The sequence below is a fragment of the uncultured Corynebacterium sp. genome (genome assembly GCF_902489365.1).
In the GTDB taxonomy this organism is placed as follows: Bacteria; Actinomycetota; Actinomycetes; order Mycobacteriales; family Mycobacteriaceae; genus Corynebacterium.
In genome coordinates this window covers 1-54,459 of the sequence record NZ_CABTZR010000007.1, presented here as the reverse complement: position 1 = coordinate 54,459, position 54,459 = coordinate 1, and the positions used below count along the sequence as shown (strand labels likewise).

Genomic DNA, 54,459 nt, shown 5'->3' with positions numbered 1-54,459 from the left:
GAGCCGACCGAGCCGACCGAGCCGACCGAGCCGACTGAGCCAACCGAGCCAACCAAGCCGACGGAGCCGACGGAGACTCCGGATGACGGCGACGGTAAGGATAAGGACGACAACGATGGCAGCTCGAAGAAGTCCGATCTGCCGTGGTGGCTGCTGCTCATCCCGGGTCTGGGCCTCATCAAGCTCATCATCGATGGTGGCAATGGCGGTGACGGTGGACATGATGGTGGCCACGGTGGCGACCACAACACTGAGGTCACCGAGGAGGGCGGCCGTGGCAACAACCATGGTGAGCCGACCGATGAGACCGGTGACAACACCGGCCGCGATGACCGCGAGGTCACCGTCCTGGACGCAACTCCGCCGGAGGACTCCGGTCAGCCGCTGCCGTCCAACGCAGAGCGCGTGGAGATCAAGCACGTACCTTCCGGTGCGACGAAGCTTGACCCAGGCATGAAGGACTTCATCAAGTAGTCCAGACTGCAACACCATCCCAGCCCTCACCGGTTGGGGTTGGTAAGGCGCAGAGAGCAATGATGACAATCCCCTCCAGGGCGTAAACGCTGGAGGGGATTCGTCGTCTGATTTTTAGTCTATTGTTTAAAGCGAATAACTAGAGCCAATACTTTTATAAGTTAAATCTCAGAAGTTAGAACATAGAAGCCAGGAGCGAGGAATAGAAAATGACTGTTGATGGCGAAGAGAAGGGTATCCCGGAGTACCCCGGTGAGTCCTCCGCATCTGAACACCACGCCAGCGAAGCGCAGCCGGTAGGCGATGGGAAGAAGAGCAACAAGAAGCTGCTCATCGGTATTGCAGCGCTCATCGCGATTATCTTGGTTGTTGTACAGCTAGTGCTCTATGCGGGCCGCAGTGAGGAAGATTCCGCAGAGACGAATGCGGCTGAGGAACAGACGTCAACCTCGCAGAGCGTTGAAGCTGAAGCGCCGAGCACGAACAATGATCCTTTCGTGGATGACTCGGGCGAGCAGGAGCATGAGGTAGAGCCGGCGCCAGGTGAGTTCCGGGGCTTTGGCGCGATGTCCTTGGGTATTAACGATGAGTTTGCGGCCGTGGACCCGATTCAGGTCACTGATACCGGCATGCTGATTCCCCCGCACGATGTACAGCGCTTGGGCTGGTACTCCGCGTCGGCAGTGCCGGGCGAGGCTGGTCCGGTGGGCTCCAGCGTTATTACCGGTCACATCAACTACCAAGGCCAGGGAACGGGCTTTGCAGAGAAGTTCACCACCCTGGAGCAGGGGCAGGAGTTCACCGTCTTCATCGATGGTGAGGAGCGCCGATTCCGCGTGACTGAGGCGCCGTACCGCCTGCAGAAGGGGGCGGGTTTCCCGGACGTGGTCAATGACACGGAGGGAGAGAACCGTCTGGTCCTCATCACCTGTGGCGGCAAGTTTGTGGGTGGTCAGCTTGGCTACGAAGACAACATCATCACCGTGGCGGAGCCGGTGGCGCCGGTGGAGGGCGCTGAGGCACCGGTAGAGGGTGGCGTTGAGGCACCTGCTGAGGCGCCGGCAGCTTAAGCTGTCGCAGTGGTCTAAGCCGGTGAATGGCTTAGGCGGAGGCCTCCTGCAGGCGGGCAATATGCAGCGTCAAGTAGGAGACCTCATCGGGGGTTAGGGCGCTGTCGAGACGCAGCTCAATCAGGTTGGCCACCATCTGGGCGGTCTCGACGGCATCGGGGTAGCGCGCGGAGATAGCGGTGGCCACTTGGCGGTCGTCAGAGTCGAGCTGCTGGTGCTCCGCCATGCGCACAAACAGGTAGCGCAGGTGCGTGATGAAGCGGGCGACGGAGATGTCCTCGCTGTTGAGCTCCGTATCGTTGTGTGAGCCGATGACAGCCAGGATCTGCTGAATCAGTCCCGTCATGCGGTAAGTGCCGGAGAGATCCCCGACCGCGAAGCCGGCGTTGACTAGGTGCAGGGTAATGGCCACGGCTTCGTCGGCAGCCAGCGGCTTGTGCAGACCGCTGTTGATGGCGGTGAGCAGTTTCTGCGCGAGTGCAAAGTCCTCGGCGTAGAGGTGGCGCACCTCGGCTTCCAATGGATAGGACACGGGCTTGCCGCGGGTGACCGCGCCGTGGACGTGATCCGCAATCGCCACCACGAGCGTGAGCTTGCTGCGCAGAGCCTCAGACATGTCGACGGAGTGCATGGCATCGATAACCAGCTGCACGTATTCGCCGGGAATACCAGCAATCATGGCGGCCAGGTGATCCGGGTCGCGGCCGGAATCCGGGACGAAGACCTTCACCACCTTGGCCGGGTCAACCTCAGTGCCAGGTTTGGCCTGGAAGCCGATGCCGCGGCCGGTGACAATGACGTCTTCCGCGCCGCGCCGTGCGAGAACGACGTTGTTATTGAATACTCGCAGCAGTTGCACAAGGCACCTTTCTGGTTGAGGTTAACCAGTTAGGGATAACTGGTTAGGGCTAGAACGACTAAAGCCGGCCACGATGGTAATTACATCGAGCCAGCTTAGTCAGGGTTCGTTAAAGGCGTGCTAAAGGTGCCCTAGCGGGTCCTTTAGCGGGTCGTGGTGATGACCGTATCGCCAGCGGCGGCGTGGTTGAGGCCAGCCGGGGTGACGGCAGACAGTGCCTTGGTGTTGGTCACGGCCAGGACGATGGTGGTGTCGTAGCCGGCTTCGGTGACCTTGTCGAAGTCAACGGTGGCAAGCAGCTCGCCCTGCTTGACGGTATCGCCCTTCTTGACGGCTGGGGCGAAACCTTCGCCCTTCATCTTCACGGTGTTGATGCCGATGTGGACGAGGACCTCCACGCCGTCTTCGGTCTTGATGCCGTAGGCGTGGCCGGACTTCATGGCGCTGACAATCGTGCCGCTCACCGGGGAGTAAACGTCGTTGCCCTCAGGGACGATGCCCACGCCATCGCCCAGCGTGCCGGCGGAGAAGACCGGGTCATCGATCTCAGCCATCGGGACAACCTTGCCGTTGGCAGGGGAAGCAATGTCGGTGGTGGTGCCAGCGGCGGACTCAGCAGCCTGGGCCGGGGCGTCTGCCTTGGTAGCGGTAGCGGTGGCAGCGCCAGCACCGGCGCCGGCGGCAGCGGTGCCTGCGGTTGCGGGGGCGTCGGCAAGCGCGGCGTTGTCGGCACTGTCGAGCTCGGCCTTCTCAGCTGCCTCGCGGGCGGCCTTGGCCTCAGCGCGCTCCTCCGGGGTGCGGTAGTCGGTGAAGAGGATGAGCAGGAAGGCCACGAAGAAGGCCACCGCAATGGAGATGGCGTACTTGGCCATCGGGGTGAAGACCGGGATGGTCAGCAGGGAGGTGAAGACAAAGGCATTCGTCGTGATGCCGTTAGAACCCAGAGTTAGCAGGGCTACGGTCAGACCACCGGCGAAGCAGCCCACCAGCATGCGCGGGTAGATGCGCTTGTAGCGCAGGTGGATACCGTAGAGCGAAGGCTCAGAAATACCACCCAGCAGGCCAGCGAGGAGGGCAGAGCCGGAGGTCTGACGCATCACGGTGTCGTGGTCACGGATAGAAAGGGCCAGAACACCCGCGGTGGCACCGAAGCAGGCGAAGTTCCACGCGCCCATCGGGCCCTGGATGAAGTCATAGCCCAGGGTCTGGATGTTGACCAGCATGAGGGCGTTGAGTGGCCAGTGAAGACCCAGCGGGACCAGGAATGGGTACAGCATCGGGATGGCCAGGGCGAAGACGAACGGAGCGTTGTCATTGAGCCAGGACAGACCAGCACCAATGCCGTTACCAGCCCACACACCGAACGGGCCAATGATGAAAGCAGTCAGTGGGATGAGGAAAATCAGGGTCAGGAAGGGAACGAAGACCATGTGCACTGTGGACGGAATGATCTTCTGGAAACCCTTGTAGAAGAGGGCGGCGACGGCAGCCATGATGAGCGGGACGAAGACGTTTCCGCCATAGTCCTGCAGCTGCATCGGCAAACCAAAGATATCGATGGAGCACTGCTCAGCCGACAGCGTCTCATTGGTCACGCACTGGACGGCCGGATTATCGGTGAGGCCAGTGAACTCCGGGGTGAACATCGCGAACATGACCGCCGCGGGGACCCAGGGATCGATGCGCAGCTTCTTGCCGGCGTTATAGGCCACCATGACGGGCAGGAAGAAGAAGACGGAGCGCCACATGGCATCGACGAAAAGCCAAGAGGCAGGCTTATCCTCAGCGCGGAAGTCGACGATTCCTAGGGCATCCAGCACGGCGGCGAAGGCAATGACCAGGGAAGCGCCCAGCAGCACACCCAGGATGGGGCGGAAGGAATCCGAGAGGTACTCGAAGAAGGTATCCATCCACGGCACCTTGCCCTTGGACTTGGCGCGGGCCGCGGCCTTGACATCATCGTTGGAGCGACCGGTAGACGCACCAGCCTTCTTCATCTGTGGCAGAGCATTGATCTCGTCATAGACGGTCGCCACATCACCGCCGATGACGACCTGGTAGTTGCGCCCGCCTTGGGGCACAGCGCCCATGACCTTGGGGATAGATTCGAGTGCTTCCTTATCGGCTTTGGAGGCATCAGCCAGCTCAAAGCGCAGGCGCGTGGCGCAGTGCGTGAAAGAGGTGATGTTCTCCGCCCCGCCGATGCCATCCAAGATGGCCTCGGCTGCCGAGCGAATTTCCGTCGACATGAGAATCCTTTCGAGAGTAGGCAGGCACTGTGGCTAAAAACCACAAAAGACCTAGGCCACAATGGTTCATAGCGAACCATCCCCACACGGCTAAGAGCGGGGAGCCTAGGTCTTGCCCGAAGTAACAATCCTGGTTAGGACCCTACTCCGCAGTGGTCACGAGGAGCAAGTTTCTGTGGGATACCGCACTCTATGGCGGTGTGGGGCGCTGGTGGCCTGCAACGTTGGGGATATGAAGCCTCGCTTTGGCGGCGCGAAGGGGTGCGTTCCCGTACTGTGAAAGTGTCGTAGTGTCACTGTGTGCCCAGTTTGTGAGCCCGGGTACACGCTTTCTAAGCAGAGAAAGGTTTCTCATGACCGCCAAGTCCTCACGGAATTCCGCCTTTATTAGCGTCATCGGGCGCGGCTTCGACGGATTGGACGTTGCTGCTGTGGCTCAGGAACTGGGGGCCACCTTCGCCCAGGTAGATGACCTGGGAACCACGCTCAGCGAGGTCCTGGAAAATGCCCCCGCGGGTAACCTAGTCCTCCAGGGCACCGGCGTCATGGATTTTGATGCCAAGGCCGCGGCCGCCCTGGGCCTGCCCTTCGTCCTGATTTCTAATGCACCCGCCCGCGCGGCGGAGTTGGCGCTGGGCCACGCGCGCTCTGTGGGCGCTACGGTGGTTGGCGCGTTGACCGACGTCTCCTCGGTTCCTGGTGCGATTTCCTCCCTGGAGGAGATCGAGCCTTATATGTCTGCCGAGCTCTTCCAGAAGCAGCTGCTGGACCAGGCCCGCGAGGTCGGAGCGCACATCGTTTTGCCGGAGGGCGAGGATGACCGCATCTTGGAGGCTGCCGGTGAGCTCATCAAAGGCAAGGTGGCGAAGCTGACGATTCTGGGTGATGGGAACGTCGAGAAGCGCGCCCAGGAACTCGGGATTGACCTGTCCAGCGTGGACATCATCAACCACCTGGAATCCCCGCTGGCGGAGGAGTTTGCCGCGGACTTCGCGGAGCTGCGTAAGAAGAAGGGCGTGACGCTGGAGCAGGCGCGCGAGACCATGAAAGACGTGTCCTACTTCGCCACGATGATGGTGCACAAGGGTTTGGCTGACGGCATGGTCTCCGGCGCGGCGCACACCACGGCGCACACGATTAAGCCTTCCTTCCAGATCATTAAGACCAAGCCAGAGGCCTCCGTGGTTTCCTCCATCTTCCTCATGGTGATGCCGGGCCGCCTGTGGGCCTTCGGTGACTGCGCGGTGAACCCGAACCCGACACCGGAGCAGCTCGGCGAGATCGCCATCGTGTCCGCGCAGACCGCCGCGCAGTTTGGCCTGGACCCGCGCGTGGCGCTGCTGTCCTACTCCACGGGCACCTCGGGCGCGGGCCCGGACGTGGAAAAGGTTGCACAGGCAGTCGAGGTGGCCAAGGGGATTGATTCCTCCGTGGCCGTGGACGGTCCGCTGCAGTTTGATGCTGCGTGTGACCCAGGCGTGGCGGCTAAGAAGGCGCCGGAGTCCCCGGTGGCTGGTCAGGCTACGGTATTTGTTTTCCCGGACTTGGAGGCCGGCAACATTGGTTATAAGACGGCGCAGCGCACCGGTGGTGCACTGGCGGTGGGCCCGATTCTGCAGGGCCTGAACAAGCCGGTCAATGACCTTTCGCGTGGAGCGACCGTTCCGGACATCATCAACACGGTGGCTATTACCGCTATTCAGGCAGGGGTGAAGTAGATGGCGTACGTACTTGTTCTCAATTCTGGGTCCTCCTCAGTTAAATTCCAGTTGGTGGACCCGGAAAGCTCGGCCACGGATACGCCGTTGGTCTCCGGTTTGGTGGAGCAGGTCGGTGAGCCGCAAGGTGCTGTGACCGTCAAAACGGACGGAGAGGAATTCAAGGAAGAGCTGGAGATTCCCACCCACTCCTTCGGTTTGGACCGCGCGTTTAGCATCATGCATGAGCACGGTGTGGGCCCGACGGATGTCGAGGTCATCGCCGTAGGCCACCGCGTGGTGCACGGCGGGCGCCTATTCAGCGAGCCGCAGCTCATCGTGGACCAGATCGAGTCCATGATCGAGGACCTCATCCCGCTCGCGCCGCTGCACAACCCGGCGAACCTGGACGGCATCCGCGTGGCGCGCAAGCTGCTGCCGGAGATCCCGCACGTGGCGGTCTTCGATACGGCCTTCTTTAACCACATGCCGCCGGCGGCTGCACTGTACGCCATCAACAACGACGTGGCCTCGCAGTATGACATCCGCCGCTACGGCTTCCACGGAACCTCCCACGAGTTCGTCTCGCAGCAGGTGCCGAAGCTGCTGGACATGGACCCGGGGCACGTCCACCAGATTACGCTGCATTTGGGCAACGGTGCTTCGGCGGCGGCGATTCGCAACGGCCGACCGATCGATACCTCGATGGGACTGACACCGCTGGCTGGTCTGGCCATGGGTACCCGTTCTGGAGATATCGACCCGGGTATCATCTTCCACCTCTCGCGTGAGGCAGGTATGTCCATCGATGACATTGATGACTTGCTGAACAAGCGCTCCGGTGTGAAGGGCATTGCGGGTGTTAACGATTTCCGCGTGCTGCGCGAGCGCATTAACAACGAGGACCAGGACGCCTGGCTGGCCTATAACATCTACATCCACCAGCTGCGCCGCTTCATCGGCGCGTACATGATTGCGCTGGGCCGTGTGGATGCGATTACGTTTACCGCCGGCGTGGGTGAGAACGATACCGAGGTCCGCCAGGATTCGCTGTACAACCTGGACATGTACGGCATTGACTTCGATAAGGAAGCCAACCTGGTGCGCTCCAAGGAGCCACGCATGATTTCGACCGCGGACTCCCAGGTCAAGGTCTTCGTGGTGCCGACGAATGAGGAGCTGGCCATCGCGCAGAAGTCCGCGGAGGTTGCCGCCATGGCCCGGGAGGCGGGCCTTTACTAGGCTGGTCGCCGGCCGGTAGCGCTGGCGGCTAGAACATCGTGACTGGGCGGACCTTGTTGGCCAGGTCTACCAGCGCGTAGCGGTGGCGGGCGAACGGCGCCTGGCGCGCCAGTGCCCGCAGGGTATCCGCCAGGCCGTAGCGCAGGCCGCGCTGGGTGAAGGGGAACTCGAAGAGATCGTTGGGGGAGGCCGCCGCGTCGAGGTCTGATTCGCGCAGGAAGGTCAGCCCGGCGGAGATGACTGCGATCTTGATCTGCAAGAAGCGCGGCTCGTTCTGCGGAATCTCCTCCAAACGGCGGGCGGCACGCCGGATGCGGGACTCGGAAAGATCGTGGACGATGAGCTGCAGAACCGTGGTCAAGCGGGCCATGCGGTGGTGGCGCGAGGCGTTGGGGACCTTATCCAAGGTGGCCACGGCGAGCTCCACCTGGTGCTCGGCGCGCAGCTGGCGGGCCAAGCCGAAGGCGGAGGAGACCGTCGTCGGGTTTGTCGCCCACACGATGCCGTAGAGGCGCAGCGAGTTGAAGCGCAGGTGGGCAGGATCATCGGTGACGTGGTCCCAGATGCCGGGCTGATCCTCAAAAGCGTCGTTGGGCAAATCGGCCAGCGAGGAAGTGAGGTTGGCGCAGGCGCGGGCAACGGCAGCGTCGATCAGCGCGGCCTCCGAAAAACCCAGTTGCTGCAAGATGAGTTCATTGACCGCGCCGATGGCCAGCTTCGGGGCAGCCTCACCAGGCAGCACGTCGAGGACGTGGGCGAAGTGGGCCTGGGCCTCGCGGTACTTATCCAAAAGCAGCTCGGTCACGCCCGAGTACCAGTGGAAACGCCAGTCCCTCCCCAGGCGGTCTTCGATGGAATTCAGCCACTCGCGGGCCTGGCCGATGTAGCCCAAGTCAATCATGGCGCGCACTACGCCGAGTGGAATCTCTGCGGATTCCTCATACTCCGGGGCCTGCATGGCCTGGCGCAGGGTTTCCAGTGCTTCCTGTGGCTCCGTGTAGGAGGAACCTTGCAGCAGCGGGGCGCCGATGTCGGAACGGACGATGAGCGGGATGGGTAGCGCGGAGACTACCTCGGGGGCGGTGATGCGGACGGTGCGGTCGATGCCGTCGATGAGCTGGTCCGTGCGGAAGACCAGGTGCTTTGTGCCGAAGGTCGTACGCTGCGGGGAGAAGACCGAGTGCTGGGCCGGGTGCTGGATGCCATCGCGGAGCGCGATGACCTCCCGAAGTACACCGAAGAGCTGGTCACGCAGCTCGGAGACGGAGCCGAAGCGCTGCTGTGGGTCCGGATCGGTAGCTCGCAACAGCAAGCGGTAGAAGGAGAGGTAGCGGCGCAGCAACGGCTCCTCCGTGGGGGAGGGCAGGCCGGGTTTGTAGACGCCGTCCTCCACCGGCAGCTTCAGCGTCAGGCAGGCCAGGGTGCGGCCGATGGTGTAAATATCGCTGGCCACCGAGGGGCCCTGCGTGGCGATCTCGGGGGCCTGGAAACCCTGCGTGCCGTAGATGTGGCCGAAGGCGCCGATGCCGGAGACCGCGCCCAGATCGATGAGCTTGACCTGGTCCTCGGTGACGATGATGTTGGAGGGCTTCAAGTCGTTGTAGACCACGCCGCGGGCGTGCAGGTAGTCCAGAGCGGGCAGGATTTCGAGGATATAGGCAATGGCCGTGTCGACGGGAAAGCGGTCAGTGGCTTGGTCGTTGCGGCGCTGCTTCAGTGAGGGGCCGCCGACGTACTCCATGACGATGAAGCCACCCGGCACGCGGGGGTCATCGATGAAGTTGAAAATCTTCACGATATTCGGGTGCGTGATGTCCGCGAGGAACTCTCTCTCCGCCTCCGCGGTGGCGGTCTCCTCGGCGGAGTTGGTGGATTGCATACCCTTGAGCACCACGATGCGTCCGGAGACGAAGTGGTCATTGGCCAGGTAAATCCAGCCCAGCCCGCCATGCGCGAGCACGCCCAAGATCTCGTACTGGCCGGCCACCATGTCACCCGGCTTGAGCTGCGGTGGGGCGGCGCGGGGCGCATCCTTGGGATCGATGAGCGCGTCGCGCGGGTTGCCTGGGACAACGAAGGGCAAGGTGGTCATGCCATCGGCCACTTCCCGATCGGTGCGCTTGGTGCTGCGGCGCTGGCGGAAGGTATCGAGCGCGCGGCGCCGCGAGGCCTGCGATGGATCCTCGGACTTGCGGCGATCACGCAGCTGTCCCAGCTCCTCGATGAGCGCGGCGATATTGTCCGAGTCGACGTATTCGCCATCGTCGGGTTGGCCCGTCGCCGTGCCGCTCGTGCCCATGCGATTCGCGGGGGAGAGGTGGTTGCCGGTGGTGGCATCGTAGTCATCGTCATCGTCATCCGCGAAGGGATCAAAAGGCACGGCGGCGGTGCGGTCGGAGGGTTCGGCGTCGGCGGCGCCGGCAGCTGCTGTTCCCGCGCTGTGCGAATCTGTAGGGGAGACGCTGAGGTGGTGGTCCTCCGAATAGTCGTCATCGTCATCCGCGAAGGGATCAAAGCGCACGGCTTGGGTGGCGTCGATGGCGGCGTCGTTGGTGGCGTCGTTGGTGGCGGCGTTGGTGGCGGCGTTGGCGGCGTCGTTAGTGTCCTCGTGCTCTTCGGGCGTGAGGTGATCGAGCTCATCCTCGGTGAAGCGGTGCGACATTATTGTCCCTCCTTCTTCTCGCCGGGCTGGTCCTTGGCTGTGGAGCTCGGCTGTGATTCCTCTACAGGCGGAGTCTCGTTGAGGTACTCCGGTTCCGGGAGCGCGGGCTGCTCCATGTAATTCCCCAGCCAGGTATTGAAGAGCTCCTGCCAGGTGCCGTCGCGGCGGATGCGCTCCAGCGTGGAGTTGATCTGGCGGATGAGCGGGCGCGAGTCATAGGAGGCATCGGGCTTGCGCACGGCCACGCCATAGCTCTGGCTTTCCAAGGGATCGCCGACGATCTCGGTGTATTTATCCTGCGCCAGCATGCCGGATAGCAGGGCGTCATCCACGACGATGCCATCCGTCTGGCCCAGCTGCAGCGCCATAAGACAATCGCCCCAGGCACGGGTCTCCAAAATATCGGAAGACGGCGAGTGCTTGCGTATCGCATCCACCATGGTGGAACCTTTCGCCGCACACAACGTTAGCCCGGCGGCCTCCGTGATGGAATGGATGCCCGAGTTCTTCAGCACCAGCAACCGCGCATCCGTCTGCATATACGGAATGGAGAAGGCCACTTCGCGTTGGCGCTCGGGGCTAATCGTCATGGTGCGGATGACCATGTCCACCGTGCGATCATTCAGTGCACGCGCGCGCTCGGAAGCCTCCACGAAGCGGAAGTCCACTTTGTCGGGATCCCCGAAGATATCGCGGGCGATTTCGCGGGCGATATCGACCTCGAATCCGCGGACCTCGCCGCTGGCGGTATCGCGGTAGCTGAGCAGGTTATTGGAGCGGTCCACGCCCACGATGAGCCGGCCGCGCGCCAGGATGTTGGGCACGCGCTCCTCCGGCTTCTTATCGTCTGGGCGGTAGGAGCCGTAGACGTCCGCGGTGCTTTGCTTGGATACCTCTCCCGTGCCGGCGGGTTCGATGATGGCGTCTTCCGGCAGCGGCGGCCCCGGGGTGGAGTTGAGATTCGCGCTGGAGGGCAGGATTGGCTCCGGTGTGCTGGGTGGCTCCGGCTCGCAGGCGCTGAGTGCCACGGCGGCGCTGAGCAGCAGCACGGCTGCAGTGGCGTGCTGGCGGTGGTCGGTTCGGCGGCGCATCACAGGTACTCCTGCAGGCGGGGGCGGATACCCAGCCACACGGCGATGATCGCGCCGAACGTGGCTAGGAGGACGCCGGTGGACACCATGGTCATGGCGTTGAGCCCCTGAACCAGGTAGGTGCGCATGGCGTCGCGGGCTTGGTTGATGAGCGCGGCCAGGGAGCTATCCACGGCATTGAAGGCGCTGGCGGCGGTCGGGTCACCGTCCGGATCGATAGCGGTGGCTTGGTAGAGCGCGGCGTCGTAGTGGCCCATGGAGAGAGCCTCCATGAAGGTTTCGTGCGTGGTTTCCCAATCCTCCAAGGCCTCCTTGGCGCGAGGAATCAAGGAAGGATCGGAGGAGGGGAAGTCATCGTCGTCAAGCGCCTGCTCATAGTCCCGCAGGGCCCGGTCCACGGAGTAAACTGTGGAGTTAAAATGCACGGACATGTCCTGTTGGGAGGAGCGCAGGACCAGCGCCAGGGTCTCGGAGGTGCGCATCTGCTGGGCCTCAATGCGCGAGGCAGTCAGCGAGTCCCAGGGGCGAGACACCGTCTCGAAGCCCTGGTGGCCGGACGCCCACGTGGCGAAATTAGAGCCAGCGGCCCACACCAGCGCCAAGAACAACAGTCCCGTGGCCACCACGAAACCCCGGTTGAATCGGCGGCGGGTCAGCCGCCACAGCCACCACTGCGCCAAGCCGAGGAAAATGATCGCGGCGACGAGGCCCGAGAGCGGCACCCACTGCGGGCGGGTCAGGCGTTGCTGTTGCTGGGTCACCTTCTCCGAGGTCAGCGTGAACAGCTCCGCGGCAGCGGGGAGAATCTGGGTGCGCATGAGCGCCGAGGCGTTGGACATATAAGAGTTCGCCACGGCGTGGCCCGCACGGTGATTGACGCGGGCCTTTTCCACCAGGGCGGTATACACCGGCAGCTTGCGCTGGATAAAAGTGACGAGCTCGCGCACGCGTTCATCCTCGGCGGAGGTACCGACGATGGCCTGTGTGGCGGCGACGGAGGCGGCGTCGATGGCCTCGTTATAGCGGTCGCGGTTATCCTCCGGCTCCACGCCCGCCTGGACGAAGCCAGAGGTGGCGACAGTATCGGCCAAAGATAGGTTGGTGTAGAGGTGGTGCGCCGCGTTGGACATCGGCTCGGTGGAGGCTAGCAGCGTGTCCAGATCATCGTGGCGCGCGGCCGAGGAGGAGGACATGGAAAAGCCGGCCGCCGCGAGCGCTGCGGTGAGGATGACGGTAACCGTAAACAGCTTGCCGGGAGTGGTGATGGCGAAGCTATAGAGGCGCCGGATGACGCGCGCGGGGCCGGCGAAGGAGCTCATCGCCAGCTGCGTGGGGCGGCTAAAAACCGGCGCGGAGGGCTCGGTGACGTCATCGAGCCAATGATCGCCCCATGATTCGGGGGAGTGCTCGCGCAGTTCGGTGGCCGGGCCGGTCATTCCCTTAGGATAGCGCTCTCGTGCGCCTCGCGCGATGATTTCGGGGGCGTTGGCGCGGGGAGTTTGTCGCGTATCGTGTAAGGCATGTGTGCACGCGTTAACCCAGAACTTTCCGGTGATGGCTGGTCGAAGGGCCCGGGCGGGGTGCCGGTGTGGGGCAAGTTTGGAGCAGCTGGTCTCTTCCTCGTGGCGGGGGATGAGGTACTGCTCCAGCATCGCGCGACGTGGACGAATAACGGTGGGACCTGGGGAATCCCGGGCGGTGCGCGGGATAAGCCGGAGTCGCCGGAGCAGGCCGCGCTGCGGGAGACGGAGGAGGAAACCGGAATCTCGCCGGCAGACGTTGAGGTGCTGGATGCCATCGTCACTGCCGGGCCCTTCGAGGAAGGCTGGACCTATACCACGGTGTTGGCCCGGACGGTCTCGGGGCAGCGTTTGGCCACGACCGCTAACGAAGAATCCGCCGAGCTGCGCTGGGTGCCGTTTAACCAGGTAGAAGAGCTAGAACTCTTAGCGCCCTTCCGGGAAGCGCTGCCGCGGTTGTTGAAGTACTGGGAAGAAATCAGCAGGTGATACAGGCGCGCGGCAGGAACCTGTGGCACGCTGTAGGACATGATTGAAGTAGCCGGACTGACCAAACAGTACAAGTCTGTCCGCGCCGTCGATGACCTCACCTTCCAGGTGGAGCCGGGCCAAGTGACCGGCTTTCTGGGGCCCAACGGCGCTGGAAAATCAACGACGATGCGCATGATCCTGGGCTTGGACAAGCCCACCGCTGGCACCGCTTTGGTGCATGGCAAGCCCTACCGTGAGCTGAAGAACCCGCTGCGAGAGGTGGGCGCGCTTCTCGACGCCAAAGCGGTCCACGCCAACCGCACCGCTGCCAACCACCTGCTGTGGATGGCGCAGGCCAACGGTATCCCTACCTCCCGCGTCGATGAGGTGCTGGGGCTCGTAGGGTTGGCCGACGTTGCCGGCAAGAAGGCCGGCGGCTTCTCCCTCGGTATGGGCCAGCGCCTCGGCCTGGCCGCCGCCCTGCTGGGGGATCCGGGCGTGCTGATCCTGGACGAGCCGGTCAACGGCTTGGATCCGGAAGGTATTCGCTGGGTGCGCTCGCTCGTGCGCGCGCTGGCGGCAGAAGGACGCACGGTGCTCATCTCCTCCCACCTGCTGGCGGAGATGGCGCAGACCGCGGACCACCTGGTGGTCATTGGCCGCGGCAGGCTCTTGGCCAATCAGCGCACCTATGACTTCGTGAAAGAAAACTCCAGCGCTTCGGTTGTTGTGCGCTCGGAGCACCTGCGCGAGTTCGGCTCGGCGCTCAAGGAGGCTGGAGTGACCTTCCGCGAGTCGGTCGATGAAGAGCAGCGCCCGACGCTGGTGATCCCCCACCAGACCACGGACTACGTGGGCAAGCTGGCCTATTCCACGGGCGTGCCGTTGACGGAATTGACCCTCCACCGCGCCTCACTGGAGGAGGCTTATGTGGCCATGACGGATCGCGCGGTGCAGTACCAAGCGGAGGCACCGCAGAAAGGGGCCCAGTTCTAATGTTTTTCAACACTGTTCACGCGGAGTGGACGAAGCTGCGCACGACGAAGTCCTTCTGGTGGACCACCGCGCTCATCTTCCTCATCGTGACCGGCTGGACGCTGCTGAACTCGCTCAACGCGGAGGAAGCGGTGCTGGGTATTAGCCCGCTGCAGCCGCGGAGCTTGGCCTCCATCCTCCTGCTCATGGGTGTGCCGATCATGATGATCCAGGGCGCGATGATGGTGACCACGGAGTACCGCTACAAGACGCAATCTCTCACGTTCTTGGCCAACCCGAATCGCTGGAGCGTAGCCTGCGCCAAGCTTGTGGTGTATGGCGTGATTGCGGCTGTCATTGCCTTCTTAGGGTTGGTGTACATCTTCGTGTTGGCGGATCTCACGGCCAACGAATCCGCGGCGGAGGCCTTCCAGCCTTTCTCTAGCGACGACGGCAAACACATGCTGTGGGCCTTCCCCATCGCGGCCTTTGGCGCGGTGCTCTTCGTGCAGGGGCTGGGTCTGCTGCTACGGCAGACCGCCGGCACGGTGGCGATTTCCCTCATCTTGTACATGGGCCTGGAAAACTTGGTGCGCCTGCTCCCAGTGGTGGGAGACAAGGTCATCCACTTCATGCCCTTTACCGCCTTCCAGAACTGGGCGTTGGACTACGTGGATGAGAACGCCCCGTGGAGTTCGATTGGATTCGAGGCCCTCGTCTTCTTCGGGTGGGCCGGTGTGCTGTGGATCCTGGGCGTTATCGTGCTGGAACAGCGCGACGCGTGATCCCTTTTCCGCTTCTGGCGACGTTGGCGCTGTTGTCCGCAACAGCGCCCTTCGCTACTGATATGTACCTGCCGGTGATGCCGGAGATCGTCTCCGAACTGGGCACCACCCGGGCCATGGTGCAGTTGACCATCTCGGGCTTCTTCGTCGGCATGGGCGTGGGCCAACTCGTCATGGGCCCGCTCTCTGATGCCATCGGGCGCAAGCGCCTCCTTGTCGCCGGCGCCTTTCTCGCTCTGCTGGCTTCCGTGTTGGCGGCGATGGCCCCGACCGCCTCGGTGCTCGTCGTGGCCCGCGTGCTGCAGGGCCTCGGCGGCGGTGCGTGCGTGGTGCTCTCCCGCGCGGTGGTCCCGGACCTCGTGCATGGTGCCGCGGCGGCGAAAGCCTATTCACTGCTCATGGCGCTTCAAGGTATCGCTCCTGCGGTAGCCCCAGTACTGGGCGGCATCCTGGCGGAGCCACTGGGCTGGCGCGGCATTTTCTGGGTGCTAGCCGGGCTGCATGCGGTGCAGTTGGTCCTAGCCATCGCCATTGTCCCAGAAACCGCAGGTGGGCGCTCCCGCGACGGGTTGCTGCGCACGGTGGCGGGCAATTACTGGGCGGTGCTGACTAACGCCCGGGTCTGGGGCTACCTGGTAACCATGGCCTTCGGCTTCTGCTCGATGTTTTGTTACATCTCTGCCTCGGCGTTTGTGGTGCAGGACCAGTGGGGATTCTCGCCGTTGGGCTATTCGATGGTCTTCGGCATCAACTCCGTGGGCCTCTTTGCGGCCACGTTGGTGAACTCGCGCGCGATGGATTCGGTCTCCCCGGCCGTCATGCTGCGTATCGGCGTGACTGGCGTCTTCGTATGCGGGGTGCTCCTCCTGCTGGCGGTACTGCTCGGCGCCCCGGTGTGGGTCTGCCTCATTGTGCTTTTTGCTTGCGTGGCACCGACCGGCTTCATTATGGGCAACGCCACGGCGTTGGCCACGGGTTTGATGCGCCCGCGGGCGGGCAGCGTGTCCGCCATCATGGGCTTTGGGCAGTCCATGCTTGCCAGCGCCGTCAGCCCGCTCATGGGCTGGGGTTCTAATGCGGCGCTGACCATGGCCATCGGAATGGTGTGCTGCAGCTTCATTTCGCTATGCGGCCTCGTGGTATCCACTCGGCTGGCCCGCGGCGCCGCGTGAAGTTCAACAGATGTGCACAACGCATAGAGCGTCAATGCGTATTATTGGCCGCATGGCTACCCCACGTCTCGCCGAGCTTCGCCTGAGCAATTTCAAGTCTTTCCATGATGCTGTATTGACTCTGCATCCGGTCACCTTTCTGACTGGCTTAAACAGTTCTGGAAAGTCGAATGCTTTGGATGGGCTGGAGGTTTTGTCCCGCTTGGCATCGGGGGCAGAACTAGGAGACGCACTTGATGGGCGCATGACCCAAACCGGCCCAATCCGAGGTGGCTCTCGTGGTTGCGCCCCGCATGGTACCGAGAGCTTTGAACTGGGCTGTACTGTTGAATCTGGGACAGATACGTACCGCTATGACGTCGAGGTTCAGGTGTATCCGGAGTTGCGTGTTGTCAAAGAAAGCCTCGTGGGTACCGGATATTCCGTCAAGAGCGGCACCCGCACTAGCGATGCAGAGTTGTTTAAGACCCAGCCGGCAGCAGACAACCGAGCTGGGATCTACACGTTAATTTTTAGCGGAAAGCGTGGGGCAAACCCCACCACACTTTTGCGTGATTCTCGCCTTATTTTGGGACAGATTAAGGCGGTGCTTGCGGGAAAGAACCGTGCGGAGAATTCGGTGTTGAAAGGGGCGTCGATTGTGTCCATGGCGCTTCGATCAGTGTTTCACCTCGATCCAGTCCCCAGCCTTATGCGGGATTACGTCCCAAGGAAGAGCACGCAGCTGAAGCGTAGCGGTGAGAACCTCTCGGCGGTGCTGTGGCAGCTGCAAAAGGATTCCCCCAAGACTTTCCAAGAGTTAGGACAGCTGGCCGCTTATGTGACTGGAGTGGATTCCACACTGGACTTCATTGACTCCCCGTTGGACGAAGTCATGCTAACCCTCGTGGAACACTTCGAGGATGGAAAGCAGGAAAGAACGCCTGCTCGTGAAATGAGTGATGGCCTCCTCCGGTTCCTCGCAATTGCAACGGCGCTCAAAACAGCGCCCAAGGATTTGGATATCGAGCAGCCTCTTGAACTTGGTGATGACGTAGAGAACCCAGTAGCTCAAATTGTCGTCGAAGAAATGGAAAACGGGCTTCACCCTTCGCAGGCACAAAGAGTTATGCAGATGCTTAGCGAATCCGCACGCAAACATGACTCGCAGGTTCTTGTCACGACCCACAGTCCTGCCATCTTGGACCAAATTTCTGGGGAGAAGAATAGTCAGGTAGCAGTGTGCTACCGGGATAGCGGAACCGGGCAAAGCGAGCTCTCGCCTTTGGTGGAGTTACCGGATTTTGTGGAATCCATTTCCAAGCACAGTTTGGGTGCTGCGGTCACCGCTGGTGAATTAGTCGATGACACTGAAACGCAGACTAGTTTCGAGAACATGAATCGACTTTTTGGGATTGGCTGATGCGCGTTTACTTCATCGATACCTCTGTGTTGGATAACCTGCTTGCGATTCCTCACAAATGCCAAGCTAAGGAACAATCCAAGATCGATTTTGCGGAACGCCAAAGCGAGAACGCGAAGTTCATCCTGCCGATTACAGCGGTAATTGAAACCGGAAATCACATCGCGCAGCTTCCGCAGGGCGATGTGAGGCGCAGTATTGCGGAAAAATTTTCCCAGATGCTCGAGCTGACCGCCCATCAACAATCCCCATGGATCCTGCATAACTTTCAGTGGAACAAGGAGTTCATCACCGAGCTCGTCTCACGACACCGTGCGGGTCAATCAATGGTGGATATGATGACCCAGCAGATTGGTGGCGGCGATCTTTGTATTCTGACTGAGCGCGAGTTGTATAAGCGCGCTACCGGAATTACCGCAGAAGTGTGGACGTACGATGCGGCGCTGAACGCGTATTCAAGGTAAAACGAGCAGGCGGGCGTGCTCCTACTGCAGCGCCGAGGTCAGGCGCATGACGTTGTCCACGTAGCGGCGCAGCAGGCCGCGCTCGTTCCACTCCTCGAGTGTGAGTTCGTGGCAGACCTTCTTGTAGTTGGTGGCCAGCTGGGTGAAATCCTCGATGAGGTCGCCCTTGGCTACCAGCATGGTCGATTCATAGTTGAGGCCGAAGGAGCGCATATCCATGTTGGAAGACCCGAACATGCACAGCGGTTCGCGCTCCGGCAGGCCCGGGTCCGCCAGGATGAACTTGGAATGCAGCACGAAGGGCTCCGGGAACTGGAAGATCCGTACGCCGGCCTCCAGGAGCGCCTGGTAGTAGGAGGACTGAGCGTGGTGGACCATGAACTGGTCCGCCTTCGCGGACACTAGGAGCTCCACTTCGACGTCACGGTAGCAGGCGGTGGTCACCGCCTCCAAGAGGGACTCATCCGGAATGAAGTAGGGCGAGCAGAGAATGAGCTTTTCCTTCGCGTGGTGCACCACGGAGTTGAACATGCGCAAGTTGGGTTCCGTGGTGTAGCCGGGACCCGAAGGGACGAGCTGCAAGTGGTTGGAATCGGCCGTCATGGCATCGTCATAGGGCTGCATGTCCAAGGACAGCTGCTCCTCTGATTCCAGATACCAATCCACCGCGAACACCGCGGCGAGCGAGGTGACCACCGGTCCGGTCATTTCGACCATGTAGTCGATCCATGCGCGGTCCTTGGTCTTGTACTCGCGCTTGATCATGTTCATCGAGCCCAAGAAGCCCGTGTGGCCATCGATGACCACGATCTTGCGGTGGTTGCGCAGATCTGGGCGGCGGAAACGTCCCTTATGCAGCTGCAGCGGAAGCATCAGCCGCCAGTCGACGTCAATGTCAGTGAGTCGCTTGCCCAACGTGAAGTAGCCCTTGTACTTCAAGCTGCCGATCTGATCCAGCAGCAGTTTGACCTCCACGCCGCGCTCGCGGGCGCGCGCCAAGGACTGGAAGAAAACATCGGTCACCTCATCCCAAGACTGGATGTAGATCTCAATGAGCACGTATTTCTCGGCCCGGTCCACGGCCCGCGCCATCGCCAAGATGGCCTCCTCATAGGAGGCGTGGAGGCCCTTGTTGTGCCCGATGAGGGCCGGGTGCCCGGTGAGGTTGCGGTTGAGCTGGATGAGGGATTCCACCTCTGAGGAAAGCCGGCCGGAAGGATGGTTGGGGGTGGAGGCGGTGACGTCGTTGAGAAGCGCATTGGCTTCTTGCTGGATGCGGTGACGGCGGCGGTTGATGTAGGGCGAGCCCATGAGCAAGAACAGCGGCAGCCCTACGATGGGAAGCACAAGAATGGCCAGCAGCCAGGCGGTAGAGCTGGAGGGGCGGCGGCCTTCGGGGACCACGCCAATGGCGATGATCTTGATGCCATAGTCAATGATCAGCAGTACGAGCTGCCAAACGGAGAGATCGACGTTCACGTTCATGGCAGGCTAGCGCACTGACGCAAAATCAGGGACATCGAAATCCGCGATCAGCGGGACGTGGTCGGAGGTCTTGTCACCGGCGCGCTCCACCATGTCCACCTGGGCGCCCTGGACGAGGCGCGCTAGTGGCTCGCTGGCCAGTTGGAAGTCGATGCGCATGCCCTCGTTCTTCTGGAAACGCAGGGACTTGTAATCAAAATAAGTCCAGCGCTCCTCTTCGGTGAAACGGCGCGTGACCTCCTGCAGCCCGGCCTCCTGAAGCATTTGGAAAGCCGCACGCTCGGGCTCAGTGACGTGCGTCTTGCCGCGGAAAAGAGAGATATCCCAGACGTCCTCATCCCGTGGAGCGATGTTGAAATCGCCCGTGAGCAGTAGCTTCGATTGCGCGCGGGTTTCCACATAGCGAGCCAAGGAGTAGAGAAAATCCAGCTTGTAATCGAAGTGCCGGTCCGTAATCTCACGGCCATTGGGAACATAGAGGGACCAGATCTCAACCCCGCGAATGCGGGCTGAGACCGCCCGGGCCTCGCGCTTTTGTTCCTTGGCGGGGTCCTTGTGGAAACCCGGCTGAGCAGGGAAGAAGGTCTGGACCTCCTCCGGTTCTTCCTTGGATAGGATGGCCACGCCATTCCACTGGTTCAGGCCGTGGCAGGTGACGTGGTAGCCGGCCTCCTCGAAAGGCTCGCGGGGGAACTTCGCATCCGCCACCTTGGTTTCTTGCAGGCAGAGCACGTCGATGTCGTGTTTGGCCAGCAAGTCCACCGCGCGCTGGGCGCGGGTGCGGACGGAGTTGATGTTCCAGGTAGCGATGCGCATGTGGTTTAGGGTACTTGAGGTAGTCGGCGGGCGTAACGGTGGCGGTGCTGCTCTAGGAAGCCGAGCTTCTCATAGAGCCGAATCCCGGCCGTGTTACCTGCCACGACCTGCAGGTAGGCCTTCTCAGCACCCTGGGCTTTGCCCCAGGCCAGCATGTGCGCGCCGAGCGCGGTTCCTAGTCCCTTGCGGCGCCAACCTTCGGCGACCTCCACGGCGGAATAGCCCAGCCACACGGTGCCGTCGCCGGATTCGGTGAGCGTGCCCCGCGTAATCGCGATGGTCTCACCCGTCGGGGAGAGCAGGCGCCCAAAGCCCATCGTCCCGTCGATGCGGCTGCGCAGGTATTCCAGGGCCAACGGCGGCAGGGCCTGGCCGCGGAAGTGGTAGAGGTCGAGCCACTCGGAATCGGGCTGTTCGTCGATGCGGAAGCTGACGTCCCCCGGGGTGGGGAGATCTGCCAAATCGCGCACCATCACGAGGATTTCCGGTTCGAGCTCCCATGCTTTGGGGTCTGCTGCCAGCAGCTTCTCCGCGGAGGCGCCGATGCGCTCCGGAATGGCCAGGCACACGGGCAGATCGTGGCGGGCATAAAACGCTTCGATCTCCTCCATCGGCACCGGGAGGAAACCTGCGGAAGGGCCGAGCGGGATCGCCGAATTAGAGCGGCCGGTCACGCCGTCGCCAGCGCGCATGAGCCACTGGCCATCCGAGGTCCACGTGTGCTCCTTGCCGGGGAAGGCGGCCGCGGTGGCCACCTCGACGGCCCGGATATCGGAGTTGCGGACCGTGCGCGGCGAGAGGCGCTTAATAATCTTGAGCTGCTCCGGCGGAATCTCCACCGCGTCGAGCGAAGACGGGTAGCCGCCAACCTCTTGCGGGCGGATGAGCAGCGGATCCAGGCTGAGCACGTGGCCGATGACATCGCTGTGCACGCCGCCGAAATCGCGCCGGGCTACCACGCGCTCGCCCACGGAGACGTCATCGGAGCGGAAGATGCGGGACATTAGTCGTCGTGCCCGAAGGGGTCCTCGTCCTCGCCCGGCAGCCAGGTAAGCCCGGCCTCGGTCCAGCCATTACGCTTAATGGCCTTCTTGGCCTGGCGCTTGTAGCGGCCGGTGAGCACGTCGGTGTAGACGAAGCCGTCGAGGTGGCCGGTTTCGTGCTGCAGCATGCGCGCGAAGAAGCCGTAGCCTTCGATGGAGATGTCCTCGCCCTTTTCGTTTTTACCGGTCACGCGGGCCCAGTCGGCGCGGCCGGTGGGGAAGCCCTCGCCCGGAACGGAGAGGCAGCCTTCGTCCTCGGAGCCGTCGTCAGCCGGCATGGTTTCCGGAATCTCGGAGGTTTCCAGCACCGGGTTGATGACGCAGCCGCGGCGCATGCCGCCGTCGGCAAGCTCGGTGCCATTGGGCCCGTCGGTGTCGGGGCAGTGGTAGACAAAGAGGCGCTTGTTCACGCCGATCTGGTTAGCGGCCAGGCCAACTCCGTGCGCGGCATCCATGGTTTCGTGCATGTCCGCGATGAGCTCCTGTAGCTCGGGGGAGTCGATGGCTTCGGTGACCGGCTCGGTGGGATTGTGGAGGACCGGGTCGCCGTGGATAACGATGGGACGAATAGTCATGGCATACAGTCTAAGCATGCATTCCCTGTCAGACCTAGACGCCGCGATTTTGGAGTTCGAGTCCCACGCCCCGCGCGATATCGGCGCCAAGGAGGAGGCCATCCGCACGCACCTGGACATCACTCCGGTGCGCTATCACCAGCGCCTCAACGTGCTCCTGGACGACCCCGCGGCGCACGCCTCCTACCCGCTGTTGGTCACCCGTCTACGCAGGCTTCGCGACGTCCGCGACGACGTCCGGCGCGCCGCGCGCAGCAATGCCCCAGACTGAGCGATCCAGATACTAAAGTTGCCAGTGTGACTAATGTGAATCCGGAAAACACTGCCTCGTCCGCTGACCACGCGCGCCACGCCGCCGATTCCGACTCGGCTGCCGCCCCGGCCGCCGCTGCAGCTCCTGCCAGCAAGCTTCCCCTGCGCGGGGTCGCCATGGTGCTTATCGCCGTTGCCGTGATGCTCGGCATGTGGGCGCTTTACGCCATGACCTCTGATAAGTCGGAGGACACCGCGCAGAACGCACCGGCTGGCAACGATGCTGTCGTATCCGGGCCCGCCACTGGCGGCGCCGAGGGCGACGGTGCTGCCGCCGGTGGCGCGGAAGGGGAGGCGGACAAGAACCGCGAGGAGTCGGATGCTGCCGGTGCTGAAGCCGAGGCCGGCGCAGACGGCGATGCAGAAGCCGAGCGTGACGCTGCCCCGGACGACAACGCTGAGGAGGGCGCTGTCGCAGGTAGCCCCGACCGTGCCCAGGCGGAGATCCCTGTCAACGTGTACAACAACTCAGGTCGCGCCAACTTCGCTGCCGATGAGGCCGAGCGCCTGAAGTCCCAGCAATTCCACGTCGCCGAGGTGGGCAATATCAGCGGCGACGTCCTCGTGGCTCCGAAGACCACCGTCTACTTCCCGGAGGGCGATGCGGCTGCCGAGAGCCTCGCCAAGGAAGTTGCCGCCCAGTACTACGGTGCCAACGTGCCGGCGGAAGCGATTGCCCCGTACCCGGCCGAGCTGACCGGGGACTACACCAAGGGCGATGCCGTCGTGGTTGTCCTCGCGGTTCCTCAAGCCTAGGGAATAAAATCTTATTAAATTCATCCGCCCGACGGATAGGATGAATGGGTGAATATTCCGGAAGAGAACTTCGCCCGCTCGCCCGAGCCCACGCTGGGTGTTGAGTGGGAAGTTGCCCTCGTTGATCCAGCGACCTGGGATCTCGTGCCGCGCGGCGCTGAACTCATTGACCGCGTGCATGCCGCTCATCCCGACATCCACCTGGAAAAAGAATTCCTCCAAAACACGGTGGAGCTGGTGACCGGGGTGTGCCGGACGGTGCCGGAGGCGATGGGGGACCTGCGAGCGTCGCTCAGCGCAGTGCGTGAGGCGGCCGATTCCTTGGGCGTGCGCCTGTGGGCCTCGGGTGGGCACCCTTTTACCGACTTCCGGCACAACCCCGTCTCCAACAAGGAGAGCTACTCCGAAATTATCAACCGCACCCAATATTGGGGGCAGCAGATGCTGCTGTGGGGCACGCACGTGCACGTCGGCATTAGCCACGAGGACCGCGTGTGGCCCATCATTAATGCGCTGATGACCAAGTACCCCCACCTGCTGGCCATTTCCGCCTGCTCGCCGGGGTGGGAGGGGCTCGATACCGGCTATGCCTCCAACCGCACGATGCTCTACCAACAGCTGCCCACCGCCGGCATGCCCTACCAGTTTGAGAACTGGGAGCAGTGGCAGTCCTACATGCGGGACCAGGCCATTTCGGGAGTTATCAACCACACGGGCTCGATGCACTTCGACGTCCGACCGGCCTCCAAGTGGGGCACGGTGGAGGTGCGCATTTCCGACGCCGCCTCCAACCTCCGCGAGCTCTCCGCCATCGTGGCGCTCACGCACTGCCTCGTGGTGCACTATGATCGCATGATCGATGCGGGCGAAAAGCTGCCCACGCTGCAGCCGTGGCACGTGGCGGAGAACAAGTGGCGCGGCGCGCGCTATGGCATGGACGCGCTGGTCATCACCTCGCGCGACACCGATGAGCGCTGGATCAAGGATGAGCTGGCGGATCTCTTGGTGGAGCTAGCCCCGCTCTCGGAAGAGCTGGGCTGCGCTCCGGAGCTGCAGCTGGTGCAGGAGATCATCGACGGCGGGGCGGGCTATGAGCGCCAGCGCCGTTTGTACCAGGAGACCGGCAGCTGGCAGAAGGTGGTTGAGGCCACCGCGGATGAGATGGAGCGGCTGGAGTAAGTGCCGAACGATCAATTAAGGCCCGAAAACTGGTGGTTTTCAGGGGCTTAATTGATCGATTCGTACTTTTGGGAAGCTGTCTCGCCCAAAGATGACGTTTCGATCAAATAGTGCACCAAAACAGCCGGGTTTGGCCCCCTTAATTGATCGAACCGACCCTTAGCTCTTTTCCGCTGCGCGCTTGCGCGGTGCGATGAAGCCCCACACGGCGTAGACCACGATGAAGGCTAGGCAGGACAGCGTCCACAGCGAGGTCGCCCACGGTTGGAAGGACCGGATTGCGTCGAGGTTGGCTGAGGACATGGTGAACCACACGGGCACCGACATGAAGGGCAGCGAGAGCACGAACAAGGCCGCTACGGAGGCGAGGCCCGCGAGCTGCTCACCGCCCTTGCCGGACACACGCGAGCTCACCGCCTGGTTAACCGAGACGAAGACCATGACGATGAAGGGGATGGTCCACACAAAGTGGTGGTACCACGAGAAGGGGGAGACCAAGCAGGTGCTCAGGCCCGTCAGCGCGAAGGCAGCCGAGCGGTTGCCGCGCAGGTAGGCGGTGCGCAGCGCCAGGCAGGTCAGCGCGAAGACCACGATGACCGCCAAGATCCACCAGATGCCGCCGTCGATGCCGAGCTCGCGGAACATGAGCGAGCGCAGCGACTTCGCCCCGGGGTTGGCATGCTCGCCCACACGCGAGGAGTTGAACATGGCATCGGTCCAGAACACCATCGCATCAGGCACGAAGAGGAATCCGAGCAGCACCGTGACCAGGAAAGTGATCACCGCACCCGCGGCGGCCCACCAGCGCTTCTCAAAGAGCAGTGCTAGGCCCATGTACGCCGGGGTCAGCTTGATTCCGGCTGCCAGGCCGATGCCCACGCCCGGCAGGCGGCGCTTGATGGGCAGGAAGTCAAAGGCCACGAGCAGCATGAGGAAGACGTTGACCTGCCCGTAGTACAGCGACCCGTGCATCGTCTCATTCGCCGGGGTCAGCGCGGTAAGCAGCACCGCGATGAGGACGGCCGCCGGGGTCATCTTCACGCCCCGCTCGCGGAAGATCATGATGATGATGGCCAGCACAGCCAAGAACATGAGCGAGGGCCAGATAATGGTCAGCGCGTCCTTGCTGAAGAACGGCAAGACCTTGAACAGCAGGCCCGCAAAGGGTGGGTAAGTGAAGGGGAATTCAAAGATATAGGGGGCGTCGTAGAGCAGGCCACCGGCGTTGAGATCTTCGCCGGCCATGCGGTAGATGGCGAGGTCGAAGGGGAGGATGAAGGTGAAGGCCTTGTGGCCATCGAACTGGATGATCTTGTACACCATCACTGCGATGCCCAGTGCGAGGACAGCACACATCGTTGGTACGCCTTGCAGCTTTTTCACGTCGACTCTCCTCGCCTGACCACCTATTAGTGCCTTTTGCAGCCTATATTATTGTCCCCTCATTTCCCGGCAGAAAGGTGCCGTGTCCTTACTTTCGGCGCATCGAACGCGCGGCCGGGCTCTCGTTGCGTGTCATCGAATCCGGCGTGCCGTACAGACCCTCGCGGCGAGCGATACGCGTGGTTCTTTGTGCGGTCACCGGGCTGGTGATCATGGCGAAAAGGACAAGCAGCACCAAGATGCCCAAGTCGCCGCGCTCAGCCACGCTGAAGCTCTCCGAACCCGTCACCTTGATGATCGCGCCCACGATGGTGAAGATGAGCCCTGTGGTCTGTGGTTTGGCGATGGCATGCACGCGCGCCATCGTGTCCTTAAAGCGCGCCACGCCAATTGCGGCAGCCAAGATGAGGATGGAGCCGACGAGGATGAGGATGATGGAGAGGACATCGGCAACAAGTGCGTAACTCATGAATCCCTCTTCCTAAAGCGGGTGACAGAAACCGTGGAGATGAAGCCGAGGAGCGCCACGACGATCATCGCGTTGGAGACCGTCGTGTCCAGTGTCCAGCAGATATAGGTGGCCAGGGCGCATTGGAACATGGCCACGAGCCCGTCCATAGCGATGAGGCGGTCGAGCGAGTTGGGGCCGATGACGATGCGCCACGTGGTGATGAGGAATGCCACCACGAGGAAGCCGGCGGCCACGGTGAGCAGGATGTTATACAGGTCCGTATCCATCAGGGGTGGCTCCTTTCAAAGATGGCAATCATATCGGCCTCGAGCTTGCGTACGGCCGCGATTTCGCGCTCCAGATCCTCCTCGGAATCGGCGTTCAGCAGGTGGATGGTCAACATGCGGTTGGCAATATCGATATCGGAGACCGTGCCGCCGGGCTGCAGGTTGTAGAGGCTGACCGCCAGCGAGAGAACGAACTCGTTCTCCACGCGCATCGGCAGCTTCACAATTGCCGTCTTTGGCACCGGCTGCGGGCGCACCGCCAGCCAGCCGACCATGATGGAGGCCTCCATCAGCTCCACAAACCACTGCGCCATGAAGACGATCAGTTTGCCCCAGCTCACCGAAATCCCCGCCACGGGCATGGCCGGCAGGGGCAGCGCAAAGACGATGAACAGACTGACGAGCAGGCCACCCACCAGGTTCGCTACGGTGACTTCGCCCATGAGCATGCACCACATGACGACGATCCACACCATGAACCACGGCCGGAAGCGGTGCTTAATACCGGAGAACCTCATCGCGACACCTCCTTTTCATCGTCGTCCACGGTCGTGGAGAGTGTAGCCGTAGTGCTTGGCGACGTCCTCGTGGTCGGTGCCACCGGTTCCGGATCCGGGAGGGGCTGGCTCCGGTTCTTTCGCGAATCCGCGCCCTCCTCGTAGCGTTCAGCGGGGTCTAAGTGGCGCGTCGGGTCCTCGGCGGAATTACCCAGGACGGCATAACGGTAGATGGAATCATCCTGCGCCGAGGTGGCCGCGCGGGTGGTGACACCGGAAATGGGGCCCGCCAGGAAGGACATCGATACCGATGCGATGACGAGCAGCGAGGTAGACGCCAGCATGCCGAAGGGCACGCGGCCGACGTCATCGCGCTCCTCCAACTCGACGTACTCGGTGACTTCACCCAGTGGAGAAGGGCGAACCATGGCGAGGTTGCCCTCGGGTGCATCGCCGCGGTCGCGCAGGAAACCCTTGGCCCACACGAGGATCATGACGTACAGGGTCAGCAGGGAGGTGATCACCGCGCCGCCGATGAGGACCCAGGACAGCCAGGAACCCTCATTCGCGCCGGCTTGGAGCAGCATGATCTTGCCCAGGAATCCGGAGAAGGGCGGGATACCCCCCAGGTTCATGGCCGGGATGAAGTACAAAATCGCGATGAGCGGCGCGGTGTAGATCAGGGAGCCCAAGCGTCGCAGCGAGGAGGTGCCGGCTTGGCGCTCGATGAGGCCCACCACCAGGAACAGCGCGGTCTGCACCAAAATGTGGTGAACCGCGTAGAAGATGGCGCCCGACAAGCCCTGCGCGGTTCCGAGGGCAACGCCGAAGATCATATAGCCGATGTGGCTGACCAGCGTGAAGGACAGCAATCGCTTGATATCCGATTGGGCGATAGCACCCAAAATGCCCACTAACATCGTGGCCAGTGCGACCCACATGAGCAGACCGTCCAGCCCACCATCGGTAAAGATTGAGGTGCGCGCGCGGATGATGGCGTAGACACCAACCTTGGTGAGCAGGCCCGCGAAGACGGCGGTAACCAGCGAAGGGGCGGTGGGGTAGGAGTCCGGTAGCCAAGCATCGAGAGGGAAGATGGCAGCCTTAATACCAAAGGCAATGAGCAGCACGGCGAAAACTGCGGAGCGGGTGCCCGCCGGGATATCCTCCATCCGGATTCCAATTTGGGCCATGTTCATCGTGCCCACCGTGGCGTAGACATAGGCCAAAGCCAGCACGAAGATGAGTGAGGACGCCATGGAGACCATGACGTAGCCCACGCCGGCCCGCACGCGCGCCGGTGAGGCGCCGAGGGTCAGCAGAACGTAGGAGGCCACGAGGAAGATCTCGAAGCCCACATAGAGGTTGAACAAGTCACCGGCCAGGAAGGACACGTTCACGCCCATGGTCAGCAGCATGTAGGTGGGCAGGAAGGTCGCCACCGGCTCGTCCTTCGTGCCGTCGCGCACGCCCTGTGAGATGGCGTACCACATGACGGAGAACAGGACGACGGAGGAGGTAAAGAGCATGACCGTGGACAAACGGTCCGCCACCAGCGTGATGCCCACCGGGGCGTCCCAGCCGCCCACCTGCAGGGTTTGAATGCCGGTGGTATCCGCGATGAAAATCAGAGCGGCATTCACAGTGGCGAGCGTGAGCAGGGAGAAGAAAGCGATGCGGCGCTGCGCATTGGTATTGCGAGCAAAGAGCATCGCCAGCGCGGCAGCCAAGGCCGGGATGATGATCGGCAGGGGGATCAGGTAGCTGATATACGGCAGCAACAGTTCCACGAGGGGCGAGATGGTCTCACTCATCGGTCGCCTCCTTCACAGGAGCCTCGAAGAACTCGGGGCCAAACTTATCGCCTTCCTTGGTGGTGCGGCCGGTGGTCGGGTCATTAGACGCGTCGTGGTCAGGGGCGGCTGAAGCATTGCCCGGGCGCGAGGCAATCGCCGCGATGGCGGTGTCCTCGGTGTCGTCCTCAATCACGTCCGCGGTGCGGTAGCGATATTGGCGGTAGGCCAAGGTGAGGATGAAGCCGGTCAGTGCCATCGAAATGACGATGGCCGTGAGGATCATCGCCTGGGCCAGCGGATCGGCGATTTGATCGCCGTAGGGGAGGGAGGTTCGGCCGTCGATAGGCGGCGAGCCCGCCTGGCCGCCAGCCATGAGCATGAAGAGGTTCGCGCCATTGCCCAGCAGCAAGATACCGAGCAGCATCTTGGTCATCGCGCGGTCGAGCAACAGGTAGACTCCGGTGCCGCAGAGCACGCCCGCAGCGAGCAGGAGCATGAGGTTGGCATCCATTAGGCGTGTCCTTTCTCTGGCGTGGCAGCGGTTTCTTTTGCTTGTGCGCGGCGGGCCAGGGAGCGTGCGCGATCGCGGGCGCGTTGCTTACGCATCTCTTCTTCCTCATCGAGCTTTGCGCCCAGGGAGGACAGCACGTAGAGCGTGAGGCCAATGACGATGAGGTAGACACCGGCGTCGAAAATCAGCGCGGACGGCAGCGACACATCACCGATGAGCGGTATGCCTACCTTCGTGTACCCAGAGGTCAGCGGCGGGTAGCCCAAGAGCATCGGGGTAATGACGGCGCTGAGGGAGAGCAACAGGCCTACCGCCATGGTGCGGCCGCCGTCGAGAGGCAGCGCCTCTTCGAGCTCCTCGCGGCCGCCAGCCAGGTAGCGCAGGATCAGCGCGAGAGCGGCTACGAGGCCGCCGGCAAAACCGCCGCCGGGGGCGTTGTGGCCGCCGAAGAAGAAGTACAGGGACAGCACCATCATCGAGGGGAAGAGGATGCGGGTGCTCACGTCCACCATGAGCGAGCGGTTGAGCGCCTTCTCCGATTCCACGCCTGCAGCCAGCCAGCGGCGCCCGGTGACCTGCAAGGTCGGGCGGCGGGAGGCGCGGGTAAAGCTCTGCGTGCGGAAAATCAGCGACGCAATACCCGTTGCGGCAATGACGAGTACCGTGATCTCGCCGAAGGTATCCCACGCGCGCAGGTCCACGAGCAGGACGTTGACCGTGTTGGCGCCGTGGCCAATCTCCTTGGCCAGCTCCGGCATGTACTGCGAGATGGGCTCCTCGCGCCGAGCGTTGATGGCAAACATACCCACCACGGTGACGGCAAGGCCTACGCCTACCGCCAGCCAGGCGCGCAGGCGGCCGGTCTTGGGGTCCTGCTTCCACTCGGTATTGGCCGGCATACGGCGCAGCACCAGCATGAAGAGCACCATGATGATGGTTTCCACGAGGAGCTGCGTCAGCGCCAGGTCCGGCGCGCCCTGCAGCGCAAAGATGAAGGACAAGGCGTAGCCGGTCACACCCACCAGGATGACCCCGGAGAGACGGTTATCCAGCACCGTGGCGGCCACGGCGGCGATGATGATGATCACCGCGGCGATGGCCTGCCAGGGGTTCTCGGCCACGATCATGCGCACGTTGGTGATATCACCGTTGATGAGCATGACGATGGGCAGCACCATGAGCGTGGCGAAAATGACCGTGAGGTTGAACTGCAGCGAACCGCGCTGCGTGGAGGCGGTAATGCGCAGGGAGAGCTGGCGCAGGGCGTTGATGATGGCGTCGTAAGCATCGTCGGCAGAGCCCAATGCTGGGTAGGTGAATTGGGCCTTGGTGAGCGCCTGACGCTGCCAGTGGAGGAGGGAACCCGCAGCGATAATGATCACGGAGAGCAGCAGCGGGATGGTCCAGCCATGCCACAGGGCGAGCTCGGAGGCGTCCTGTGCCTCAAAGGTGTTGTCCAAGTGCTGCGTGATGCCGTGGGAAAGCGGCAGCGGCAGCAGTCCGAAGAAGATGGTGAGCAGCGTCAGCACCGCCGGTGGGATCCACAGGAAGGGGCCGATGTGGTGCATGTGTGCTACCGCCTCAGAGGGCTCGTCCTGGCCCTTGGAGGAGAACGCGCCCCACAAAAAGCGCAGCGCGTAGGCCATCGTCAGCGCGGAACCGACGACGACGGTGACAAGCAGCATGTTGCGCGGCATGCCGACCAGAAGCTCCTCGCCCATGATGGTCTCGAGCGTGGCTTCCTTGGACACGAAACCCAGCAGGGGCGGGATACCGGCCATGGACATCGCGGGGAGGATGGCCAGGACATACAGCGCGGGATTCTTCTTGCCCAGACCTGCGAGCTTGTCGATGTCTCTGGTGCCCGCCGAGTGGTCAATCGCGCCGACGATCATGAAGAGCGCGGCTTTGAAGAGGGAGTGTGCGAAGGTCAGCGCCAGTCCCGCCTGCATGGCTTCACGGGAGCCGATGGCGATGATGGTGGTGATAAACCCCAGCTGCGAGACGGTGCCGTAGGCCAGGATTAGTTTGAGGTCACGTTGCTTGAGCGCCATCCAGCCGCCGAGCAGCATGGTGAAGGCACCCAAAGGGAGGACCACGAGGTGCCAGGTGGGGATGTCATGCACCGAAGGGGCAAGGCGTGCGACGAGGTAGATGCCGGCCTTCACCATGGCCGCGGAGTGCAGGTAGGCCGAGACCGGGGTCGGTGCAGCCATGGCGCCGGGCAGCCAGAAGTGGGCTGGGGCGATGGCGGACTTGGAGAGCGCACCACAGAGAATCAGCACGATAGCCACGGTGAGGTAGGGCGTGTTGGCGAGGTCCTCGGTGGCGGCGATGCTGCTGAAAGACCACGCGCCGGTCTGCCGGCCGAGGAGGGTAATGCCCACGAGCATGGCGAGACCGCCCAGGACGGTGACCATGAGTGCCTGCTGCGCTGAGCGACGTGACGAGGCTCGCTCGCCGTAATAGCTCACCAAGAGGAAAGACAGCAGGGAGGTGATTTCCCAAAAGACGTAGAGCAGCAGGAAATTATCGGAAATCACCAGGCCATACATGGCCGTGGCAAAGCCCACCATCTGGCTACTGAAGAGGGCGAGGCGCCGTCGGGAGTGGTCGAAATAGCCCCAGCAATAGAGCAGGACCAGGGCGCCTACGCCTAGGATGATGAGGCTGAATAACGCGGAAAGCGCATCCATGCGGAAGCTGACATTGAGGTGCGCTGCTGGCATCCAGTTGAGGTCATAGGCCAGCTGGTTGCCGTCGCGCAGCGTGCCATCGGTCAGCCGTTGGAGCACCCAGAAGAACCCAACCGCGGGCACGATTGCCAAGAGACCGAAGGAGCGGCGGCCGAGGTAAAAAATAAGGAATGGAGCGGCGATGGTGGTTAGTACCAAGGCGCAAAAGAGAGTGAGCACGAGGTTGCGGTGGCGTCCTTTCCTTGTCGGGGGACTGTGCTAAACCCAGCGCACTGGCGGGCGTCTACTAGTGCTCACGATACAGTCTGAAATCCCTATTTTCACATTTTCGTTTCATACAGTTATATATGCCCCTCCTGTTGGCGTTCCGCCACGTCGCCAGCGGCCCGGGGTGGAGGGGCATTGCGCTGCCCGCCCGGGATACCCGGGCCACGAGGTGCGACGCTGTGGTGCGCTTAGGCGAAGCGTTGCAGGAAGAGCGCTTCAGCGATGGCGATCTTTTCAATCTCGGTCGGGTCGACCGATTCGTTGGCAGAGTGGATGGTGCACTGCGGCTCCTCGACGCCGAAGAGTGCGATCTCCGCGTTCGGGTGCTTCTCCTGCAGCTCCACGGTCAGTGGGATGGAGCCACCCATGCCCTGGGTGATGGTCTCGGAACCGTAGGCCTCGCCCAGGCACTCGCCAAGCAGGGCTACGGCGGGCTTGGACGGATCGGTTTCGAAGCCCAGGTTGGCCTCCAGGATGGTGACCTCGATGTGTGCGCCCCACGGGACGTGTTTCTTCAGGTGCTCGGCAACGGCCTCCGCGGTGGCGCGGGGATCCATGGTGGCCGGGGTACGCAAGTTGATGTTGGCCTCTGCGGTGGCCGGCACGGCATTGACGGCCTCGGCAACCGGGGTGGAGGTAAAGCCGGTGATGGTCACGGCCGGGCGGGCCCAAATCATATCCGCGATGGCGGTGGTACCGGCCGGGTCCTTTGCGCCCATGACTTCGGTGCCCTCGAGCATCTGGGCGTCGGCGCGGAAATTCTCCTCGGTGTAGGCGGTGTCCTGGCCCTCAGCCAGAGGCCAGGTGCCCTCGCAATCGACGCCGTCGATAGTCGTGCGGCCATACTCATCCGTTAGGGAATCCAGCGCGCGCATGAGCGCCTTGACGGCGTCGGGAGCCGCGCCGCCGAATTGGCCGGAGTGCACGGCCGAGTGGAGGGTGGAGACCTTGACGTTGATCTGCGAGCCGCCGCGCAGGGAGGTCGTCAGCGTCGGAACACCTACCTTGGCGTTGCCAGCATCGGCGATGAGGATCGCATCGGCCGCGAAGAGCTCGGGGCGCTCCTCGATGAGTGCGGACAGGCCCTCGCCGCCGCGTTCCTCGGAGCCCTCAATAAGCACGGTGAGGTTGAGGTCGGTTCCGCCGTTAGCGTCGAGCGCACGCAGCGCCGCCAGGTGCATGGCGACGTTGCCCTTGCAGTCAGCGGCGCCGCGGCCGTACCAGCGGCCATCGCGCTCGGTCAGCGTGAAGGGATCCGACTCCCACGCGTCGGGGTTTCCGGCAGGAACCACGTCGTAGTGCGAGTACAGCAGCACCGTCTTCGCGCCCTCCTTGCCGGGGCGCTTGGCGACGATCGCCGTGGAACCATCAGCGGTAGTGATGGCCTCGGGGGTGAAACCGCCGTCGACAAGCGCGGCGTGGACCCACTCCGCCGCCTTCGCGGTCTGGTCCTCTAGGCCCGGCTCGTTGTGGACGGAATTGAAGGAGACGAGCTCCTTGAGCTGGTTGAAAATAGTGTCGCGGTCGTTGTTCACAAACTCAGAAATCTTGGTCATGCACTCCAACCTACTCGGATCCTCAACTCGGCCTACCGGCCGCTAGGTAGTAACATATGCACGGTTCTAGTCCATATTGTTTATAAGTTCTTTTTAGAAAGGACCTGACATGGCGTCTACCACCGCCGAAGGTTCCCAGTCCACGCTCCGCGAGCTCACGCTGCGCGGCATCATCATTGGTGGGCTCATTACTCTTATCTTTACCGCCGCCAACGTGTATCTGGGCCTCAAGGTGGGCCTGACGTTCGCTACGTCCATTCCTGCCGCCGTGATTTCCATGGCGGTGCTCCGCCGTTTTGCCGGGCACAACATCAAAGAAAACAACATCGTGCAGACCATCGCCTCGGCGGCCGGCACGTTGTCCGCGATCATCTTCGTGCTCCCGGGCTTGGTCATGGTGGGCTACTGGCAGGGCTTTTCCTTTATCGATACCGCCGCGGTGTGCGCCATCGGCGGTGTGCTCGGCGTGATGTACTCCATCCCGCTGCGCCGTGCGCTGGTGACGGGCTCGGACCTGCCTTACCCGGAGGGCGTGGCTGCGGCGGAGGTCCTCAAGGTGGGCGATAGCACCGGTGAGGAGGGTGAGGCCGCCCACGAAGAGAACTCGAAGGGCCTGCACGTCATCCTCTTTGGCGGCATCCTTTCTGCCGTCATGGCGCTGCTGGCGGCTATGAAGGCGGCCGCCTCGGAGGTGGCCACCTACTTCAAGCTGGGCCCTGGCGCGACGACGCTGGGTAGCTCCCTCTCGCTGGCGCTGGTCGGCGTGGGTCACCTCGTGGGCTTGGCCGTGGGTATTGCCATGCTCGTCGGCGTCGTCATCTCCTACCTCATCCTGCTGCCCATCCTCACCGGTGGTGAGGCCCTGGGCGATCCGGCGACGCTCATGGACACTGTTGATTCCGTCTTCTCCGGCCGGATTCGTTTCATCGGCGTGGGCACCATGGCTATCGCCGCGATCTGGACGCTGATCAAGATCACCGGCCCGATTGCCAAGGGCATGGCTGAGTCCTTCGCCTCCTCCCGTGACCGCAAGGGCGGCCAGCACGTAGCGGTGGAGGAGCGCGATATTCCGGCGCCCTACGTCATTGGCACCATCCTGGTCCTGATGATTCCGATTGGTCTGCTGCTGTGGAACTTCGTGCGTGGCACCGATATTCACGACCACATGGCCGTCCTCATCACGGTTTCCGTGCTCTTTACCTTGCTTGTGGGCCTTATTATCGCATCGGTGTGCGGCTACATGGCTGGCCTCATCGGTGCCTCCAACTCGCCGATTTCCTCCATCGGCATCATCGCGGTCATCGCCGCCGCGCTGATTATTGCCGCCGTGACCCGCGGGACGGACGCGGAGCCACTGTCGCTGGTGGCCTACACGCTGTTTACCGCGGCCATTGTCTTCGGTATCGCGACGATTTCCAACGACAACCTGCAGGACCTCAAGACCGGTCAGCTGGTCGGCGCGACGCCGTGGAAGCAGCAGGTAGCGCTCATTATCGGTGTCCTTTTCGGTTCCCTGGTGATTCCGCCGATTCTACAGGTCATGCTCACCGGCTTCGGCTTCCAAGGCATGGAAGGCGCTGGTGAGGACGCGCTGGCTGCACCGCAGGCCGCGCTGATGTCCTCGGTGGCCTCCGGCATTTTCGATAACTCCCTGCCGTGGGATCTCATCGGTCTGGGCGCGGCAATTGGTGCCGTCATCATCATCGTGGACGAGTGCCTGCGCCACTTCACCGACAAGTACTCCCTGTCGCCGCTGGCCGTGGGCATGGGCATGTACCTGCCGGCAGCCATTACCATTGTGGTGCCGATCGGCGCTTTCTTGGGTTACTTCTACAACCGGTGGGCGGCCCGCCAGACCAAGCCGGACTTTGCCAAGCGCATGGGCACGCTGCTGGCCACCGGCCTCATCGTGGGTGAGTCGCTCTTCGGCGTGGTCAATGCGGGCATCATCGCGGCGTCGGGCGGCGAGTCCCCGCTGGAGATCTTCGAGGGCGGAACGGCAGCCAAGTTCGTTGGCGTCATCCTCTTCGTTGCCGGCATTGCCGCGGCGTATAAGTGGACGGCGAAGAAAGCTGCGTCTTAAACGCGTCAGAGACTTCGTTGTGACGGGCAGTCCGATCTAGCGGGCGGTTCGTTTCTAACGGGCGGTTCGTTTCTAACGGGCGGTGCTTTCGCACCGCCCGTTCGTGTTGAATCTTGCAGTCGCTAGGTCTGAGTGCCAGAATGGTCGCTAGCACTTCCACATGGCAAGTGCCAGAAATGAATCAAAATCATCTATGTGGTTGGGGCTGGAGAACACTCGCCAGCCGTGCCGTCGCGGGCGTCCGTCATAGATCCAGACGTGAGTGTCGTCCTCAACAAAGCTTAAGGAGCACAAACACATGGCAAAGATCATTGCCTTCGATGAAGAGGCACGTCGCGGCCTCGAGCGTGGTCTCAACACGCTTGCCGACGCCGTCAAGGTCACCCTCGGCCCCAAGGGCCGCAACGTCGTCCTGGAGAAGTCCTGGGGCGCCCCGACCATTACCAACGACGGTGTCTCCATCGCGCGCGAGATCGAGCTCGAGGACCCGTACGAGAAGATCGGCGCAGAGCTGGTCAAGGAAGTAGCCAAGAAGACCGATGACGTCGCCGGTGACGGCACCACCACCGCTACCGTTCTGGCGCAGGCTCTCGTCCGTGAGGGCCTGCGCAACGTAGCCGCTGGTTCCAACCCGATGGGCATCAAGCGCGGCATCGAGGCCGCCACCAAGAAGGTTGTTGACTCCCTGCTCTCCTCCGCGAAGGAAGTAGAGACCCAGGAAGAGATCGCCACCACCGCTGGCATCTCCGCCGCTGACCCGGCAATCGGCGAGAAGATCGCCGAGGCTATGTACACCGTGGGCAACGGCTCTGTAAACAAGGATTCCGTTATCACCGTTGAGGAGTCCAACACCTTCGGCGTTGACCTTGAGGTCACCGAAGGCATGCGCTTCGACAAGGGCTACATCTCTGGCTACTTCGCTACCGACATGGAGCGCCAGGAGGCTGTCCTCGAGGATCCGTACATCCTGCTCGTTTCCTCCAAGGTCTCCAACATTAAGGACCTCGTTCCGCTGCTGGAGAAGGTCATGCAGACCGGCAAGCCGCTGCTGATTATCGCTGAGGATGTTGAGGGCGAGGCCCTGTCCACCCTCGTGGTCAACAAGATCCGCGGCACCTTCAAGTCCGTCGCAGTGAAGGCTCCGGGCTTTGGCGACCGCCGCAAGGCCACCCTGCAGGACATGGCTATCCTCACCGGCGGCCAGGTCATCTCCGAGGAGGTCGGCCTGTCCCTGGAGACCGCTGAGATCGAGTACCTCGGCCAGGCACGCAAGGTTGTCGTGACCAAGGACGAGACCACCATCGTTCAAGGCGCTGGTTCCCAGGAGCAGATCGACGGCCGCATCAAGCAGATCCGCGCCGAGATTGAGAACTCCGACTCTGACTACGACCGCGAGAAGCTGCAGGAGCGCCTGGCCAAGCTGGCCGGCGGCGTGGCAGTCCTCAAGGTCGGTGCCGCTACCGAGGTCGAGCTCAAGGAGCGCAAGCACCGCATCGAGGATGCTGTCCGCAACGCGAAGGCAGCCGTTGAAGAGGGCATCGTCGCCGGCGGTGGCGTGGCCTTGCTGCAGGCAGCAGAGGTTCTGGATTCCCTCTCCGACCTCACTGGTGACGAGGCAACCGGTGTCAAGATTGTCCGCGAGGCACTGTCTGCTCCGCTGAAGCAGATTGCCCAGAACGCTGGTCTGGAGCCGGGCGTGGTCGCCGACAAGGTGGCTTCCCTGCCAGCTGGCCAGGGCCTAAACGCGGCTACTGGCGAGTATGTAGATCTCATGGCTGCGGGTATTAATGACCCGGTCAAGGTCACCCGTTCTGCACTGCAGAACGCTGCGTCCATTGCTGCCCTGTTCCTGACCACCGAGGCGGTTGTGGCTGACAAGCCGGAGCCGGCCGGTGCAGGCGCTGGCATGCCGGATCCTGAAGCAATGGGCGGCATGGGCTTCTAGAACCTAGCTCCCCAGGCTGAGGCGTCTCGTGGTCTCAGTCCGTAGCAAAGGAAACGCTCCCCACGGTCAACCGTGGGGAGCGTTCTTTATTCTGAGACCTTTTCGTATCCTTAATCTACCCCGGTTGGGGGTAAGTGAGCGTGTTCGCGCGAAAAATATTTCGCGTCTTTGCTTTGTTCGTTGGGCCTATGAATCGCTAGCGAAGCGGCTAGCGTTACGTTCTGCGGTAAATTTCTTGGAGCCTCGCGCCTGTCGCTGTTTATTTCCGCAGTTAGGGGCGTTGTTGCTGGTTAGGTTAACGGCGGGTGAATAAATAACTCTCTTTGAATGTCTAATTCCCGCCAAACTTCACGCGAAAAATTAACCCTCGTATTTGCTTGCAAAGTCGGGGAGGTGTGCCAAAATAGTTTCCTGTGACGCCCGCTGAGGGTGTCTGCAAAACCGCAAACCCCCTCCGGGCACTTCTGAGTCCGGACTTCACAAAAGGAGACCATAATGGATCTTTCTTTCGTTGCTGATCAGCTGGGCAACTTCGCTGACTTCGCTTCCGGCATCAAGAACCTCTTCAAGGGCTTCGCTGGCGCATTCGACGCTATCTCCGGTGCTGCTACCGCTGAGAGCTTCGACGTCAAGCCGAACACCGACGCTCTTGAGGCCCTGTCCTCCAAGAAGTAATCTTGTGCCCTTTCTAAGGGCGCACTGAACACACACTTTCAATCCCAAGGAGATAAAAATGGGTACTTTCTCTTCCACCGGCATCATCGGCCTGATCCTGGACGTCCTCTACAACCTGGGCGACATGGCTTCCGGCGCCAAGAAGCTGATCGGCCTGCTCTAAGCAGCACGCTGTTCACGCAGAACTAAGCGTTTAACCCCGCTGACCCACCTTGGGCAGCGGGGTTTCTCATTTCCAGAACTCGCACCTCGACCGGCTGCGCAGTGGCGCGGTACGTTTTCGCAAACATGCCCTTGAGATCCCGCGCTTTCCGAGCCCTGCACGCGAAAACGTACCATCGCGTACTCGGGATGGGTACGGATCGATCAACTAAGGCCCCAGATCTTCGAGTTTTGGGGGCACTATTTGTGAGAAACGTACATTCTGGGCGGCTGCTGCCGCCCGTTTGCCACGACGGGGGTAAATTGGGCGGCGGCAACCAGTTTTATCGCGCCGGATGCCTGTTTCATAGATAGAATTATTGGCATGGCTGACATTAAAGACGACGAACTCCCCGAGATCGACCTTGCACAGACCGACGGCTACGTCGTCGATGACTCTGATGAAGACGATCCCACGCTCATCATGCCGGATGGCTCGCCGGTTGAGACCTGGCGCGAGAACTACCCATACGAAGAGCGCATGACGCGCGATGAGTACGAGTCCATCAAGCGCTCCCTGCAGATCGAGCTGCTGAAGTGGCAAAACTGGACCAAGGAGACCGGCCAGCGCCACATCATCCTCTTTGAGGGCCGTGATGCCGCAGGTAAGGGCGGCACCATCAAGCGCTTTAACGAGCACCTCAACCCGCGTGGTGCACGCACCGTGGCGCTGGAGAAGCCGTCCCCGCGCGAGTCCACGTCGTGGTACTTCCAGCGCTATATTCAGCACTTCCCATGCGGCGGTGAAATCGTCTTCTTTGACCGCTCCTGGTACAACCGCTCCGGCGTGGAGCGCGTCATGGGCTTCTGCACGGAATCCCAGCACGCAGAGTTTCTGCGCGAGGTACCGATGTTGGAGAACATGATTCTCGGCTCCGGCATTTCGCTGACTAAGCTGTGGTTCTCCGTGACCCGCAAGGAGCAGCGCACCCGCTTCGCCATCCGCCAGATCGACCCGGTTCGTCAGTGGAAGCTTTCGCCCATGGACTTGGCTTCTCTAGATAAGTGGGATGATTACACCCGCGCCAAGGAGGAGCAGTTCCGTTACACCGATACTGAAGAGTCTCCATGGATCACCATCAAGTCCAACGACAAGAAGCGTGCCCGCATTAACGCGATGCGCTACGTGCTCTCCAAGTTTGAATACACCAACAAGGACCACGAGCTCGTTGACCAGGTGGATGACAAGATCGTCAAGCGTGGACGCGACCAGATCGGTGACTAGTCTCCACGCATAAAGAAAGGAGGCGGCAGGAAATCCTGCCGCCTCCTTTCTTTGCCTATCTAGTGCTTCCAGGGCTCAATCGGGTTGCCCTGCCACTCGGAGTTGCTCGGGACCTGGTCGCCGCGCATGACCAGCGAGCCGGGGCCAACGGTTGCCACGCTGCCGATGACCGAGGCCGGCAGCGCCACCGAATGCGAGCCCAGGGTAGCGCCGGCCTTGATGGTGACGGTATCTAGGCTCATGACGCGGTCCTGGAAGAGGTGCGTTTGCACCACGGTGCCCGGGCCGACGGAGGCGCCTTCGCCCACGAAGCACAGGTCCGTCTCTGGGAACCAGTAGGAGTCGATCCAGGCGCCGCGGCCAATCGTCACGCCCAGCGCACGCAGGCCCTGGTTGATTTCACCCATGCCATAGGTGTGGGTGAAGAACCACGGGGCGGCAACCGCCTCCACAAAGGTGTCCTGCAGCTCGTTGAGCCACACGAAGGCGGACCACAGCGGGTGGTCGCCAGCTGTCTGCGTGCCCACGCAGATCCACTTGACCGCCACGGTGATCGCCATCGCGATAGCGCCGGCCACCATGAGGATGACACCGCCGAGGACCCAGGCGGCGGCGATGCCGAGGGCGTCGGCAAGCGCGTAAAGCGTGGCCAACGTGCCCGCCAGCAGCATGGCCGAGGTCATCGGCGCCAGCAGGCGCATGGTCTCAATCGCACCACGCGCGGCCTTGACCCCAAAGCCCGGGTTGTAGGTGAGGGACTCGCCCTCCACACCGTCCACGTGGGCCTCCACGCGGCGCATGCGCTCCGGCGGGGAACCCCACCAGTTGGCACCGGACTTGGTCTTCTTCGGCGTCGAGGACAGCACCGCCACCAGCGAGTTCTTCGACAGCTTGCGGCCGGGTCCGGTGATTCCGGAGTTGCCCACGAAGGAACGCTTGCCCACCTTGGTCTCACCCGTGAGCATCCAACCGCCGCCGAGCTCATAGCCGCCAATCATGGTGTCATCCGCCAAGAAGGCGCCGTCCTTGACCTCGGTGAGCTTGGGCACCATGACGGCCGTGGAAATCTCCACGTCCTTTCCAATCGTCGCACCTAGCGAACGCAGCCACGCCGGGGTGAGCTGCGAGGCGTAGATGGGGAAGAGCTGCGTGCGGGCATCATCCATCAGGCGCTCGATGGCCCACAGGCGCCAGCCCTTGGCAGAGCGTACCGGTGCCACGCCGGGCTTGATGCCCAGCGAGAGGATGCGCACGCCCAGCCAGGTTTGCAGCATGAAGGTGGCAAACGCCGCCAGGGCACCGAGAGGAGCGAAGAAGATAGAGCCGACGTAAGGGGAACCATCGGTCACCGCGATGAGGGCAACGACCACGGCGGCACCCACGGCCAGCGCCACGATGGGCTGGAGGGCCAGCAGGATAGAAGTAGCGCCGTAGATGGCTACCCACCACGGGCGGCGCTTCGGGGCATGCGACGGGAAGCGATGCTTGGAGCGGCCCACCTTCTTGGCGGGCGAGCCGGACCAGCGCTGGCCGTCCTTGATCTTCTTGCGCCCGGTGACGGTGGAGCCAGCCTCGACGTGGGCGTCCTTGCCCACGACGGTGCCTGGAAGCAGCGTCGAGCGCGCGCCCACGCGGGCACCTTCCTTGACCTCAATGGCACCAACATGCAGAACATCGCCGTCGAGCCAGTAGCCGGAGAGATCGACCTCGGGCTCAATCGCGGCGTGCTTGCCCAAGGTCAGCAGACCCGTTACAGGCGGCAGCGAGTGCAGGTCCACTCCGCGGCCCATCTTCACTCCCAGCGCGCGGGCATAGTTGTTGACCCACGTGGCACCCGCGATTGAGCGCGAACCGGAGGCATCCGCCCAGCGCTCCGCTGCCCAAATACGCAGGTGCGTGGAGCCGCCGCGCGGATAGTCGCCGGGCTTAATCCCGGCGGTAATCAGCCGCGCGCCGAAACCGCCGATGGGGATGCGGCCGATGGGGGTGACGAAGATGACGAGGAGAAGGATGACCAGCCACCACGGGGTGGTCATGGCCCACTCCACGCCCAACAGGTTCGCTAGGTTAGAGCCCAGCAGCAGCCACGCCAGCCATGTCGTGGCGGCCAGCGTCATCACTGGGATCTGGATAAGGGTCTGTGCGATGCGCGTGCCGGCGCCGACGGGCTTCACCTCGCGTGCGGGCCCGGCGTCCTCGACGGACTCGGCACCGGCAAGCTGCTCCGCCAGGGAGCCCAGGCGCGGGTGGTCGTAGAGATCGCGCACGGCCACGGTGGGGAAGCGCTCGCGGATGCGGCCGACCAAGGTCGCCGCGGCAAGGGAGGTGCCGCCGAGGGAGAAGAAGTCAGCGTTGACGTCCTCGACAGACACGCCCAGGGTGTCTACCCACAGCTCCGCCAGCCACTGCTCGGTGGGGTTGAGGCCGTCTGCCTCCACGCCCACGCCGGGCAGCGGCCACGGCAGTGCCTTCTTGTCCACCTTGCCGGAGGTGCGAATCGGCAGCTCATCCATGACGCAGATGCGCGGGACGAGCGCGGCAGGCATAGATTCCGCTAGGCGGGCATGCGCCGCTTCGTGGTCGAATCCGGCATCAGGGTCATCCAGGGAGACGTAGCCGACGAGCACGGACTCGCCGCCCGGTGTCTTCTGTACAGCCACGGCGGAGTTATACACGTTCGGCAACGCGGCGACGTTGGCCTCCACCTCACCGAGCTCGATGCGACGGCCGCCAATTTTCACCTGGTCATCGACGCGGCCTACGAAGTACAGGCCGTCCTCTTCCAGGCGCACGTGGTCGCCGGTGCGGTAGGCACGCTCCCAGCCCAGGGACTCCAGCGGCGCGTACTTCTCCGCATCCTTCACCGGGTCCAGGTAGGCAGCCAGGCCCACGCCACCGATGACGAGCTCGCCCACCTCACCGATGTTCACGGGGACGCCGTGCTTGTCGACGACCACCAGATCCCAGCCCTTCAACGGCAGCCCGATCGATACAGGCTTGCCCGGCAGCATGCGCTGCGCGCAGGCCACGACGGTGGCCTCGGTGGGGCCGTAGGTATTCCACATCTCGCGGTCCTCGGTGGCCAGGCGGTCCACCAGCTCCTGGGAGCAGGCTTCGCCGCCGACGATGAGGAGGCGGATGTTGTCCAAGGCCTCGGCGGGCCAGAGGCCGGCCAAGGTCGGCACGGTGGAGACCACCGTGATGTCGCGGCGAATCAGCCAGGGACCTAAGTCCATGCCGGAGCGCACCAGTGAGCGCGGGGCCGGGACCAAGCAAGCACCGTGACCCCAGGCCAGCCACATTTCCTCGCAGGAGGCGTCGAAGGCCACGGAGAGGCCGGCCAGGACGCGGTCCTCCGGGCCGAGGGGACCGTGCGGGCTATCCGCCAAAAAGAGGGCAGCCTCCGCGTCCACGAAGGCGGCCGCGGAACGGTGGCTCACGGCCACGCCCTTGGGCTTGCCCGTCGATCCGGAAGTGAAGATGATCCACGCGGTGTCTTCGGGGTGCGGTTCGTCGAAGGGGGCGCCATCTCCATCGCCATCTTTTTCGTCGAACGCGGGGCGCGCCATCCGCGCCCCGCCCTCCCGCAGCATGCGGAAACCTTCGTCGGTGAAGACGCCGTCGATGTCGGCTTCGCCGAAGACCATCTCGGCGCGCTCATCGGGGTCGTCGGCGTCGACGGGCACGTAGGCCGCGCCGGCGGCGAGCGTGGCCAGGATGGCCAGGTAGAGCTCGCGCTTGCCGGAGGTCATGCGGATGCCGATGCGGTCGCCGCGACGCACTCCGCTGGCGTAGAGCTCGGTGGCCCATGCGGAGACGTCGGCAAGCAGCTCGGCGTAGGTGAGGATCTCACCGTCGTCGAGGGCAGCGGCCTCGGGGTACTGTTCAGCGGTGGTTTTAACGATGTCCCACAAGGTGCGCGCCGGTGCGGCCTCATCACCAAGGAGGTAGTGTTCGGGGAGCTCGGGCATCGCCGGGGTCGCGGGTTCATCGGTGCGGAGGGCGTGGCGGCCCCCGGTACTAGGAAGGTTTTCGGGCTCTGTCATTTAAGCATCACCGCTTTCGGTATCGGCGGGTGCGTCCGCCGCGATGATGGCGGCGGCCAGCTTACGCAGATGCTTGAGCTGCTTGTTGGTGGATTCGTCGAGGGCCTCGTCTTCGGCCTTCGACACCAGGACGGCCAGCTCCTTGTGGGCTTTCACGCCCTTCTTGGTGGAGGCAATGATTTGGCGGCGGCGATCTTTGGCATCGCGCTCACGCTTGACCCAGTTACGAGACTCCAAGGAATCGAGCAGGCGCACCATGTCGGAGGCGTCGATGGCCAAGGTCTCCGACAGTGCGGACTGGGAGGATGCGGCCTCCGCGACGAGGCAGGTGAGCACCCAGTACTCGCGCAGGGTGGTCTTCTGCGTTTGCAACGCTGCCTCGACGCCTTCGCGGGTGCGGCGGCGGAGGCGCTCCAGCTGGAAGGAGGGGGACTCCAAGAGCGCGGTCGGGATGGATACAGAATTCAATGATGGCATGCCGACGATACTACGCGCCTAAGGTGGCAAACTTAAATCATGGGTTGCAGCCCATTAGTTTTATGCTGAGGCTAGCTTCTGAACAATGAGGGTGTTGAGGGATACGCCCTCTCGCTCGGCTTCAATGGTGAGTCTCCGGTGGAGCGATTGAGGAATGCGCAGCTCGGACTCAGCGGTGGCTGCAGTGGAGTCGAGCCATGACAAGGAGGGGAACTCTAGGACGGTGGCAACGAATTCTCCATCCTCTTCGGACCACGCGGTTTGGTAGGTGTATTTGTCTGCGAGGTTCATGGTCTGCTCCTAATCGAGGCGGTCGATGGCGTCTAAAACTTGGCGAATCTGGAAGGGTTTTGCTTTCCCGTTGCGCCCCTCTTGGATATTGACCCGGGGTCTCCCTGCCATGGGGTTTTATAGACACTGTGCGATGTTCCGCGCCGTTTCTTTCCGGCGCTTTCTTGGCGTTCGAAGTAGAAATCGCACACAAGTTGCAGCTCGGAGAAGCGAGCATTAAACCATGGGGCAACCTTGGGCCTTCCACGCGTCCGTGCCGCCGTCGACATTGATGACGTCCCAGCCTTTCGCGTGCTCGAGGTACTGGCAGACCTGCATGCTGCGCCCGCCTGCATGGCAGATGACGTAGATATCGCGGTCGGGGTCGATTTCATCGATTCGGTCAACGAGTTCGCCCATCGGGATGTGGGTGGCGCCCTGGGCGTGCTCGGTGTTCCATTCGTGGTCCTCGCGGACGTCGATGAGCTGGGCGTTCTCGGGTACTTCGGTGGGTTGTACGTTCTGCATGCGCACCAGCTTACGGGGTTTGCTTGCGTGGGTGGCGGGGGCGCTCTACCGTGAGAAGTACGGGGTGGGGTAATCAATCGGAGGGGGCTCAATGGAGGAGATTGTCGGCCGCGCAGGCTCAACGGCAGCTGCTAAAGGTGAGGCGATCAAAATTACGCGGGGGCTGTATCTGCCGCGTGAACCAACGGCATACGAGCTAGCACAGGTGCTCAGCCGGCATTGGCCAGACAGTGCGTTGGACGGATATTCCGCAGCGATGGTGCTTCTTGAGCGCCAACCAGAGTTTCCACTGCAGCTCATTCGTGAAAAAGGGCTGGTAGATACGCGCTTTTATGTCGGTCGCCGTGCCCGCCCAAAGGGGGTATTCCCCTATGACGGGATAAACGTCTGCAATCCACTGCAGGCGGTGGAAGCCATAGAAGAAAAGCATGCGGTGAAGTTCTTAGAAACGTTTTTGTCTGGCAGGGACGCGGAAAAGCGGCTGAAGTTGCTCTCCATGGACTTTCGGCGGTTCCCGCAACACACTCGGCGGGTGTTAGAGAAAGCAGTCATCGGTGCGGACAGTGTGCCCGAGCGGGCCCTTACTCGTGCATTGGAGCCCTTCTTTAAGGTGCTCAACAACGCGAAAATTGGCCCTTATCGGTGGGATCTCCTTTTAGAAGAGCACAAGATTGCCATAGAGGTCGACGGCTACGCCTACCACAGAGGGGAGAACCGCCGGCAATTCGAGCTTGACCGCCAAAAGCTGAATGATGTGGTGCATCGCGGCTACACGCCGCTCCACTTCACCGCGACCACGATTGAGCATCATTTGGACAAGGTGGTGGAGCAGGTGCGCGGGGTGGCAAAAGGAACGAAACGGTATCTGGACCCGCCGTGGATGTGGCACCGGTTCTTTGTGTGAGTGTGCGAGGGGTGTTTGATGTCGTTCACGGTAAATAAGGCCGAAAAATTGCGAAAATTTGGGCCTTATTCACCGTGAGCGTAGTCAAGGTAGCGTGCTCGACGAGCGAAAGCATACAGCTGCTACCCGTGTGGAGAACGGCAGAGGCCGGTTTAGCGGTGCGCTGAGAGGTACTCCAGGATGGCTTTGACGCGGCGGTTGTCCTCGCTGGGATCCAGCCGCAGCTTGGTAAAGATATTGGAGACGTGCTTGGCCACCGCAGCGGAAGAAAGGACGAGCTCGGCGGCGATGTCCTTGTTGGACTTGCCGCGGGACATCAATTCAAGCACCTCGCGCTCGCGCGGGGTGAGCTCGCCCAGTCCGCTGCGTCCAGAGCTCATTAAAGCCTGCGCCACGGTGGGATCGATGACGGTGCCGCCCTGGGCCACCACGTCCAGGCTGGAGAGGAAGTCCCGCACCTCGGAGACGCGGTCTTTCAAAAGGTAGCCGGTGCCGGCATCAGGGGAGTCGAAGAGCTCCACCGCGTATGCGGGCGCTACATATTGGGAGAGCACCATGACGGGCAGACCCGGATATGCGTTTCTTAAGTTCACGGCGGCTTTCAAACCATCATCGCCCATGCCCGGCGGCATGCGCACGTCCGTGATGACGATGTCCGGAAGCTCATCGCGCAGCTTGTCCACCACGGCCTCGAGCGCCGGCGCGGAATCCGCCTGGCCCACAATCGAATGCCCGCGGCGCTCCAGAAGGCCGGCTAGGCCCTCGCGCAGAATGGCGGAATCATCCGCCACGACGATTCTCAAACTCATTTCTTACACTCCTGACTGTCCGCGATCGAGAAGAAGAGGAATCGAGCACGCCACCCTGGTGGGCCCGCCCGGGGGAGAAGACAGGGTCATTTCTCCGCCGAAAGCGGCGAGGCGCTCGGCCATCCCCGCCAAGCCGCGACCTTGTACAACCTGTGCGCCACCCGGGCCCTCATCCACCACGGTGATTTTCAAGGAGGCATCCGCGGTCACTAAAACGGACACCGGCGCGCCGGGTGCGTGCTTTGCCGCATTCGTTAAAGCTTCCGTTCCGAAGAAATAGCCGCAGGCCAGCACGGAGGCGGAGAGCTTTGGCAAAGGATGCGGGGCGAAGACGCTGACGTGGGGGCCGTGGGAAGAAGCAGCGTCGGCAAGCGCGGCCACCAAACCATGATCCTGCAGGACCTGCGGGTGGATACCGTGCACCGTGGCGCGCAGGGAATTCAGGCCGCGGTCCACGTCCTGCTTGGCGGCGGTGAGCAGCTCAGCGAGGTCAGCGGGGGCGTCGAGAAGAGCCTCCCCCAACTTCATGCTCGCGGCCACGAGGTATTGCTGCGCGCCGTCGTGCAAATCGCGCTCGATGCGGGCGCGCTCCACCTCATAGGCATCCGCGATGGCGCGGCGCGAGGCCGTGAGCTGCGCAATCTTCTGTGCTTGCTGTTGCTCATGGTTGGTGGGCTGGGGCTTTCTTCGGAACACAGGCCCAGCATAGTGGCCCGCCCCTGCGGAAGGGGTAGTGCTGGCACTACCTTAAAGAGCAACGCTAGGGCTGTTCTTTAAGAGGGCCCGAGACGGTGGAATGAGAGACATGGCACAGACACTTTCCCTGACAGACATCACCAAGGATTTCGGCGGCGGCCCGGTGCTCGCTGGAATCTCCCTCGACGTTGAACCGGGCGAGCTCGTGGCCGTCATGGGGCCGTCTGGTTCCGGCAAGTCCACGCTGCTGCACTGCATGTCCGGCGTGCTCACCCCCACGCACGGCAGCGTGCGCTACGGGGATGAGGAGCTCTCCGCGCTTGGCGACGGCCCCCGCTCCCGCCTCCGCCTGCACAACTTCGGCTTCGTCTTCCAAGATGGCCAGTTGCTTCCGGAGCTCAGCAACGTGGATAACGTGGCGCTGCCCGCGATGCTTAACGGTATGGGGCGGGGTGCGGCCCGCAAGCGCGCGATGGAATTGCTGGACCAGCTGGGCCTGGGTGGTTTGGCGGAGCGCCGCCCGGCGCAGGTGTCCGGCGGTCAGGCGCAGCGCGTGACCATTGCGCGTGCGCTGGTGGCTTCTCCGGGCGTGGTCTTCGCCGACGAGCCCACCGGTGCGCTGGATCAGTCCACGGGCCACGAGGTCATGCAGATGCTGACCACCATCGTGCGCCAGTCCGGGGCGAGCCTGGTCATGGTCACGCACGACCCGAAGGTGGCCGACTGGATGCAGCGCCGCGTGGAGATCCGCGATGGCATCATCCACGACGACCGCCGTCTCGAGGTGATTCGATGAACACCGCGACGTTCGTCTTTGACCTGCAGCGCGAATCCATTCGCGCGCGCTCGGGTACCGGAATTGTTTCGGTGTTGGCGATTGTGAGCCTGACCATTGGTTCCGCCATTGCCTTCCTGGTTGCGGGCGGCACCTGGATGTTTTGGCAGCGCGCCCAGCACGTCGAGGAGGCCGCGCCCGCGCTCAAAGAGGCCTTCGGCAACGAGATGGAGGCCTTCCTGTATCCGTGGTTTGCCCTGGCGCTGCTGGCCTGCGCCTTCATTCTTCCGGCTTTGTTTAACCTCACAGCCCAAGCCGCTGTCCTCGGCGCCTCAGGCCGAGAGCAGCGCCTGGCCACCCTGCGCCTGTTGGGATTGAGCTCCCGCCAGGTGGAGCGCATGGCCATCGTGGAGACAGGCCTGCAAGCCCTCATCGGCATCGTGCTGGGCGGGCTGATCAGCCTGCTCGTCGCGCCGGTCTTTACGCAGGTGGACTTCCAGATGCGTTCTATTGCTGTATCCGAGATTCTCCTCCCGTGGTGGGGTTATCTGGCCGTGGCCGGTGTGCTCTTTGTGTTGGCCATCGGTGCGGCACTCGTCGGCATGCAGCGCGTGCGCGTGAGCCCCCTGGGTGTGGCCAAGCGCCAGATGCCCGCGGCCTATCGCTGGTGGCGTGTCATCGTCTTCCTCATCATCGCGGGTATCGGTGGTGTGTTGCTCTCCGGCAAAGCGGGCCCGCCGACCGCCATGGTCATCGTGGTCATGTTTGGCATGGTGATGAGCATCAACCTCATTTCCCCTTTTATCTTGCAGCTCGGCGCACACATCATGTCTCTCTTTCCCGGCACCGCGCACTTCGTGGCCTGCCAGCGAGTGGCCGGCAATGCGCGCCCGGCGTGGAAGAGGAGTGCGGCCATCGGCTTCTTCGGCTACTTGGCGGGCTTCCTCGTTGCCGCCCCCTTGGGCTCCGATGCATTGGCCCTAGTCCTGAAGGAAGATCCCGGAATGAACGTGGTGTTCAAGGACATCTCCACCGGTGTTCTATTAACCCTCATCTTCGGCTTCACGCTGACCACCATATCCATCATTCTGGGGCAGGTTTCCGGCATCTTTGAGGACAAGGAGCTCATCCGCTCCCTGGATCTCATGGGCGTGCCGCGCGGCTTCCAGTTCCGCTCCGGTGCTCTGACCATCATGGGACCCGTGGTGGGATTGAGCTTCTTCGGCTTCCTCTTCGGTGGCGGCATCGCCTCGCTGATGTTCTTCTCCAGTGTCGAGCAAAGTGATGTTGACGTTCTTGGCCGTCTGCTCATGGCCTTCGGCTTCTTGGCAGTGGGCTGGCTGGTTACGCTCCTTGCCATCGTGATTGTGGAGCCTCTCCGCGGTTACGTGTTGCGCACGGGAGGGCGAAAAGAATGAAAACTGTACTGAAAATCTTCGGTGGCCTGTTCGTCGTTGCTCTCATCGCCGTGGTCGCGGCCGTGTATTTCTTCGGTCCCTCTTATGGCGGGGCATTCTTCGGAAAACCCGTGTTTCTTTTTAATGCCAGCGAAAAGCGCATCAACACCGCGATGGTGGATACCGCAGCGCTCTCCGGAATCTATGGCGAGAGTGAGGAATTCCAGCGCGCCCGTGAGGCCTTTGCAGAGGAGCCCACGAACGCCGAGCTCCTCGATGCCGCCATCAACGCCGCCGGCGGCAAGCATTCCAAGGTCTTTAGCACCGAAAAGGAAAAGGCCGCCGAAAGCATCGATCCTTCGGTTGACTTCGAGGACGGCGTCCTGCGCGCGACCATGCCCTCCATCGGCCGCCATGATGACGGCCAGGCCTATGCCGACACGCTTGCTCAGGGCCTGACCGCCCACCCAGAGGCCTGTGCCGCAGTGGTCGATCTACGCGGCAATGACGGTGGTGACATGGGGCCCATGTACGCGGGCTTGAGCCCGCTGCTGCCGGATGGCACTGCGCTTTCTTTCGCCAGCCGCATGGGCACATCTGACGTGGTCATCGACGGAAACTCCGTTACCGGCGGCGGCACTGCAACCACCACATCGGGCGGCAAGCTCGACGTTCCCGTTGCCGTGCTGACCGACGGTGAGACCGCTTCCTCTGCTGAAGCCACCCTCTTGGCCTTCCGCGGGCTGGACAACGTGCGCACCTTCGGTGAGCCGACCGCCGGCTACGCCTCCGCCAACGTGGTCTTGGACTATCCGGATGGCCGCTCGCTCATGCTCACCACGGCTAAGGACAAGGCGCGTACGGGCGAGGAATTCGCCGAAGACCCCATCGCTCCCGATGCCCCAGAATCCGAGCTCGGCGGCTGGCTCGCTTCCCACTGCGGCTCTTAAGTACGTTGCGGTGGTCTAGCCTCAACGCTAACCTGCCCAACGCTCACTCTCCCACCGCCAGTAGTGGTGCCACTTCCACGGCGGAGGCACGAACTCACCCCGCCCTTGTATGACCGCGAGAACCTGGTGCACAGCGACGTCGAGATGGTGCTCAATCGTGGCGGCGGTGAAGTGGAGGGGCCGGTAGCCGCGTTGAGTGGCGTCGTTCAGCTTCTGGCGGTCGATTTCGAAACGCTGCCGGTTCTCGCCTTTGTGGTAGGCATAGCCATCCACCTCGATGGCCACCTTGTGTTCCTCTAGCACCAAGTCCCAGCGGTAGGGGCCAATCCGCACGTTGTTGCGGACCTTGACGTGGGGCTCAAGGCCCCGGGTGAGGTCGCGCTCCGGCTTGCTATCCGCCCCGACGATGGCCTTCTCCAGTACCTCACGCGTGTGCTTGGGCAGGCGGCGAAAGTCCAGCTGCTCGGTCTCGATGCGCGAGCGCCCGTGCGGCCCGGCGAAGAAAGCCTCGATGAAGGCTACGGCATCCTCCTGCGCCATTTCCTCAATGCATTGCAGGGGACTACACACATTGACTCCGTTCATGCTGCCCAGCGCCTTGGGACGCGCCCGCCGACTGCGAAAGAACGTGCTCGATGCCATCGTTCCAGCACGCAGAAAACAAAGCGGAAAAGTCAGCTCTTGACCAAGATACTGCTGGGCGGCGGAATAGCCGTCCAAGGCTGAGTCCGGCCAGCGGTGCGAGACTAAACGTGCGAGCTCGCGCGGAGTTGGCTCCGCAGACAAGTACAGGCCGCGACAAATCTTGATGGCTTGCCCTTTAGCCGCGCGGCGAGTGCCCGCGCGTCCCTCGAAAACCTCCATGTGCCCCCCGATGAGTACGTTTCTAACAATTAAGCCCCCAGAAACCGCTGTTTTCGGCCCCCTATTTGATCGAATCGTACGTCACGAACGAGGAACTGTCGCGGCGACAAAGAAAAAGACGTTTCGATCAACTAAGGCCTCTCAACCCCTCGGATTTTGGGTCCTATTTGATCGAAACGTCTCTGGAAGCGCCGCTGGCACGCGGAAGCAGAGGCTTACTTGAAGCGAGCCTTTGCTTCCTCGAGGATCTTCTCTGCCTCAGCCTTGTCGCCCCAGCCGGAGCCGGTAACTTCCTTGTTCGGCTCCAGGTCCTTGTAGCGGGTGAAGAAGTGCTCGATCTCGTCCTTGATGTGCTGCTCCACATCGTCGATGTCCTGGTAGCGCTCCCAGCGCGGGTCATCGATGACGGCGAGCAGCTTGTCGTCGCCGCCGGCCTCGTCGGTCATCTTGAACACGCCGAGGACGCGAGCCTCCACGACAACGCCGGGGAAGACCGGCTCCGGGAGGATGACCAGTGCGTCCAGCGGGTCGCCGTCCTCACCCAGGGTGTGGTCGATGAAGCCGTAGTCAGCCGGGTAGGCCATCGGGGTGAACAGGTAGCGGTCGAGGTGGACCTTGCCGGTCTCGTGGTCGATCTCGTACTTGTTGCGGGAGCCCTTTGGGATCTCGATGGTTACTTCAACGCTCACGGCTGAATCCTCCATAACTAATAGGTTGGCATGTGCTCCGCTTAGTCTACCGCGCTAGTCTAAAGGGCGATGAAAGCTAAGCATGTCTGGTGGAGTACTGCGGCCCTCGTCACGGCGGGAGCCGTCGCGGCGACGGCCGCTGTGGGCGTAGAAATCCAGCGCACCTACGATCACCTGGACCACGGCCAGCCCTATAAGCAGGAAGAACCCACAACACTGGTCCAGCCCGTCGAGCCCGGCGATATCGACGCCGGCGCGCTCAAAGCCAGGTTGGATGAGCTGGGCAAAGACAAGGCTCTAGCTACCTTCGGCGGGCAGGTCATCGACACCACCACCCAGGACGTGCTGTGGGAGCGCGAGCCTGCGAAGCCGCTGACCCCGGCCTCCGCCACCAAGGTCCTCACCCTCGCCGCGGCTACGCTCAAGCTCGACGAAGAAGAGCGCCTCACCACCGAAGTGGTCAAAGGAGAACAAGAAGGCGAAGTGGTCATCAAAGCCGCCGGCGATGTCTGGCTGACGGACGAGCGCCTCGATGAGCTGGCGGAACGGATTCAGCAGAAGATGGATACCGTCACGCGGGTCTCCATTGACACCTCCATTTGGGCTGGGCCCGACCAGGCACCGGGCTGGGACGATGACAATATTGACGGCGGTTTCGTCGCTCCCATCCAGCCGGCCATGCTCTACGGCGGGCGTATTGGGGAGAAGACCGGGGACGTCCCGCGCTCCCACGAACCGGCCCTCGATGTCGCCCGCGCGTTGGCCTCCCGCCTGGGAACCGACAAGGCCGACTTAAGCTCAGCCCCCGAGAATTCCGAGGTCATCGCAGCTACAGAATCTGAGCCTTTAGCTCTTCGTGCCCAGGAAGCGGTGAAGGATTCCGACAACGTCATGGCGGAGGCCATCGCTCGCGAGCTGGCCGTCAGCCAGGGCGCAGAAGCAAGCTTTGAGGGCGCCACGAAAACCATGCTCGACGTGCTTAAAGGCCACGGCATCAACGTCAGCGGCATCACCCTCAAAGACGGCTCCGGCCTTTCCCGCGATAACCGCATCCCCGCCGACGCACTCGCCCACATCATGGACCAGGCCGTGGCTACCGAGGAGCTGCGCCCGCTTTTGGGCTACCTGCCCCTCGCCGGCGGCGAAGGCACGCTCTACCAGCGCTACCCCGATTCGCCGGCCCGCGGCTTCGTTCGCGCCAAGACCGGCACCCTCACGGGAACCTCCGCGCTGACCGGTACCGCTCAGGGGCAGTCGGGCCGTGTTTACGCCTTCGCCTTCCTGGTCAACGACGGCGAAGTCACCTCCGCTCGCCAAGCCCAAGATGCCCTCGCCGCCGCCCTCCATGACTTCTAAGAAGCCCTTTTGGCCGCGCAGAAGCCCCAACTTCGTGGCCTGCCGCGTCGCCGCCCGCGCCGCGCTCGGTGAGCAGCCACGCGCCATCGCCGTGGGCCTGTCCGGCGGGGCTGATTCCTTGGCGCTGACCGCAGCACTCCTCGCGGAGGGACACGAGGTGACAGCGCTGTGCGTCGACCACGGTTTGCAGGAAGGCTCGGCCGCGCAGGCGCGCCGGGCTGCTGAGCAGGCCCGCGCTTTGGGGGCGGGGGCGGAGGTGTTGCGGGTGGACGTCGCCAAGCAAGGCTCCGTCGAGGCCGGAGCCCGCGCCGCCCGGTACCGTGCCTTCGCGCCCTGGGGTGAGGTGGCGGTGGCGCATACCGCCGATGACCAGGCCGAAACCCTGCTGCTGGGCGCTCTGCGGGGGAAAGTCGCGGGCATGCGCGAGCGTTCCGATGTCGAGGGCGTGCGCGTTGTGCGGCCCCTGCTCAGCGTGCGTCGCGCCCAGACCGAGGCCGCCTGCGCGGAGCTGGGGCTGGAGGTCTGGCAGGACCCCCAGAACCAGGATGCGTCTTTCCGCCGCGTAGCACTGCGCCGCGAGATTCTCCCGCGCCTGCAGGAGATCGTGGGCGGAGACCCCGTTCCGGCCTTGGCCCAGGCAGCCCACGACGCCGCGCTTGACGACGCCTTCCTCAGCACCCACCCCACCGCCGACTGCGCCGAGCTGGCCGCCCTTCCCGAGCCGAAGCGCCGCCGGGCGATCGCCGCGTGGCTGCGTGAGGTGGGCATAGAGGTTAAGCGCGAGGCGGGTCGCGGTATCGCTGCCCTGTGCAAGAACTGACACCGG

At 62.7% G+C, this 54,459-nt stretch carries 47 protein-coding genes and 1 pseudogene; 23 read left to right on the top strand and 25 right to left on the bottom strand.

What is annotated here, in order from left to right; all coding sequences use genetic code 11:
* Both RDN59_RS02280 and RDN59_RS02275 read left to right on the top strand, forming a co-directional pair.
* Positions 1–474, top strand: a pseudogene (locus RDN59_RS02280) (hypothetical protein); the annotation flags it as partial.
* 209 nt (positions 475–683) lie between these two features.
* The gene (locus tag RDN59_RS02275; protein ID WP_308606398.1) at positions 684–1,544 is read left to right on the top strand and encodes a class F sortase; all 861 of its coding nucleotides are present in this window, start codon (positions 684–686) and stop codon (positions 1,542–1,544) included.
* Positions 1,545–1,575: 31 nt separating this feature from the next.
* Here the strand turns inward: RDN59_RS02275 and RDN59_RS02270 are convergent, their stop codons facing one another.
* Both RDN59_RS02270 and RDN59_RS02265 read right to left on the bottom strand, forming a co-directional pair.
* Positions 1,576–2,403 carry a PRD domain-containing protein gene (locus RDN59_RS02270; protein ID WP_308606396.1) on the bottom strand — a complete coding sequence of 276 codons (828 nt, stop codon included), beginning with the start codon at positions 2,401–2,403 and terminating at the stop codon, positions 1,576–1,578.
* Between the two features lie 143 nt (positions 2,404–2,546).
* A complete protein-coding gene (locus tag RDN59_RS02265) occupies positions 2,547–4,652 on the bottom strand; it encodes a glucose PTS transporter subunit IIA (protein ID WP_308606395.1) in 2,106 nt (701 codons plus the stop codon).
* A gap of 353 nt (positions 4,653–5,005) precedes the next feature.
* Here RDN59_RS02265 and pta point away from each other — a divergent pair, with 353 nt between their 5' ends.
* Together pta and RDN59_RS02255 are read left to right on the top strand one after the other, a co-directional pair.
* A complete protein-coding gene (gene pta / locus RDN59_RS02260) occupies positions 5,006–6,370 on the top strand; it encodes a phosphate acetyltransferase (RefSeq protein ID WP_308606394.1) in 1,365 nt (454 codons plus the stop codon).
* A complete protein-coding gene (locus tag RDN59_RS02255) occupies positions 6,371–7,591 on the top strand; it encodes an acetate kinase (RefSeq protein WP_308606393.1) in 1,221 nt (406 codons plus the stop codon).
* A gap of 28 nt (positions 7,592–7,619) precedes the next feature.
* Here RDN59_RS02255 and RDN59_RS02250 read toward each other — a convergent pair whose 3' ends face one another.
* From RDN59_RS02250 to RDN59_RS02240, 3 genes are read right to left on the bottom strand one after another with little or no spacing between them, the layout of a single operon-like run.
* Positions 7,620–10,253, bottom strand: a complete 2,634-nt coding sequence (locus RDN59_RS02250; protein WP_308606392.1) for a tetratricopeptide repeat protein — start codon at positions 10,251–10,253, stop codon at positions 7,620–7,622.
* On the bottom strand, positions 10,253–11,344 hold the full coding sequence (locus tag RDN59_RS02245; protein ID WP_308606391.1) for a glutamate ABC transporter substrate-binding protein: 1,092 nt from the start codon (positions 11,342–11,344) through the stop codon (positions 10,253–10,255). Before RDN59_RS02245 ends, RDN59_RS02250 begins: the two co-directional genes overlap by 1 nt.
* Positions 11,344–12,780: a hypothetical protein gene (locus tag RDN59_RS02240; RefSeq protein ID WP_308606390.1), complete on the bottom strand. Its 1,437-nt coding sequence runs from the start codon at positions 12,778–12,780 to the stop codon at positions 11,344–11,346. Before RDN59_RS02240 ends, RDN59_RS02245 begins: the two co-directional genes overlap by 1 nt.
* 84 nt (positions 12,781–12,864) lie before the next feature.
* Here RDN59_RS02240 and RDN59_RS02235 point away from each other — a divergent pair, with 84 nt between their 5' ends.
* From RDN59_RS02235 to RDN59_RS02210, 6 genes are read left to right on the top strand one after another with little or no spacing between them, the layout of a single operon-like run.
* A complete protein-coding gene (locus RDN59_RS02235; RefSeq protein WP_308606389.1) occupies positions 12,865–13,353 on the top strand; it encodes an NUDIX hydrolase in 489 nt (162 codons plus the stop codon).
* 39 nt (positions 13,354–13,392) lie between these two features.
* Complete coding sequence (locus tag RDN59_RS02230) at positions 13,393–14,331, top strand: ABC transporter ATP-binding protein (protein ID WP_308606388.1); 939 nt, start codon at positions 13,393–13,395, stop codon at positions 14,329–14,331.
* A complete protein-coding gene (locus tag RDN59_RS02225) occupies positions 14,331–15,095 on the top strand; it encodes an ABC transporter permease (RefSeq protein WP_308606387.1) in 765 nt (254 codons plus the stop codon). The genes RDN59_RS02230 and RDN59_RS02225 overlap by 1 nt, the downstream gene beginning before the upstream one ends.
* Positions 15,092–16,267 carry a multidrug effflux MFS transporter gene (locus RDN59_RS02220; RefSeq protein ID WP_308606386.1) on the top strand — a complete coding sequence of 392 codons (1,176 nt, stop codon included), beginning with the start codon at positions 15,092–15,094 and terminating at the stop codon, positions 16,265–16,267. Before RDN59_RS02225 ends, RDN59_RS02220 begins: the two co-directional genes overlap by 4 nt.
* Positions 16,268–16,319: 52 nt before the next feature.
* Positions 16,320–17,669: an AAA family ATPase gene (locus RDN59_RS02215; protein ID WP_308606385.1), complete on the top strand. Its 1,350-nt coding sequence runs from the start codon at positions 16,320–16,322 to the stop codon at positions 17,667–17,669.
* The gene (locus tag RDN59_RS02210) at positions 17,669–18,133 is read left to right on the top strand and encodes a hypothetical protein (RefSeq protein WP_308606384.1); all 465 of its coding nucleotides are present in this window, start codon (positions 17,669–17,671) and stop codon (positions 18,131–18,133) included. Before RDN59_RS02215 ends, RDN59_RS02210 begins: the two co-directional genes overlap by 1 nt.
* A gap of 21 nt (positions 18,134–18,154) precedes the next feature.
* Here RDN59_RS02210 and cls read toward each other — a convergent pair whose 3' ends face one another.
* From cls to RDN59_RS02190, 4 genes are read right to left on the bottom strand one after another with little or no spacing between them, the layout of a single operon-like run.
* Positions 18,155–19,618 (bottom strand): cardiolipin synthase, encoded by a 1,464-nt coding sequence (gene cls / locus RDN59_RS02205; RefSeq protein WP_308606383.1) that lies wholly within the window; start codon positions 19,616–19,618, stop codon positions 18,155–18,157.
* 6 nt (positions 19,619–19,624) lie between these two features.
* Positions 19,625–20,434, bottom strand: a complete 810-nt coding sequence (locus tag RDN59_RS02200) for an exodeoxyribonuclease III (protein ID WP_070821367.1) — start codon at positions 20,432–20,434, stop codon at positions 19,625–19,627.
* A gap of 5 nt (positions 20,435–20,439) precedes the next feature.
* The gene (locus RDN59_RS02195; protein WP_308606382.1) at positions 20,440–21,438 is read right to left on the bottom strand and encodes a GNAT family N-acetyltransferase; all 999 of its coding nucleotides are present in this window, start codon (positions 21,436–21,438) and stop codon (positions 20,440–20,442) included.
* Positions 21,438–22,052, bottom strand: a complete 615-nt coding sequence (locus tag RDN59_RS02190; RefSeq protein ID WP_308606381.1) for a peptide deformylase — start codon at positions 22,050–22,052, stop codon at positions 21,438–21,440. The genes RDN59_RS02195 and RDN59_RS02190 overlap by 1 nt, the downstream gene beginning before the upstream one ends.
* A gap of 16 nt (positions 22,053–22,068) precedes the next feature.
* Here RDN59_RS02190 and RDN59_RS02185 point away from each other — a divergent pair, with 16 nt between their 5' ends.
* The 3 genes from RDN59_RS02185 to RDN59_RS02175 are packed head-to-tail and all read left to right on the top strand — an operon-like array spanning position 22,069 to position 24,299.
* Positions 22,069–22,323: a DUF3263 domain-containing protein gene (locus RDN59_RS02185; protein WP_308606380.1), complete on the top strand. Its 255-nt coding sequence runs from the start codon at positions 22,069–22,071 to the stop codon at positions 22,321–22,323.
* Between the two features lie 26 nt (positions 22,324–22,349).
* Complete coding sequence (locus RDN59_RS02180) at positions 22,350–23,120, top strand: LytR C-terminal domain-containing protein (RefSeq protein ID WP_308606379.1); 771 nt, start codon at positions 22,350–22,352, stop codon at positions 23,118–23,120.
* A gap of 48 nt (positions 23,121–23,168) precedes the next feature.
* Entirely contained in the window at positions 23,169–24,299 is a 1,131-nt protein-coding gene (locus RDN59_RS02175) for a glutamate--cysteine ligase (protein WP_308606378.1), read from the top strand.
* A gap of 159 nt (positions 24,300–24,458) precedes the next feature.
* Here the strand turns inward: RDN59_RS02175 and RDN59_RS02170 are convergent, their stop codons facing one another.
* The 8 genes from RDN59_RS02170 to RDN59_RS02135 all read right to left on the bottom strand — a co-directional run bounded on the left by RDN59_RS02170 (position 24,459) and on the right by RDN59_RS02135 (position 33,743).
* Complete coding sequence (locus RDN59_RS02170) at positions 24,459–25,682, bottom strand: glycosyltransferase 87 family protein (RefSeq protein ID WP_308606377.1); 1,224 nt, start codon at positions 25,680–25,682, stop codon at positions 24,459–24,461.
* Positions 25,683–25,770: 88 nt separating this feature from the next.
* Entirely contained in the window at positions 25,771–26,151 is a 381-nt protein-coding gene (locus tag RDN59_RS02165; protein WP_308606376.1) for a monovalent cation/H(+) antiporter subunit G, read from the bottom strand.
* Entirely contained in the window at positions 26,148–26,420 is a 273-nt protein-coding gene (locus tag RDN59_RS02160; protein WP_046647179.1) for a monovalent cation/H+ antiporter complex subunit F, read from the bottom strand. Before RDN59_RS02160 ends, RDN59_RS02165 begins: the two co-directional genes overlap by 4 nt.
* Positions 26,420–26,938 carry a Na+/H+ antiporter subunit E gene (locus tag RDN59_RS02155; RefSeq protein ID WP_046647180.1) on the bottom strand — a complete coding sequence of 173 codons (519 nt, stop codon included), beginning with the start codon at positions 26,936–26,938 and terminating at the stop codon, positions 26,420–26,422. Before RDN59_RS02155 ends, RDN59_RS02160 begins: the two co-directional genes overlap by 1 nt.
* Complete coding sequence (locus tag RDN59_RS02150; RefSeq protein ID WP_308606375.1) at positions 26,935–28,731, bottom strand: Na+/H+ antiporter subunit D; 1,797 nt, start codon at positions 28,729–28,731, stop codon at positions 26,935–26,937. Before RDN59_RS02150 ends, RDN59_RS02155 begins: the two co-directional genes overlap by 4 nt.
* Positions 28,724–29,224, bottom strand: a complete 501-nt coding sequence (locus RDN59_RS02145; RefSeq protein WP_308606374.1) for a Na(+)/H(+) antiporter subunit C — start codon at positions 29,222–29,224, stop codon at positions 28,724–28,726. Before RDN59_RS02145 ends, RDN59_RS02150 begins: the two co-directional genes overlap by 8 nt.
* Positions 29,224–32,139, bottom strand: coding sequence for a Na+/H+ antiporter subunit A (locus RDN59_RS02140; RefSeq protein ID WP_308606373.1), 2,916 nt, complete (start codon positions 32,137–32,139; stop codon positions 29,224–29,226). Before RDN59_RS02140 ends, RDN59_RS02145 begins: the two co-directional genes overlap by 1 nt.
* A gap of 236 nt (positions 32,140–32,375) precedes the next feature.
* Complete coding sequence (locus RDN59_RS02135; RefSeq protein WP_308606372.1) at positions 32,376–33,743, bottom strand: dipeptidase; 1,368 nt, start codon at positions 33,741–33,743, stop codon at positions 32,376–32,378.
* A gap of 109 nt (positions 33,744–33,852) precedes the next feature.
* Here RDN59_RS02135 and RDN59_RS02130 point away from each other — a divergent pair, with 109 nt between their 5' ends.
* From RDN59_RS02130 to ppk2, 4 genes are all read left to right on the top strand, one after another.
* Positions 33,853–35,826 (top strand): OPT family oligopeptide transporter, encoded by a 1,974-nt coding sequence (locus RDN59_RS02130; protein ID WP_308606371.1) that lies wholly within the window; start codon positions 33,853–33,855, stop codon positions 35,824–35,826.
* Positions 35,827–36,124: 298 nt separating this feature from the next.
* Positions 36,125–37,771, top strand: a complete 1,647-nt coding sequence (gene groL, locus RDN59_RS02125) for a chaperonin GroEL (protein WP_308606369.1) — start codon at positions 36,125–36,127, stop codon at positions 37,769–37,771.
* Positions 37,772–38,266: 495 nt separating this feature from the next.
* Positions 38,267–38,446: a PorH family porin gene (locus RDN59_RS02120; RefSeq protein ID WP_071407018.1), complete on the top strand. Its 180-nt coding sequence runs from the start codon at positions 38,267–38,269 to the stop codon at positions 38,444–38,446.
* A gap of 526 nt (positions 38,447–38,972) precedes the next feature.
* Entirely contained in the window at positions 38,973–39,872 is a 900-nt protein-coding gene (ppk2, locus tag RDN59_RS02115; protein ID WP_046647187.1) for a polyphosphate kinase 2, read from the top strand.
* A 59-nt stretch (positions 39,873–39,931) separates the two neighbouring features.
* Here the strand turns inward: ppk2 and RDN59_RS02110 are convergent, their stop codons facing one another.
* The 4 genes from RDN59_RS02110 to RDN59_RS02095 form a co-directional block, all read right to left on the bottom strand.
* Positions 39,932–43,918, bottom strand: coding sequence for a Pls/PosA family non-ribosomal peptide synthetase (locus tag RDN59_RS02110; RefSeq protein WP_374044567.1), 3,987 nt, complete (start codon positions 43,916–43,918; stop codon positions 39,932–39,934).
* Positions 43,919–44,395 (bottom strand): MarR family transcriptional regulator, encoded by a 477-nt coding sequence (locus tag RDN59_RS02105; RefSeq protein WP_308606367.1) that lies wholly within the window; start codon positions 44,393–44,395, stop codon positions 43,919–43,921.
* Positions 44,396–44,455: 60 nt separating this feature from the next.
* Positions 44,456–44,686, bottom strand: a complete 231-nt coding sequence (locus RDN59_RS02100; RefSeq protein ID WP_308606366.1) for a toxin-antitoxin system HicB family antitoxin — start codon at positions 44,684–44,686, stop codon at positions 44,456–44,458.
* A 216-nt stretch (positions 44,687–44,902) separates the two neighbouring features.
* The gene (locus RDN59_RS02095; RefSeq protein WP_308606365.1) at positions 44,903–45,193 is read right to left on the bottom strand and encodes a rhodanese-like domain-containing protein; all 291 of its coding nucleotides are present in this window, start codon (positions 45,191–45,193) and stop codon (positions 44,903–44,905) included.
* A gap of 91 nt (positions 45,194–45,284) precedes the next feature.
* Between RDN59_RS02095 and RDN59_RS02090 the strand changes: the two genes are divergently transcribed.
* Complete coding sequence (locus RDN59_RS02090; protein WP_308606363.1) at positions 45,285–46,097, top strand: DUF559 domain-containing protein; 813 nt, start codon at positions 45,285–45,287, stop codon at positions 46,095–46,097.
* A gap of 152 nt (positions 46,098–46,249) precedes the next feature.
* On the opposite strand, the gene RDN59_RS02085 is transcribed toward RDN59_RS02090, so the two are convergent.
* Both RDN59_RS02085 and RDN59_RS02080 read right to left on the bottom strand, forming a co-directional pair.
* A complete protein-coding gene (locus RDN59_RS02085; protein ID WP_012715319.1) occupies positions 46,250–46,906 on the bottom strand; it encodes a response regulator transcription factor in 657 nt (218 codons plus the stop codon).
* A gap of 3 nt (positions 46,907–46,909) precedes the next feature.
* Complete coding sequence (locus RDN59_RS02080) at positions 46,910–47,602, bottom strand: histidine kinase (protein WP_308606362.1); 693 nt, start codon at positions 47,600–47,602, stop codon at positions 46,910–46,912.
* A 109-nt stretch (positions 47,603–47,711) separates the two neighbouring features.
* On the opposite strand from RDN59_RS02080, the gene RDN59_RS02075 reads away from it, so the two are divergent.
* From RDN59_RS02075 to RDN59_RS02065, 3 genes are read left to right on the top strand one after another with little or no spacing between them, the layout of a single operon-like run.
* The gene (locus RDN59_RS02075; RefSeq protein ID WP_308606361.1) at positions 47,712–48,398 is read left to right on the top strand and encodes an ABC transporter ATP-binding protein; all 687 of its coding nucleotides are present in this window, start codon (positions 47,712–47,714) and stop codon (positions 48,396–48,398) included.
* Positions 48,395–49,795 carry an FtsX-like permease family protein gene (locus RDN59_RS02070; RefSeq protein WP_308606360.1) on the top strand — a complete coding sequence of 467 codons (1,401 nt, stop codon included), beginning with the start codon at positions 48,395–48,397 and terminating at the stop codon, positions 49,793–49,795. The genes RDN59_RS02075 and RDN59_RS02070 overlap by 4 nt, the downstream gene beginning before the upstream one ends.
* A complete protein-coding gene (locus RDN59_RS02065; protein WP_308606359.1) occupies positions 49,792–50,724 on the top strand; it encodes a S41 family peptidase in 933 nt (310 codons plus the stop codon). Before RDN59_RS02070 ends, RDN59_RS02065 begins: the two co-directional genes overlap by 4 nt.
* A gap of 27 nt (positions 50,725–50,751) precedes the next feature.
* Here the strand turns inward: RDN59_RS02065 and RDN59_RS02060 are convergent, their stop codons facing one another.
* Both RDN59_RS02060 and RDN59_RS02055 read right to left on the bottom strand, forming a co-directional pair.
* Complete coding sequence (locus tag RDN59_RS02060) at positions 50,752–51,309, bottom strand: DUF559 domain-containing protein (RefSeq protein ID WP_308606358.1); 558 nt, start codon at positions 51,307–51,309, stop codon at positions 50,752–50,754.
* Positions 51,310–51,803: 494 nt separating this feature from the next.
* On the bottom strand, positions 51,804–52,277 hold the full coding sequence (locus RDN59_RS02055) for an inorganic diphosphatase (RefSeq protein ID WP_070546309.1): 474 nt from the start codon (positions 52,275–52,277) through the stop codon (positions 51,804–51,806).
* A 69-nt stretch (positions 52,278–52,346) separates the two neighbouring features.
* Here RDN59_RS02055 and dacB point away from each other — a divergent pair, with 69 nt between their 5' ends.
* Both dacB and tilS read left to right on the top strand, forming a co-directional pair.
* A complete protein-coding gene (dacB, locus tag RDN59_RS02050) occupies positions 52,347–53,633 on the top strand; it encodes a D-alanyl-D-alanine carboxypeptidase/D-alanyl-D-alanine-endopeptidase (protein WP_308606357.1) in 1,287 nt (428 codons plus the stop codon).
* Entirely contained in the window at positions 53,623–54,453 is an 831-nt protein-coding gene (gene tilS, locus RDN59_RS02045; RefSeq protein WP_308606355.1) for a tRNA lysidine(34) synthetase TilS, read from the top strand. The genes dacB and tilS overlap by 11 nt, the downstream gene beginning before the upstream one ends.
* Positions 54,454–54,459 lie beyond the last annotated feature (6 nt).

Bases quoted from the DNA above. Each gene is read 5' to 3' on its own strand.
- RDN59_RS02060 (WP_308606358.1), bottom strand. From the start codon at position 51,309: ATGAACGGAGTCAATGTGTGTAGTCCCCTGCAATGCATTGAGGAAATG.
- RDN59_RS02230 (WP_308606388.1), top strand. From the start codon at position 13,393: ATGATTGAAGTAGCCGGACTGACCAAACAGTACAAGTCTGTCCGCGCC.
- cls (WP_308606383.1), bottom strand. From the start codon at position 19,618: ATGAACGTGAACGTCGATCTCTCCGTTTGGCAGCTCGTACTGCTGATC.
- tilS (WP_308606355.1), top strand. From the start codon at position 53,623: ATGACTTCTAAGAAGCCCTTTTGGCCGCGCAGAAGCCCCAACTTCGTG.
- RDN59_RS02155 (WP_046647180.1), bottom strand. From the start codon at position 26,938: ATGAGGTTCTCCGGTATTAAGCACCGCTTCCGGCCGTGGTTCATGGTG.
- RDN59_RS02275 (WP_308606398.1), top strand. From the start codon at position 684: ATGACTGTTGATGGCGAAGAGAAGGGTATCCCGGAGTACCCCGGTGAG.
- RDN59_RS02185 (WP_308606380.1), top strand. From the start codon at position 22,069: ATGCATTCCCTGTCAGACCTAGACGCCGCGATTTTGGAGTTCGAGTCC.
- RDN59_RS02090 (WP_308606363.1), top strand. From the start codon at position 45,285: ATGGAGGAGATTGTCGGCCGCGCAGGCTCAACGGCAGCTGCTAAAGGT.
- RDN59_RS02250 (WP_308606392.1), bottom strand. From the start codon at position 10,253: ATGTCGCACCGCTTCACCGAGGATGAGCTCGATCACCTCACGCCCGAA.
- RDN59_RS02235 (WP_308606389.1), top strand. From the start codon at position 12,865: ATGTGTGCACGCGTTAACCCAGAACTTTCCGGTGATGGCTGGTCGAAG.
- RDN59_RS02255 (WP_308606393.1), top strand. From the start codon at position 6,371: ATGGCGTACGTACTTGTTCTCAATTCTGGGTCCTCCTCAGTTAAATTC.
- RDN59_RS02095 (WP_308606365.1), bottom strand. From the start codon at position 45,193: ATGCAGAACGTACAACCCACCGAAGTACCCGAGAACGCCCAGCTCATC.
- RDN59_RS02085 (WP_012715319.1), bottom strand. From the start codon at position 46,906: ATGAGTTTGAGAATCGTCGTGGCGGATGATTCCGCCATTCTGCGCGAG.
- ppk2 (WP_046647187.1), top strand. From the start codon at position 38,973: ATGGCTGACATTAAAGACGACGAACTCCCCGAGATCGACCTTGCACAG.
- RDN59_RS02245 (WP_308606391.1), bottom strand. From the start codon at position 11,344: ATGCGCCGCCGAACCGACCACCGCCAGCACGCCACTGCAGCCGTGCTG.
- RDN59_RS02210 (WP_308606384.1), top strand. From the start codon at position 17,669: ATGCGCGTTTACTTCATCGATACCTCTGTGTTGGATAACCTGCTTGCG.
- RDN59_RS02200 (WP_070821367.1), bottom strand. From the start codon at position 20,434: ATGCGCATCGCTACCTGGAACATCAACTCCGTCCGCACCCGCGCCCAG.
- RDN59_RS02265 (WP_308606395.1), bottom strand. From the start codon at position 4,652: ATGTCGACGGAAATTCGCTCGGCAGCCGAGGCCATCTTGGATGGCATC.
- RDN59_RS02165 (WP_308606376.1), bottom strand. From the start codon at position 26,151: ATGAGTTACGCACTTGTTGCCGATGTCCTCTCCATCATCCTCATCCTC.
- RDN59_RS02150 (WP_308606375.1), bottom strand. From the start codon at position 28,731: ATGAGTGAGACCATCTCGCCCCTCGTGGAACTGTTGCTGCCGTATATC.
- RDN59_RS02110 (WP_374044567.1), bottom strand. From the start codon at position 43,918: ATGACAGAGCCCGAAAACCTTCCTAGTACCGGGGGCCGCCACGCCCTC.
- RDN59_RS02065 (WP_308606359.1), top strand. From the start codon at position 49,792: ATGAAAACTGTACTGAAAATCTTCGGTGGCCTGTTCGTCGTTGCTCTC.
- RDN59_RS02240 (WP_308606390.1), bottom strand. From the start codon at position 12,780: ATGACCGGCCCGGCCACCGAACTGCGCGAGCACTCCCCCGAATCATGG.
- RDN59_RS02195 (WP_308606382.1), bottom strand. From the start codon at position 21,438: ATGTCCCGCATCTTCCGCTCCGATGACGTCTCCGTGGGCGAGCGCGTG.
- RDN59_RS02145 (WP_308606374.1), bottom strand. From the start codon at position 29,224: ATGGATGCCAACCTCATGCTCCTGCTCGCTGCGGGCGTGCTCTGCGGC.
- RDN59_RS02070 (WP_308606360.1), top strand. From the start codon at position 48,395: ATGAACACCGCGACGTTCGTCTTTGACCTGCAGCGCGAATCCATTCGC.
- RDN59_RS02225 (WP_308606387.1), top strand. From the start codon at position 14,331: ATGTTTTTCAACACTGTTCACGCGGAGTGGACGAAGCTGCGCACGACG.
- RDN59_RS02215 (WP_308606385.1), top strand. From the start codon at position 16,320: ATGGCTACCCCACGTCTCGCCGAGCTTCGCCTGAGCAATTTCAAGTCT.
- RDN59_RS02135 (WP_308606372.1), bottom strand. From the start codon at position 33,743: ATGACCAAGATTTCTGAGTTTGTGAACAACGACCGCGACACTATTTTC.
- groL (WP_308606369.1), top strand. From the start codon at position 36,125: ATGGCAAAGATCATTGCCTTCGATGAAGAGGCACGTCGCGGCCTCGAG.
- RDN59_RS02160 (WP_046647179.1), bottom strand. From the start codon at position 26,420: ATGGATACGGACCTGTATAACATCCTGCTCACCGTGGCCGCCGGCTTC.
- RDN59_RS02100 (WP_308606366.1), bottom strand. From the start codon at position 44,686: ATGAACCTCGCAGACAAATACACCTACCAAACCGCGTGGTCCGAAGAG.
- dacB (WP_308606357.1), top strand. From the start codon at position 52,347: ATGAAAGCTAAGCATGTCTGGTGGAGTACTGCGGCCCTCGTCACGGCG.
- pta (WP_308606394.1), top strand. From the start codon at position 5,006: ATGACCGCCAAGTCCTCACGGAATTCCGCCTTTATTAGCGTCATCGGG.
- RDN59_RS02075 (WP_308606361.1), top strand. From the start codon at position 47,712: ATGGCACAGACACTTTCCCTGACAGACATCACCAAGGATTTCGGCGGC.
- RDN59_RS02105 (WP_308606367.1), bottom strand. From the start codon at position 44,395: ATGCCATCATTGAATTCTGTATCCATCCCGACCGCGCTCTTGGAGTCC.
- RDN59_RS02190 (WP_308606381.1), bottom strand. From the start codon at position 22,052: ATGACTATTCGTCCCATCGTTATCCACGGCGACCCGGTCCTCCACAAT.
- RDN59_RS02130 (WP_308606371.1), top strand. From the start codon at position 33,853: ATGGCGTCTACCACCGCCGAAGGTTCCCAGTCCACGCTCCGCGAGCTC.
- RDN59_RS02120 (WP_071407018.1), top strand. From the start codon at position 38,267: ATGGATCTTTCTTTCGTTGCTGATCAGCTGGGCAACTTCGCTGACTTC.